This is a genomic window from Prauserella rugosa, from assembly GCF_000719975.1.
Lineage (GTDB): Bacteria > Actinomycetota > Actinomycetes > Mycobacteriales > Pseudonocardiaceae > Prauserella > Prauserella rugosa.
Map to the genome: position 1 here is coordinate 1 of NZ_JOIJ01000002.1, position 57,671 is coordinate 57,671.

Here is a 57,671-nt window from a genome sequence, read left to right on the forward strand (position 1 = left end):
CCACAACTCATCAGGAACCAACCGCCACGACAACGCATCAACCACAATGGACGATCATCCCGGACGACGGGTCAAGATCCAAACGAGACACGCTCTAAGATCACGTTTCCCAAATCACGCCATTTCCCACGATAATCCGAGTCGTGAACACGTAGTGAGTACACAAACCGGCGGCGTCCTCACTCGATCAGGCGTAGTGCATCACCCATTCACCAATCGCAGCCATGATCAATTGCTTCGACCGGTTGGGATCATCGGGCTTACCGTGGTCGGTGGATGCGGTCTTGGCCTGTGCCCCGCCAAGTGGCAGGTGTGCAGCGTTACGGGACGATCATGACCGAAACACTGAACCTGTGACTGACGAGACGGATAACAAGCAGGATTTGACGCGGCAGCTGCCGGAGTAGCACGTGCGGTCGCGCGGTTCGGCGGCCCGAGGCTGCTCGCCGCGGGAGCCGTCGTGCAGGTGGCGTTGCTGGTGATCATCGCCGCGATCTCGTTCGCCGGCCCGGAGGGACGGTGGCAGTGGGAACTGTGGTTCCAGCTGCCCGGCATCGCCTACGGCGCGGCGTTGGGCCTGCAGTTCGCGCCGCTGATCGGCGTGGTCATGGAGGCCGTGCCGACGGAGATCGCGGGGCTGACCGGCGGCCTGTTCTCGACCATGCAGCAGGCGAGCGTGGCCATCGGCATCGCCACCCTGGGCGGACTGCTGACGACCGTCGCGTCGGACTCCGGCTTCGACACGGCGTTCGGAGTCGTACTGCTGGTCAACGTCCTCGGCGCACTCGCCTTCGGCGCGGCCGCGCTGGTCCTCGGCCGCGTGCAGCGTCGGCGGACCGCCCAGGCCGACGTCCGATGAGCCCCACCGCGGTCAGCCCTGGTCGGCGGCGGGCGGATCGTCGCGCGTCAGGAGCTCGCGCACGACCGACTCCCGGAGCGCGGCCGGGTCGTCGCCTGCCGCCAGGACCGCGGCGTGCACACGGTGCAGGACCCGGCCGGCCGCGTCACGGGCCTGCTCGGCTGTGTCACGGGCCTGCTCGGCCGCGGCGTGCTGTGCCTCGAGCCGTTCAAGCTGCGAGCGCAGCGCCGCCAGTTCGCTCTGCGCCTCGCTCTGTGCCGACGCGGCGGCGCGTTCGGCGGCCTGCTGCTCGGCAGCGGCCTGCTCCAGTCTCCGGGAGAGCTCCTGCTCCCGTTCGGACGCCCTGGCCAGGTCCGCACGCACCTGCTCGAGGTGCTCGGCGGCACTCTCCGCCCGTGCAGTGAGGCTCTCCTCCAGATCGCGGCTGCGCCTGCGGTGCTCGTCGAGTGCGGCGACGGCACTGTCGCGCTCCCCGGTGCGTTCGGCCAGCTGGGCACGCAGCTCGTCGAGCCGCTGCAGCAGTTCGTCAGCATGCCTGCGCACGACCTTGTTCTCGTCCTCGGCGCGCCGGGCCCGGTCGATCGCGGCCTCCGCCGTGGCCTCCGCCCGTGCCCTGGCCAGTTCGGCCGCGTCGGCGGTGTCCACGGCTGAGGCCGCCCTGGCCACGGCCTCCTCGGCCTCGGTGCGGGCCTGTTGGGCGTCGGAGACGGCCTCGGCACGTTCCTGTTCGGCCCGGTCGGCGCGCTCGTCGGCCTCGCGCCGGGCTCGGGCGGCCTCGTCCGCCGCGCGATCGGCCTCGTCGGCCCGTGCCGCTGCCGCGGTGAGCTCGTCCTGCATGCGGGCGGTCACGGTGTCGAGGGCGCTGCCGAGCGTCTGCAGCGGTTCGAGCACCTGCCGCGAGGCGTCGGCGAACGTGTCGGTCGCCTCCCGCAGTGCCGTCGGCGGATCCGTCTCGCCGAGCGCCTCCCGCAACGCCTGCTGCGCGGCCGCCAACTGCTTGCACGTCTTGTCCCCGGGCCATCGGCGGTCGGGGCAGAACTCGTAGGGCCGCCCGCCCCGCGGTCCAGGTGGAGGAAGGGGCCGCTTGCAGTGACTGAACCCGCACAGGGCGGTCTGCGCCTCCGGCAACGTCACGGTCACGCTCTCCGAGCTCATGCCGTCAGCCTAGTCATGGGTTAGATAACATCCAACTCGGGTTAGCACTTATACAACTAGAACACTGCACAGCTACAGAACATACATTTTGTAGCCGAGTTCGCCGAGGCTCGATCAGTGCGGCGCTGAGCGGGTCATGAGGGCGGTGCGACGGGCTCGACGGGCCCGCCCGAGCCGGTGCGAGGCCGAGTCGAAAAACTGGGCTGCGCCACGGTCCCCGGGGCTGCAACACGGCCTCCCGAACCCGCAACACGCGCCCCTGAACCCGCAACACGGGCCCCGGGGGCTCGGCCATCACCACTCGGCCAGGCGTCCGTCGGGAAGGCGCCAGTCCGGGTCGGGCAGGGTCCAGTCGCTCTCGCCGCGGGCCACCGCCTCCGGGTCGAGATCGACCCCGAGCCCGGACCCGGCCGGCACGGGCAGGTGACCCGCGGAGGGACTCAGCGGGGCCGGATCGACGAGGTAGTCGTGCATCTCGGCCGCGGCCAGCCCGGCGTAGCCGGTGTTGTAGTGCAGTCCGAGCGACTGTTCGAGCAGCGGGACGTTCCCGCAACACGCGGCGACCTGCAGCGACGCGGCCAGCGAGATCGGCCCGTTCGGACAGTGCGGCACGACGGGCACGTCGAACGCCTCGGCCATGCGGCAGATCTTCTCCAGTTCGAACAGGCCGGTCAGCGACACGTCCGGCTGGAGCACGTCGACCACACCGCCGGTCAGCAGCTCGCGGAAGTCCCGCCGGGTCGTACACCGCTCTCCGGTGGCGATCCTGGTGGCGCCCTTGGCGCGGCAGATGTCCGGCAACAGGGCGTCCAGTCCCGGCGCGACGGGCTCCTCGACCCACAGCAGGCGGAACTGTTCGAGCTCACGCAGTAGGGGAGCGACCATGGACCGGTGGACGCGTCCGTGGAAGTCGAGCGCGATGTCCAGCTCGGTGCCGAACTCGTCGCGCAGTGCGCCGACCCGCGCCACGACCTCGTCGACGGCGGCGGGCGACTCCAGGAGGTCGAACTCGGCGGTCGCGTTCATCTTGACCGCGCCGTAGCCCTGGCCGACCCGCGTCCTGGCCTGGTCCACGACGTCGCCCGGCCGGTCGCCCGCGATCCACGCGTACACGCGGACCCGATCCCGCACGGGACCGCCCAGCAGATCGTGGACCGGAACACCGAGCCGTCTCGCCTTGATGTCCCACAGTGCGTGCTCCACGCCTGCCGCGGCAGTGGCGAGCACGGAACCGTCGCGGAAGAAGGCGCCGTCGCGGGCCCGGTGCCACAGTTCCTCGATCCGCCGTTCGTCCGCACCGTGGAGCACCCGGTCGAGTTCGGCCACCGCTGCACACACGGCCCGCGCGCGTTTCGGCACGATGGCCTCGCCCCACCCCGTCACCCCGTCGCTGGTCCGGACCCGCACCAGGATCCAGCGCGGTGCCACCGTGACGCTGCGGATCTCGTCGATCATCGCCCCAGCCCGTCCCTTCGGCTCGTCCACGGCGTTGACGCCCCGATCCGCCGATCCTAGGGTCGAAACCGCGGTCGGGACAGAGGTCAAACCAATGACGCGCCCCTCCGCATCCGACGACAACCGATGCCGCCGAGGAGCGTCGATGTCCGACAGCACGGCACGCACAGCCGCAGGCCAGGCCGTCGCAGCACAGCTGGAGCGGGACAGGGTGGTCGCCATCTTCCGCGGCCTCCCGCCCGAGCGGTGCCGGGACGCGGGGCTGGCGCTGTTCGAGGCGGGCCTGCGCAGCTTCGAGGTCACGCTCAACACCGACCAGGCGCTGGACGGCATCCGAGCACTGCGGGATGCCCTTCCCGCCGAGGCGGCCGTCGGGGCAGGCACCGTGCTCACCGCCGACGACGTGACCGCGGCACGCCGCGCAGGCGCGAGCTTCGTCATCTCGCCCGACGTCGACGAGCCGGTCGTGAGCCGGACGTTGGACGAGGGCATGGCCTCCGTCCCCGGCGCGTTCACCGCGACCGAGGTGGTGCGCGCCTGGCGCGCCGGCGCCCACCTGGTGAAGGTCTTCCCGATCTCGCCCGTGGGCGCGGAGCACATCCGGCAGCTGCGCGGGCCGCTCGCCGACATTCCGCTGCTCGTGTCGGGCGGAGTCGACGCGGGCCTCGCCGCGGAGTGTTTCGCTGCGGGCGCCGACGCGGCGGGGGTCGGTCTTCCGCTGTTCGGCGTCGACCCCGACTCGGCGAGCGTCGCCGACATCACGGATGCAGGCAGGCGGTTCCTCCAGAAGGCCGGCGCGGGCCAGGGGTGAGATCGGTGACGGCCGGGGGCGGCGCTGGGGACACTGCGGCGGGTGGCCGGTTCGCCGGGAGGGTGGCGCTCGTGACCGGCGCGGGGCGGGGGATTGGTGCCGTGATCGCCCAGGTACTGGCCGCGGAGGGCGCGAGCGTGACGGTCACGGACGTCCGCGGCGCCGCCGACACCGCACACGCGATCACCGACGCAGGCGGCCGCGCGGCCGCCGTCGACCTCGACCTGACCGACCGGAAGGCCAGGGACGGTCTCGTGGACGCCGTCCTCGGCCGGTGGGGACGGCTCGACGTCCTGGTCAACAACGCGGCCGCACACGGTTCGCGCGTCCCGCTGGCCGAACTCGACTACGCCGAGTGGGACGCGGTACTCGAGGCCAACCTGGCCGCCACGGCGTTCCTCAGCACACAGGCGGCCGCCGCCATGACCGGCGGCGGCTCGATCGTCAACGTGGCCAGCATCCAGCAGCGACTCCCGTTGCCGCACTACGGCGCCTACATCGCCAGCAAGGGCGGCATCACCGCGTTGAGCAACGCCCTCGCCGTCGAACTGGCACCGGACGTGCGCGTGAACCTGGTGGCCCCCGGCGTGATCGACACCGAGTCGTTCCGGACGACACCCGGCGCCGACGCGCTGAGTAACGGGGCAGGGAGCGACGGGGCAGCGACCGGCGCGCAAGCACAGCCCGCGACGCTGCTCGGCCGGGCCGGGACCGCACACGAGATCGCCCGGGCGGTCGCGTTCCTCGCCTCGGACGAGTCGTCGTTCACCACCGGCGCGACGCTCACCGTCGACGGGGGACGGACACTGAGCCGGAAGCCGGACCCGCTCGCCGGTGGCTGACGAGCGTCCGTGATCAGTGCGTGCCCACCAGTTTCGTCTCGATGTCCTCCAGGCTGCGGCCCTTGGTCTCGGGTACGACCAGCACGGCGAACACCCAGGCGACGAGCGCGATGCCGGCGAAGATGAGGAACACCGTCCCGGTGCCCACGGCCAGCAACACCGGGAAGAACAGCCCGACGGCGAAGTTGCCGATCCAGTTGACGAACGTGGCGACCCCCATCGCGGCGCCCCGCACACGCAGCGGGAAGATCTCGCCGAGCATGATCCACATGATGCCGCCCCAGCTCATCGAGAAGCTGACCTTGAACAGGGCGAGGGCAAGGATCGCGATCCATCCGCCCGCACCACCGCCGGAGAACCCACCGAGGAAGAAGGTCAACCCGACGGTCAGCATGCACGCCGCCATGCCGAGCGCGCCGTAGATCAACGGGCGCCGCCTGCCCATCCGGTCCACGAGCATCAACATCACGACGGTCACGACCACGGTCAGCGCTCCGAGGCCGGCGTTCGCGAGGATCGCCGCGCTGTCCCCGAAGCCGATGCTCGTCAGGATCGAGGGCGCGTAGTAGATGATCGTGTTGATACCGACGATCTGCTGCAGCAACGCCAGCCCGCAGCCCAGGAACAGCACGCGACGGAACCGGCGGGTGCGCAGCAGCTCCATCGTGCTCGCGTTGCCGACGCTGTGCGCGTCGATCTCCCGGATCTCGGCGATCTCGCGTTCGACCTCGTCGGCGTCCCGACTGCGCCGCAACACCGCGCGAGCCTCGTCGACGCGTCCCTTGCGCACCAGCCATCGAGGGCTCTCCGGTTGGAAGCGGACGCCGATCATCATCACGACGGCCGGCACGGCGGCGAGTGCGAACATCCACCGCCAGGCGCCGGCCGGGCTCAACGCGAGGTTCACCAGGTAGGCGACCAGGATGCCGCTGGAGATCATCAGCTGGTTCAGGCCGGAGAGCTTGCCGCGCGCGCGGGCGGGCGCGAGTTCGGACAGGTAGATCGGCACCATCACCGACGCCGTGCCGACCGCCAGGCCCATGATGAACCGCGAGAGGATCACCACGAGTGCGTTCGGGGCGATGCCGGCCAGTACGGCGCCGATCGCGAAGACGAAGCCGGCGACGAACACGATCGGCTTGCGGCCCACGCGGTCCGACACCGGCCCGCAGCCCAGCGCGGACACCATGGCACCGACGATGAGCGAGCTCGTGACCATGCCCTCCTGGAGAGGGGAGAGGCCCAGCTCGGGGGTGATGAACAGCAGGGCGCCCGCGACGACGCCGAGGTCGTAGCCGAACAGCAGGCCGCCGAGCGCGCCGAAGAAGTAGGTCGACGCCATGGATCGTCGGCGGTTCGTGGTCGGACGTTCCGGTGTGGGGCTCTGCGCGGCGTCCGCGTCCTGGACCATGGGTTCACCTACTAGGCGATAGAGGTCTGACCTCTTCCCGAACTTTGGGAGCACGATAGGACACGGTCTTCATTTCGTAAATGGGCGGAAATCCGTGGTGGCGCCCGCACCGAGGCCGAAACGGACACCGCGACGAAAACGGGAACGCAGTGCCGTCCGTGCCCGTCCGTCCGCATCCGGTCAGACCGCGTCGAGCACGAAGAACAGAAAGCAGAGGAAGGCCTCGCGTCCGCGGAGCTGCTCGCCGAACTCGTGGGGGAACCGTTCGCGGGCACCCGGCGCGGGCGGCGGCTCGTCGATCACGGAGATGCGGAAGCCGGCCGACGTGAACGCCGCGGTCATCGCGGCCAGCGGCCGGTGCCAGTAGGTGAGCACGGCATGCTGGCCGGCGAACGTGTACTCGTCCGACCACCGGGTGAGCGCGAAGTAGTCCGCCTCGGGGTGGGCCAGCTTGTAGATGATCGGATGGTTGACCACGACAACCGCCCTGCCGCCGGGGCGCAGGACCCGGCGCAGTTCCGCCAGGGGAGCGGACCAGTCCCGCAGATAGTGCAGCACGAGGCAGGCGACCACGTCGTCGAACGCCCCGTCCGGATAAGGCCACGGCTCGGCGAGGTCGGCCAGCCGCAGCGCGACGTCGGGACCGAGGCGCTCACGTGCGAGGTCGAGCATCGCCGCACTCGCGTCGAAACCGGCCACCGTGGCCCCGCGGGCCCGGAGATCCGCCAGGACCGGGCCCGCACCGCACCCGGCATCGAGCACGCGCCTGCCCGCGACGTCACCGAGGAGCTCCAGCACGGCAGGCCGGGCGTAGTAGGCGTTGACGAGGCTCTGCTCGTTCTCGGCGGCATAGGCCTCGGCGAACGCGTCGTAGTCGTTCTCCACCGGCCCAGTCGACCACGGCGATCCGCACCGGGTCGTCGGACGCGCCGCGGAATGGCCGGTGGTGGCACACATGAGGCGGCGCCCGCACCGGAAAAACCGGTACGGGCGCCGCCAGTGGTGGGAGCGAAACCTCGACGGCTCAGGAGCGACCGCGGCGGGCCTTCAGCTCCTCGAGCCGCTCGTTGAGCAGTTCCTCGAGCTCGGGGACCGACCGCCGCTCCAGGAGCATGTCCCAGTGCGTACGCGGGGGCTTGGCCTCCTTCTGCTCCTGCTGACCGCCCTCCACGATGTCCGACTCGCTGCCGTGCAGCCGGCACTCCCAGGTGGCGGGCACTTCGGCGTCGTCGGAGAAGGGGACCTCGAACTCGTGGCCCTTCGGACAGGCGTAACGCACGCTACGCCGGGGAGCGAGGTCGTGATTGCGGTCGGTCTCGTAGCTAACCGCTCCCAACCTGCTTCCACGGAGAACACGGTCGGCCATGATGAGTCCTTTCAGTCGGCTCCCGGTCTGGAGCCAGGGTCATGCTCACCGAGTGCAACGAACACCGGTGCCAGGTTCATTCCCCGTCACCCGAATCGTTACCCACGACTCACCGCATGACCCCGGGTAAACAGCTTCTCCTTGAAGGGAGACGGCAACCGCCTCCGCATGACGCGTCGATGACGTTCTTTCGCGGGTGCATCCCCCATGCGGGTGAGACGGCGATACAGCTGCCTGGCCAGCCGGGTCAGGTCAGCCGGAGCTGACCGTGGCCCGAACCCGCAGGCCCGAGATCGCCGAGGCGGTAGTGCCGCCGACACAGTACTTGGTAACGCACCGTAGCCGCCTCCTCGCGCGCCCGTGGTGTCGCCTGATTCACCTCGGCGGAGGACACGTCCGACGCATCGTCCGAGGTATGCGTGCCGGGGCCGGGCACGGCCGGGGGATCGGACGGCGTGTCCGCGTCGTTCCCGTCGGCGGGTTCTGCGGTGTCTGCTACGACGACGGTGTCGCCGGTGCGCAGCACCCGTTCGCCGCTCACGCGGGCGTTGAACCGGCCGGGAAGGCCGCACCAGCACAGCACCTCGACCTGCACGGGCTGCAACTCGTCGGCGAGCTCGAACAGTCGCTGCGCACCGGGGAACAGCCGGCTCCGGAAGTCGGTGGCGATGCCGAAGCAGTAGACGTCGACGGTTGCCTCGTCGGCGAGTTCCCCGAGCTGTTCGACCTGCTCGGGCGACAGGAACTGCGCCTCGTCGACGATCAGGTAGTCGACGTGCGTGCCCTGTTCCCACGCCCGCCGCACCACGGTGCGCAGATCGGTGGCGCCGTCGAGCTCGATCGCCTCGCGCGTGATCCCGATGCGGCTGGTGATCTGCCCGGGCCCGGACCGGTCGTTACTCACCAGCAACAGACCCTGCCTGCCCTGACGTGCCAGGTTGTGGTCGATCTGCAGCGCGAGCGTCGACTTCCCGCAGTCCATCGGACCGTACGAGAACTTGATCCTGCCCACGTTCGGAAGCTCACGGCGCGAACCCCACGCGGGGACCGGCGAGAGCGCGTCGGTCGGATCGGCTCCGGGGTTCTCCACCGCTGTCACGCCGGTGCACCCTAGCCGCTCGCCGAGCTACAGCACCGCAGGCGCTCTGTTACCGGCCGCCGCGATGGCCCTTCTCACAGGCAACAGGAGCACCAACACGAAGCCGATCACGAAGAAGATGATCAGCGCGAGGATGGCGTACCGGAACGTGCCGGTCGCCTGACCCACCGCCGCGAACAACAACGGCCCCAGCCACGACGTGCCGCGCTCACCGACCTCGTAGAGGGAGTAGTACTGCGCCTCCTTACCCGCCGGGATCATCTGGCTGTACAGCGAGCGGGAAAGCGCGTTGGTGCCGCCCATCACCAGGCCGATACCCACCGCCAGCGAGTAGAACTGCAGCGCCTGGCCCGCCTCGACGAAGTAGGCGTAGACCAGCACCAGGACCCACACCAGCAGGCTCGCGAGGATCACCTTCTTGGCGCCGAACCTGCGCGCGGCCAGTCCGTGCAGCATCGCGCCGAGGTAGGCGACGAACTGGATCACCAGCACCGTCACGATCATCACTTCGTCGTCGAAGCGCAGCTCCTCGGTGCCGTACTGCGCCGAGACGTTCACGACGGTGCTGATGCCGTCGGTGTAGACCAGGTAGGCACCGAGGAAACCGAGTGTCAACGGCAGAGCCATGGCAGCCTTCGCGGTGTCCCGCAGCTCGACGAAGCCCGCCGTGAGCACGCTCAGGCCCCGCTCCCTGCCGTGCGGAGGCTGGTGTTCGCGCAGACGCATGAGCGGGATGATCGTGAACCCGGCCCACCAGAGCGCCGACAGCAGATAGCAGATGCGCACGGCCGTCGACTCGCTGATGCCGAACGTGTCCCTGCTGAGGTAGAACGCCAGCTGCACGGCCAGTGCCGTGCCACCGCCGAGGTAACCCCACGCCCAGCCCCTGGACGACACCTCGTCGCGTTCGTCGGGGGTCGCGATGTCCGGCAGGAACGCGTAGTAGGTGACGATCGAGGCGCCGTACCCGATGTTGGCCACGATGTAGAGCACGGCACCGAGCTCCCACCGTCCGTCGTCGACGAAGAACAGCAGGGCCGTCGAACCAGCGCCGATCAGCGCGAACAGCCCGAGCATGAACTTCTTCCGCTGGCTGCGGTCGGCGATGGCGCCCGCGATGGGCAGCACGAGCACCTGGACGACCGTGGCGACCGCCAGCAGATAACCCCACAGCGAGCCGGCGGGGAACGTCAGGCCGAGCACCGAGATGTCGCAGTCCACGAGGCGGTTCTCGTTGCCGTCGGGGCCCGTACAGGCACCGGGGCCGTTGCGCGCGATGTCGCTGCGGGCGGCGTCGGCGGCCACGGAGCTCATGTACAGCGCGCCGAACACCGTGATGACCGAGGTGTTGAACGCCTGGTTCGCCCAGTCGTAGAGGTACCAACCGCGCTGTTCCCGTTTGCGCTGCGCCGGGTCGGCGGGTGGTTGTGGCCCGGGCGACGTGCTCGTCATTCGTGTGTCCCCATGTCGCTGTGGTTCGGTTGTTCAGGCCTGTGTGCGCCGTCGTCGGTGCGCAGGATCGCGTACTCCAGATGTGTCTGCGTGTCGCTGAAACATCCCCCGCGTGTGGTATGTGATAATGCCGTTTCCAGTGTGACAGTTGTGGCGACTGTCCGGTTTGCTTACCGTGCCGTTATGGACAGACGCCGGTTCCGCGGCCTGACGCGGGGATTCACCAAGCTTCTCCTCATCGCCATGGCCGCCCTCGGCGTCCACCTCGCACTCGCGGTCCCGACCGCCGCCGACCCCAGCCGTTCGGACTGGGCCAAGCTCCGCATGTGCGAGTCGACCGAGCGGTACCACGTGAACACCGGCACCGGTTACTACGGTGCGTACCAATTCGACCTGCCGACCTGGCGCAGCGTGGGCGGACAGGGACGTCCGGACCAGGCGAGTCCGGCCGAACAGGACTACCGCGCGCTGTACCTGTACCGCATGCGTGGATGGCAGCCCTGGGAGTGCGCCAACATGGTCGGCCTCGTCGACGACGCGGACGCCCGCAGCAAGGTCGTTCCCAGCCGCGGGGACGCCGCCTACATCGGTGGCCGGAAACCAGCGCCCGTGCCCGCCCCCGCACCCCAGCCCGCGCCGGGTCCGGCACCCGCGCCCGAGGCGAAGCCCGCCTGGTCGGGACTGGTGTACGCCTACGGCGACTGCGCGCCGGCGCTGCGCACGTTCCAGTTGCGGATGAACGATCTCGGCTACGACTTCCAGGGCACGGGCTGCTACTACGACAAGACCAAGCAGGCCGTGCTGGACCTGCAACGTGCCAACGACATCCGCGATTCGGGCAGGCTCGGCCCGAAGACGTGGAAGGCTGCATGGGAAGGGGTCGCACCGCGCTGAGCCGGGTCCGTGCGGGACGGTCGTGGAGCCGTGGGGACGGTGGTGGTCTCCGGGCGCGGATGGGTCGTCGAGCTCAGCGGGACGGCGCGTCGTCGTCGGCGGCCGCGTCAGCTGCGGGTTCGCCGGTCGATGACCACTGGCCCCGTGCGACGAGGAGATCGCGCAGCACGTCCGGCCGGTCGGTGACGATGCCGTCCACGCCGAGGTCGAGCAGCTCGCGCATCTCGGCACGCTCGTCGATGGTCCACACATGCACCTCGATGCCGGCGTTGCGGGCCGAACGCACGAAGGCCTTGTCCACGACGGTCATCCGGCCCTGTTTGCGCGGCACCTGGGCCATCGCGCCGCGGCTCAGCAGACCGAGTCGCAGGAACGGCACCCAGCCGCCGGCCCACAGGATCGCTGCCGAACGCGGACCGCACGCCGTGACGAGCCGGTCGCCACCGAGCTTGCGGAGCCGGGCGAGACGGGAATCGGAGAACGCGGCCGCACCCACGCGGTCGAACGCCGAGGTGCGCCTGATGGCGTCGACGAACGGATCCACGGCGTCGTCGGCCTTGACGTCGATGTTGAAGTGCACGTCGGGCAGTTCCTCGAGTACGTCCTCGAGGCGCGGGATCGCCGCACGCCCGCCGATCTTCGCGCGCCGGACGACGTCCCACGGCTGTTCGGCGATCGGCCCGGTGCCGTCGGTCGTGCGGTCCAGCAGCGCGTCGTGGTGGACGACGACGACGCCGTCGGAGGTCGCGTGGACGTCCGTCTCGACGTAGCGGTACCCCTCCTCGGCGGCGCGGCGGAACGCGGGCAGCGAGTTCTCCAGTCCTTCGAGATCGCCCAGGTGCCATCCGCGATGCGCGAAGGCACGGGGGACAGGGGCGTCGAGGTACGGATGGATCCGGGGTGCGTGCGCCACGTCGTCCAGTGTGCCGGACCGGCGTGGCCACGGCATGGACGTGGTGTGGCCGTCTAAGGTCGGCGCGGTGAGTACTTCGCCGACCCGTGAGGAGCTCCGGGCACTACGGAACGAGGCGCCGCAACACTGCGGGTGGTGTGGCCGTTCGCTGGAACAGGGCGCGTCGGCCGGCCGCAGGCGCCGGTACTGCGGACAGTCGTGTCGCCAGCGCGCGTACGAGCGGCGCACGGCCGTTCAGCGCACCGGTCTGCCCGAGGACGCCGTCGTGCTGTCCGGCGAGGAGATCGCCGCGTTGCAGGATCGGCTGTTCCAGCTGCGATGCGCGGCCGAGGACGTCGCCACGGCCGCCGTGGACGGAGCGGGCAGCGACGAACTCGAGAAACTCGCCGGCGAGGTCAGCCGGATCGCGCGCGACATCGAAGCGCTCCGCTGACGGCCCACACTCGCCCCTGTTTTGTCACCGTGACGAAACAGGGGCGAGTGTCCGGACGTTGGATCACGAGGGGAGAGGTGGCTGTCGGCCGCGGTGGAGTACCTCCGCGGCGGTGTCGTGAACGCAGGGGCGTCCAGTCCCGGTCGGTGTGCCTACTCCCAGCCGTCGAGGACGATCTTGCCGACGGTGCGGTTGTTCTCGATCCGCTCGTGGGCCTGGCGCAGCGTCTCGCGGCTGATCGGGCTCAGCGTCTCCGTCGTGGTCGGACGCACCTTGCCGGCATCGGTGAGCCTGCTGACCTCGGTGAGCATCCGGTGCTGCTCGGCCATGTCGGGCGTCTGCTGCGTCGGCCGGGTGAACATGAGCTCCCAGTGCCACGTGATGCTCCGGGGCTTCAGCGGCTCGACGTCCCGGGGGCCGTCGTCGATGGCCACGATCTCGCCGAAGGGCCGCACGATGTTCGCGTAGGTCTCGATCTGTCCCTCGGAATGGGCGGTGAAGAGCCAGTCCACGCCGCCGGGGGCCAGGTCGAGGACCTCGGCCGACAGGTCACCGTGATGGTTGACGGTGTCCTCGGCGCCGAGGTCGCGGACCCAGGCCTGCCGTTCCGCGTCGGACGCGGTGGCGATCACGCGCACGCCGGGGAGCAGCGCCTCGGCGAGCTGGAGCAGGATCGACCCGACACCGCCGGTCGCACCGATGACGAGCAGCGTTCCCGTGCTGGCCTCGGTGAGGCGGAACCTGTCGAACAGGGTTTCCCATGCGGTGATCGCCGTCAGCGGCAACGACGCGGCGTCGGCGAACGACGTCGACGCCGGTTTGGGGCCCACGATCCGCTCGTCGACGAGGTGGAAACGCTGGTTCGTCCCGGGACGGTCGATGGTTCCGGCGTAGAACACCTCGTCGCCGGGTGCGAACAGGCTCACCTCGTCGCCGACGGCGCGAACGACACCGGCGGCGTCGAACCCCAACACGCGGAAGCCGTCGGCGGGCGCGCCGGCACGAAGCTTCCTGTCGACCGGGTTGACCGACACGGCCCGAACATCGACGAGCAGATCGTGTGGACCCGGCTGCGGAGTCTCGACGTCCCGGGCGACGAAGGACTCCGGGTCGGTGGCGGGAAGGTTGTCCGTATAACCGATGGCGGTGTGCGTCGTGCTCATGACTCCACGATTCCTCACCAGGTGCGGAAACGCCTCAGGAGAGGCCTCGGAAGTGGTCGCGGCAACCCGAACAGCACTCCGACGGACACTACCAGAGTGCCGATAATGGACATTATGTTAAGTAGTGTTCGTGAGGGCCGCCAGGACCGCCTCCTCCGAGCCTCTCCCGGCCTGCGCACCGACCCACGACACTCGGGCCGGCCTCGCTCGCTTCGTGGCACGCTTTCCCGGTGTCCTTCTCTGTGTCGCCGGACGCGCTACCGAGCTGGCTGCCCACGTGGTGTCTCGACCGCTTCGGCAGCCGACCCGACACCGTCCTGTTCCGACACCGATCGCTCTCGGACGTCGTCGCTCACTACGCGCACGCGTTCGCGCGGTTGATGGCCGGCTTGGCTTCGGTTCCAGGTCCCACCACCGGTCGATCCGTCTCAGCGTCGCCGATGACGCCGTCGACGACCGCACGGCCGCGGGCGTGCGACCACTCTCCTACTTGTGTGCTCGGCCGAACCGGGCCAGGCAGTGCCACACCTGTTTGACCCACTGCCGCGGATGACGTCCCGCGCGGGCCGCTGCGCCGACGACCGCGGGGGTGAGCTCGGTCCCGAGTTCCCGCGCGAGCTCGACGATGTGGGCGCCTCGGTAGTCCTCGTCGAACGCGTCCGGCGTGGCGCGGAATCCGGGATGGAACTCGACGCGGCAGCCCGTTCGCTCGGCCCACTGCTCCACGTCGGTGCCGGCGAAGCACGGGTCCAGCACGATGGCCTCGACGTCGCTGTGCAGGTGCACCTGCCCGTGGACGTGCGCCTCGACGGCGTCGTCGAGGTCGTCGACCCCCGATTCGTCGGCCATGCGGCTCAGCGTCGGCAGCATGCGCGCATCCCCGACCTCGTCCGGTTCCCACACCGAGTCGGGAAAGCAGAACGTGGACCGGTCGAGCACCTCGGGCCGCATGCGCAGGTAGGACGATCCGAACCGGATGGCACCACCGTACGGATCGCCGCCGCGGTTCCACGCTCCGTACACCGGCCGCGCTGACGCGGGCCCGTGGTCGTAGCGGCCATCGAACAGTCTGCTCTCCCACCGCCACCGGTCCCCTCCCGGGAACGCGGTCAGTCCCCCGTTCGAGATTCCCGTGGTGAACTGCGACCGGTACACGCCGTCCTCGGCGAGCGAGGCGATGACCTTCCGTCCGTTGTGGGGCCAGTCCGGGTGGAACTGCAGGGTGACGGCCTCGACGCGGGCAGCGGCCCGGGTGCGCACCCCGTCACCGGCGCGGTCCTCGACCCGGGCGTGAGCGCTGTCGTCGGCCCTGTCTCCGGCTCTGTCTCCGGCCCGGTCGTCGGCGCGCATGGGCGCATCGTACGAAGCCGCGCGGGCGGCTCACCAGCGATTTTCCGGTCGGGAGTCAGTCCCGTGCCCGGCCCCGCGCGTCGAGCTCCGCGGCCTCCTCGGGGGTCGGTGCCGTGCCGCCGAGATGCGCGGGCAGCCACCAACGGTCGTCCTCGTCCGCGGGCCGGTCCGGATAGCCGGCCTGCAGTTCGTCCAGGATCTCCTGCATCCGGGTGCGCAGCTGTCCGGTGAGCAGGTCGGGGTCGTCGTCCGGGGTGGGACGGAACGGCTCGCCCGCGTGGATGTGGATCGGCACGTGCCGTTTGGTCAACGTGCGCGGCCTGCCCTTCGTCCACAGCCGCTGGGTTCCCCACAGCGCCATGGGAACGACCGGCACGCCCGCGTCGGCCGCCATCCGCACCGCGCCGGACTTGATCGGCTTGACCGTGAACGACCGGCTGATCGTGGCCTCCGGGAACACCCCTACGACCTCGCCCGACCGCAGCCGGTCCACGGCCTCGTCGTAGGAGGCCTTACCCGCGGCGCGGTCCACCGAGATGTGGTGCATACCGCGCATGAGCGGGCCCGCGATCCGGTTGTCGAAGATCTCCTTTTTCGCCATGAAGCGCACCAGCCGCTTGGCCGGCTGCGCCCCGAGCCCGCAGAAGATGAAGTCCAGGTAGCTGACGTGGTTGCACGCGATCACCGCCCCGCCGCTGCGCGGGACATGTTCGGTGCCCGTCACCCTCAGTCGGTTGTCCAGCACGCGGAACATGGTCTTGGCCGCCAGTACGACGGGCGGGTACACGATCTCTGCCACACCGCCAGGCTACGCAACCGTAGGTTTGCTCGCTCGTGGCTGGGTCCCCGGTCACATCACCACGCCACCTGAGCTGGTCGCGCCACCCGGGCCGCCTCGCGCCAGCCGCCTCGCGGGTGCGGTTCACAGCCGCCACAGCTCGCGGGCCGAGGACAACGTCTCCCGGTACTCGGCGTAGCCGCGGCGGTACCGTTCGGCCGCCGCCGGATCGCACTCGACCGTCTGTGCGTTGGCCGCCCAGCGCTCCGCGTCGAACGGCCTGCCCAGTGCCTCGGCCGCGACGAGGACCGCGCCCCGTGCCCCGACGCCGGGATCGCTCGGGATGACGATCGGCGTGCCGAGGACGTCGGCGAAGATCTGCGTCCACGCCCTCGACCGGACGCCGCCCCCGCAGGCGTACAGCGTCCCGGACAGTCCCGCCGCCTCGAAGCAGTGCCGGGCGGCGTAGGCGATCGACTCGCACAGCGCCCGGACGACGTCGGCAGGTCCGTGTTCGAGCGTCAGCCCCGAGAACTGCGCCCGCGCGGCCGCGTCCACGAACGGCGCGCGCTCCCCCGACGCGGACAGGAACGGCAGCGCGCGCACCCCGTCGGCTCCGGGGCCGCTCTCGGCGAGCAGGTCGTCGATGCGCTCGACCTCGATGCCGAACATGCGGCAGGCCCAATCGATGCTGGCGGTGCCGACCATCGCGGGCATGGCCCTGAGGTAGGTGCGCTCGTCCGGTGTGGCCAGGAACATTCCCGCCGGCTCGGCGTCGGCGTCGAACCACGCGTCGTCGGTCAGCACCTGACAGGCCAGCGTGGTGCCCGCGGTGAGGATGCCGTCGCCCGCCCTGCGCACGCCCGCTCCGATCGCGCTCGCGGGCAGGTCGAACGGTCCCGCGGTCACCGGTAGTCCCTCGGGAAGGCCCAGCAATTCCGCGCCGCGCGAATCGAGCGAGAAGACACTGCGCGACTTGGCCGGTTCGGCCAGCAGGTCACGCCGGTGGGACAGTCCGCACGCGGCGATGGCACCGTCGTCGTAGCGTCGGGTGGCCGGATCGAGGAACGGCAGGGACGCGTCGGACACGTCGACGGTGATCTCACCGGTGAGGCGCTGCAGCACGGCGTCCACGCAGTAGCCCGCGACGACGGCCCGGTCGAGCGACTCGGGCTCGTGTTCGTCCAGGTGGGACAGGATCGGACCGGCGCATCCGGGGAACATGCCCGATGCCGTCCTGCGGAAGACGTCGTCGGTGACGCCGCTGGCCTGCCACGCCGCCAGCCGTTCGTTCGCGCGACCGTCCAGCCAGGACACGGCCGGCCGGACCGCAGCGCCACTCTCGTCCCGCAGCCACACGCCGTCGCCCTGCCCGGTCAGCGCGAGAGCCTCCACGCGGCCCTCGAGCGCCCGCGCGACTTCCCTGACCACGGTCGCGACCGTGCCCACGACCTGGTCGAGGTCCTGTTCGACCCGTCCACCCGGCAGCTGGTGTACCTCCGAGGGCGTGCAGGCCTGCGCGACGGCCACGCCGGAGTCGTCGAACACGACGGCCTTGGTCAGCGACGTTCCGATGTCGACACCGATGATGTGGTTCATCGCAACACGTCCGGGTTCGCCACGTTGAGCAAGGTCTCGCCGCGCGCGTAACGGCCCACCTCCGCCGCGACGATCTCGGCGGCGCGCTGGGCGGTCTGTTTGCTGCAGCCGGCCAGGTGCGGGGTCGCGATCACGTTGGGCAGGGACCGCAGTTCCCAGTCGGCGGGTGGTGGTTCCTCGTCGTAGACGTCGAGTGCCAGCGCACCGAGTTTGCCGCTGCGCAACAGGTCCGGCAATGGCGCGTAGTCGAGCAGCCCGCCGCGTGCCGAGTTGACCAGGACCGCGCCCTCGGGAAGCAGCGCGAGCTTCTCGGCGTCGATCAGGTGGTGGGTCTGCTCGGTCAGCCGGGCGTGCAGGCTGACCACGGGACTGCTGCGCAGCAGTTCGTCGAGTTCGACCAGGTTGGCACCGTCGGCCGCGACCCGGTCGGCGTCGGCGTACGGGTCCGCGACGAGCACCCGGGAACCGAAGGCCACGAGGACCTTGGCCACGCGGGCGCCGATGGCGCCGTAACCGACCAGGCCGACGGTCGTACCGTCGAGTTCGAGACCCGCGTTCGGGTAGGCGTAGTAGTCCCCGCGCCACTGGCCGCCGAGCAGTTCGGCCGACGCGGTGGGGATCCGGCGCATCGCCGCGAGGATGAGCCCGATCGCGAACTCCGCGGCCGCGGCCGCGTTCCGTCCGGGTGCGAACGTGACCGCGACGCCCGCCTCGGTCGCGGCGGTCAGGTCCACGTTCACCGGGCCGCCGCGGCACACCGAGACCAGGCGCAGGTCCGGGGCCGCCGCGAACACCTTCTTCGTGAACGGGGCCATCTGCGTGACCGCGACCTCGGCATCCCCCAGCGCCTCGATCACCTGGTCCTCGGTGCCGCTGGCTTCCTGCACCCCGCCGACGGGGCCGAAGGGCTCCACCGGCCACGGCAGCGACAGCTCGCTGAACTCCGCGTCGGCCACGTGGGCGCGCACCGCGTCGGTCAGCAGGGTCGTGCCGACGAATTCGTCTCCTGCAGCGAGTATCCGCAACGTCGTTGTTCCTCTCGTGCTGCTTCGGGTTGTGCCGCTGGTGTCAGGTCGCGGCGTCCGCCTGTTCGTACTCGGTGATGTGGGCGACCTTGGCGGCGCTGGCCGAGGCCGGGTCGAAGGTGTAGCCGAGCCATTCGGTCACGATCCGCTTGGCGAGTTCCGGACCGATCACCCGGGCGCCGAACGTGATGACCTGGCAGTTGTTGGATTTCACGGAACGTTCGGCCGAGTACGAGTCGTGCGCGACCGTCGCCCGCACACCGGGGACCTTGTTGGCCGAGATGGCGACACCGATGCCGGTGCCGCAGACGAGCACGCCGCGGTCGGCCTCCCCCGCGGCGATCTTCTCGGCGGCCGCGAGTCCCAGTACCGGATAGGCTCGGGTGTCGTCGGCGCTGTCCACGCCGACGTCGATGACCTCGCTGACCCGTTCGTCGGCCGACAGCAGGGTTCGGACCTCGTTCTTCAGTGTCACGCCTGCATCGTCGGCGGCCACGACCACTCGCATCAGTGCTGTCCTCCCAACACGTCGCCGATCGCGGTGACGATGAGCGCGAACGACGTCGCGCCCGGATCGGCGTGTCCCTTGCTGCGTTCGGCCAGGCGTGCGGCCCTGCCCTTGCCGGGAAGCAGGTCGGCGGTGCGGGAGGCGGCGTCGGTCGCCGCCTGCGCCGCCTTGCGCCACGCGCCGGCGAGCTCGGAAGCCGCATGGGCCTGCAGCGTGGCGCGGAACGGTTCGACGGCGTCGAGCATGGTCTTCTCCCCCGGCTTGGCCTTGCCGAGGTCGACGAACGCGCGCACCGCCCTGTCCACCGCGGCGGAGACGGTTCGGGCATCCGGGTCGGCGTGGGTGCCGGCGTGGCCGATCGCCTCACGCAGGCCGGCCCCCGTCTCGGCCAGCAGCACGCCGTACAGGGCACCGGAGGCGCCCCCGGCCGCGTCGGCGAAGGCGGTGCCCGCCGCGAGCAGCCGATCTGCGACGCCTTCCGCGGTGCGGGCCGCGGCCACGGCGGCCCGCATGCCCCGGGTCATGCCCAGTCCGTGGTCGCCGTCGGCCGCCACCGCGTCCAGCCTGCCGAGTTCGGTCTCGTGCTCCTCGATCGTCCGCAGCGCCGCGGTGAGCGCGCGGTCGACGATGCCCTGGCCGTCGCCGGCGGGAGTGGAGACTGTGTCGTCGACCGTGTTCGACGGGCGGACCGAACCGAGCGGGCGCCCGTCGCTGCGGTACCCCGGTGAGGAACACGGCGCCGCGTACAGCTCCGCCAGTTCGTCGTCGAGCACCATCGCCGACAGCGAGACGCCGGCCATGTCGAGTGAGGTGACGAACTCGCCCACCTCGATGTGCACCGGGTCCAGACCCGCGCCGACGAGACGTTCGTGCACCCGCTTGTAGGTCACGAACAGTTCCTCGTACTTGGTGCGGCCGAGACCGTTGAGCAACACGGCGACGCGGCCGTCTCCCTGTGCGGCGGGCAGGTCCTTCACCTCGGCCAGCAGTCCGTCGACGAGCTCGTCTGCCAGTTGCACCGCATCGAGCCTGCCGACTGTGCGCACGCCGGGTTCGCCGTGGATGCCCAGGCCCAGCTCCATCTCGGTGTCCTCGACGGTGAACAGCGGTGTGGCCGCGCCGGGCAGCGTGCATCCGCCGAACGCCGCACCGAAGGTGCGGGTGTGCTGATTGGCCTTGACCGCCGCCGCGTGGACGGCGTCGAGGTCGTCACCGCGTTCCGCGGCCGCGCCCGCCACCTTGAACACGAGGAAGTCACCCGCGACGCCGCGGCGGCTGGCCGGGTCGTCCACCGGGCCGCTGGCGACGTCGTCGGTGACGAGGATGGTGCGGCTGTCGATCCCCTCGGCCGCCAACCGGCGCGCCGCCAGTCCGAAGTGGAGGACATCGCCCTGGTAGTTGCCGTAGCCGAACAGGACGCCTGCGCCGCCGTCGACGGCCCGCGCCGTGCGGTAGACCTGCTCGGCACTGGGGCTGGTGAACACGTCGCCGACGACCGCGCCGTCGGCCAGGCCGGTGCCGACCAGGCCGGCGAACGCCGGGTAGTGGCCACAGCCGCCGCCGATGACGACCGCCACCTTGCCCGGCCTCGGCGCGTCGGCGGTCACGACGCCGTAGGCGCCGGGGACCTTGCGCACCTCCCGGCCGTAGGCGGTCACGAACCCGTCGACCCAGTCGCGTTTGAACGTCTCGGCGGTTCCCAACACCGTCATGATCGCACCAACTCCCCGGTGAGGTAGGCGAGCAACGTCCGGCGGACCTCGTCGTTGTCCGAGGCGATCCGCGCCGCCAGTTCGAGCGCGTCGGGCTTCGGCGGGTAGGTGGGATTCGGCAGCGCCACGACCGTGAGCCCCGCGGCCGCGGCTGCCCTGATGCCGTTACTGGAGTCCTCCACCCCGAGACACCGCTGTCCCGGCACGTCGAGGCGGGCGGCCGCCTCGACGTAGACGTCCGGGCTCGGTTTGCCACGCGCCACCTCGGCACTCGACACCGTGGCCCTGAACTCCGACGTCAGCCCGTGGGTGGCCAGCACCGCGTCGATCACGCGGCGCGCCGCCGACGAGGCGAGTGCGATGGGCACGCGTGCCCCGACGTCCCGCACCATCGCGTCGGCGCCCGGCAGCAGCGGTGCGTGACCGGCTTCGATCGAGGCGATCATGCCGTCGACCACGGCGTCCTCGACCTGCTGGACGGCCTCGGCGGTCTCGGTCCGTTCGGCCAGGTAACCGGCCCATTCGGGGGCGCTCATCCCCTGCACCCTCGCGGTGTCCTCGGGCGTCCACTCCACTCCGTGGCGGGCGGCGTAGGCGACCCAGTTCTCTTCCCAGAGGTGTTCACTCTCGACCAGCACCCCGTCGAGGTCGAACACGACCGCGGCGAACGTCATTCACAGCCCCTTTCACGCTCGGACTGTTAAATTAACACCCGCGATGGGATTTGTCAGGGGTGGCCGCGTGGCAGTGTGGCCGCGAGACCGCGCGTGGACACCACGCTCGGGTCGGCTCGATCGGGAAGGCGGGGAGATGAACAAGGGCGGCGAGACGGACGAGCGCGAGGTGCGGCTCCTGCTCGTGCGGCACGGGGAAACGACGTGGCATGCGGACAACCGCTACGCGGGCAGCAGCGACGTGGGCCTGACCGCGCGGGGGCACCGACAGGCGGCCGCACTCGCACGGTGGGCAGCGAGCTGCCACAGCCGGCCCGCTGCGGTGTACTGCTCGCCGCAGAGCAGGGCGATCGACACGGCACGACCGGTCGCGGCCGCACTGGGCACCCAGCCGGCCGTCGTGCCGGAGCTGGCCGAGGCGCACTTCGGCATCGCGGAGGGCCACACACTCGGCGAGCTGCCCGCCGACGTGGCGGCCCGGTTCCGCGCGGACCCGGTGGCACACGCCTTCCCGGAGGCCGAACCGCCCGCCGTCGTGGCCGAACGGGGCGCGGGTGCTCTGCGCCACGTCGCGGCCCGCCACCGGGCCACCGGCTCCGACGCTCCCGCACTGGTCGTCGCGCACAACACCCTGCTGCGCCTGTCCCTGTGCCTGCTGTTCGGAATCCCCCTGTCCACCTACCGCCGGGTGTTACCCCGACTCGACAATGCGGCCGTCACCGAGATCGGCATACACGCAGGACACGCCAGCCTGCGACGGCTCAACGCGGCGGTGAGGTGAGATGCTGGAGCCCGTGACGGAGAAGACGGACAAGGGCGCCGGACAGCGCGCGAGCAGGCAGCAACGCATCACCGACTACGTGATCGGCAACGGTTCCGCCTCGGCGGCCGAGCTGGCGGAGCTGACCGGCGTGAGCGTGATGACCGTGCACCGCGACCTGGACGAGCTCGCCCGGCGCGGTCTGCTGCGCAAGTTCCGGGGCGGGGTGTCGGCCCAGCCGTCGACGGTGTTCGAGAGCAACTCGGAGTACCGCCTCAACGCGCACGTCGAGGCAAAGGCGGCGATCGCCAGGCGGGCCCTGACCTACGTCGAGCCGGGGATGTCGATCCTGCTCGACGATTCCACGAGCGCGCTCGCGCTGGCGAAACTGCTGACCGAGGTGACGCCGTTGACGGTTGCGACGAACTACCTGCGGGCCATCGAGCTACTCAAGGACGTCGAGGACATCCGGCTGATCGGCATCGGCGGCGACTACTCCCCGACGCACGACGCGTTCGTGGGTATGCCGTGCCTGGAGACGGTGGAGCGGCTCACCGTGGATGCGACGTTCGTGTCCACGTCGGCCATGAACACGGACATGACCTTCCATCAGGAGCCCGAGATCGTCATGGTCAAACGGGCGATGCTGCAGAGCGCGCAGAACCGCGTGCTGCTCATGGATTCGAGCAAGATGCCGCGTACCGCACTCCACCGGCTCGCGCCGCTGACCGATTACCACCGGCTGATCGTGGACGCGAAGACGCCCGAGGCGACCGTCGAGGAACTGCGGAACCGGACCGAGGTGGACGTCGCGCCGCTCTGATCGACGGTTCGGCTGTCGACGCCCTGGGCCTCGACAATCGGCTCGACAGCCGAAAGCCACCGGGAACTCGTGAAAATCACATCTTGTCTGTGAACTTAACATGGGTGATGATGCGGGCAGTCACATCCATGGAGGCGAGATGACTGCCCAGACAACACCGACGTTGTCCGAACCCGGCGGTGGGTTCCGCGGGTTGCTCGAGAAATGGGGGCTGCCGGCGCCGTTGCTGCTCGGCTACGTCGGCCTGCTGCTGTTCATGATCGGCGACGGAGTCGAGTCGGGCTTCATCGCACCGTTCATGGCCGATCACGGCGCCGGTGACGACATCCGCGCCTCGTACGTCATCACGGTCTACGGCGTCGCGGTGATGCTGGCGTCGTGGCTGTCGGGCGCGCTGTCCGAACTGTGGGGCCCGCGCCGGGTCATGATGCTCGGCTTCGCCATCTGGATCGTGTTCGACGTGCTGTTCCTCGCCGTCGCGGTCAGTGGTGAGAACTACGCACTGATGATGGTGTTCTACGGCATCCGCGGATTCGGCTACCCGATGTTCGCCTTCGGGTTCCTCGTGTGGATCACCGCCGTGGCACCGATCGCGCGGCTCGGAGCCGCCGTCGGCTGGTTCTACTTCGCCTTCACCGGTGGCCTGCCGACGCTGGGCTCCCTGGTCGCCAGCTTCACCAACCCGATCTTCGGCCATTACGGCACGTTGTGGTTGTCGATCGCCATCCTCGGCGCGGGCGGCCTGGTGTGCCTGCTCGGTGTCCGCGAGCGCACGGGCTACAGCAGGCTCGCCCCGCCGGAGGTCAAACCGGTGCAGAGCCTCATGTCCAGCGTGTCGATCGCGTGGAAGAAGCCCCAGGTCGGCCTCGGGATGATCGCCCGGGTCATCAACACCGCACCCGAGTTCGGCATGCTCGTGTTCTTCCCGACCATCTTCGCCCACCAGATCGGGTTCGGTGAGGGCCGATGGCTGCTGCTGGTGTCGGTCATCTACGGCACCAACATCGTGTTCAACCTGATCTTCGGGGTGCTGTCGGACAAGATCGGATGGCGCACGACGATCTTCTGGTTCGGCGCGGTGGGCTGTGCCGTCTCGATTCTGCTGCTGTACTTCGTCCCACTGGCACTCGGCGCCGACTACTACTGGGTCGCGCTGCTCGTCGGCGCCCTGTACGGCGCGACGCTCGCCGGGTTCGTCCCGATCTCGGCGCTGCTCCCGTCGTTGGCTCCGGAGAACAAGGGCGGGGCGATGGCGTTGCTGAACCTCGGTGCCGGTGCGGCCACGTTCGTCGGGCCCGCGATCGTGAGCCTGTTCCTCGGCCCGGCAGGCGCCGCGGGCGTGGTGATCATCTTCTCCGCGCTGTACGTCGTGGCCGCGGTCATCGTCCGTTTCCTCAAGCTGCCCGAGGTCACCGAGCAGGCGCTGGAGAAGGACGCCAACCTCCAGGAGGTCACACACGAGGTGACACAGGAGGCCGGGCCGGACGTCGCGGTGCGCCGGTGACGGTCGTCGGGATCGACGTCGCGACCGCGGGGGTCCGTGCCTCCGCGGTCGCCGACGACGGCACGGTGGTGGCCCGCGCCTCGGCCCCGCTGCCCGCACCGGTGCGTACCGCCGGAGGCCGGAGCGAGCAGGACGCCCGAGCGTGGTGGCCCGCGGTGGAGTCGGCGCTGTGGCAGGTCTGCGCGGCCCCCGAGGTGGGCACAGTGGACGCGGTGGCGGTGGCAGCGACGTCCGGCACGATCGTCGCCGTCGACCGCCACGGCACGCCCGTCTCCCCCGCACTGATGTACGACGACCGCCGCGCCGCGCGGGAGAACGCCACGGCAGCGACCGTGGGCGCCGACCGGTGGGACGCGATGGGAACGGCGGTCACGCCCACGATGGCACTCGGGCGGATCGCCTGGTTGGCGCGGGAGTACCCCGACGCGGCGGGCGTGGCGCACACGCCGGACGTCATCGGCACGGCGCTGCTGGGCGAGCCCGTGCCCGTGGACTGGTCGCACGCGCTCAAGAGCGGTTACGACCCGGGAGTGCGCACCTGGCCGTGGGAGGTGTTCGACGCGCTCGGTGTCCCGCCGTCCTGGCTGCCCGGCGTCGTGGCGCCGACGTGTGTCCTCGGCGAGACACCGCGGCCCGTCGCAGGGCTCCCGAAGGGCTGTCGCGTCGTGGCCGGCATGACCGACGGCTGCGCCGCACAGATCGCCACGGGCGCGGTCTCACCGGGCCGGTTCGCCGGCATCCTCGGCACCACCTACGTCCTCAAAGGCGTCACCAGGCACCGCCTCGTCGACCCCGCGGGCGCGGTGTACAGCCACCGTCATCCCGACGGTTGGTGGCTGGCCGGAGGCGCGTCGAACACCGGCGGGGCGGGGGTGACCGGCGACCTGCGGCGCCTCGACGCGGCCGCGGCCGCTCGGGGCCCCGCCGGTATGGTCGCCTATCCCCTGACCGGGACGGGCGAGCGGTTCCCGTTCTCGGCCGGCGATGCCCGCGGGTTCGTGCTCGGCGAGCCGTCCGACGAGGTGGAGCTGCACCGCGCGCGTCTGGAAGGCGTCGCGTTCCTCGAACGCCTGGCGCTGGAGACCATGCGCTCGCTCGGAGCCACAGTCGAGGGTCCGCTGCTCGCCGCGGGCGGTGGGAGCGCGAGCGCGCTGTGGAACCGGATCCGGGCCACGGTCACGGGCCTGAGCCTGCAGGTCGCGGAGCACGCGGAGACCGCCTACGGCGCCGCGTTGCTGGCCGCGGCCGGAACGGCGCCGGGTGGATTGGACCACCTCGTCGCGCGGGCGGCCACACGTGGCACGGTCGTCGACCCCGAGCAGGCGGAGGCCGAGGCTCTCGAGGCGTCGTACCTGCGGTTCGTCGGCGAGCTCGGCAGGCGCGGATGGCTCGACCGCGTCCCGATGGTTGAACGGTGATGATCGCGCCGTTTAGCATCCGGCGCATGGGTGCTGTTCGCGTCGCCTCCGCCGACCGCGTGTTCGCGGTCTTCGGCGACCACAGCTATCGCATGGACCTTCGGGGCTGACCACGTGCGCGCATCGCGCGCCCGACGTGTGTCCGAATCCGCTTCTCCGACCAAGGATGTGCCCTGTCCATGGACGTCTCTGCTCCCCTGGCCGATCTGCACCGTCATCTCGAAGGTTCGATCCGGCCTTCCACCGCCCACGAACTCGCCCTGCGCACCGGCACGGGACGGCGACGCGCCGACTTCGTCGCCGGACGTGGAGGCGACCTGCTGCCGTACCTGGCGAAGATCGACAACGCCGCCCGGCTCGCGGTCATGACCGGCGACTGGTGGCGTATCACCCGCGAGGCGATCGCCGACGCCTGCGACGACGGACTGTCCGCGGTCGAGTTGCGGTTCAGCCCGCAGTTCATCGCGGGGCTGACGGGACTGGACCCCGACGCCGTGATCGAGACCGTTGGCGACGCGACCACGCGGCACGGTCTGCCGATCGAGGTCGGACTGATCGGCATCGTGGTGCGGGACGAGGGCCCCGAGTCGGCCGACCGCCAGATGCGCCGACTGTTGCACCACGCCGATCGACTCGTCGGTGTGGACCTCGCGGGCGACGAGGCCGGATTCCCGGTCGCCCAGTTCGCCGGGGTGTTCGCCCGCGCCCACGACGCAGGCGTGGCGGTCACGGTCCACGCCGGTGAAGCCGCGGGACCCGGCAGCGTCCGCGACGCCGTGCGATACCTGCGCCCGCGGCGCATCGGCCATGGCGTGCGGTCGGCCGAGGACCCCGCGCTGCTCGAGCTGCTCGCCGCCGACGGCATCACCCTCGAGGTCGCGATCACGAGCAACGTCCAGACCGGTGCCGCCACCGACCGTGCGCACCACCCGCTGAGCACGCTCGTCGCCGCAGGGGTTCCCGTGGCGTTGTGCACCGACAACCCGTCGGTCAGCAACACCCGGCTCACCCGCGAGTACGACCTGGCGCGCGACCTCGTCGGTGACGACGCCGCCGAGCGCATCCGCCGCCACGCCTTCACCGCGAGGTTCGGTACGGCGCACTAGCCTGGCGCGGTGGTGGAGTCATGGGTCGTGAACGGATTGCGTGCCGGCGGGTGCGTGTTCGCCGAACAGGAAGCGGCCCTGCTCGAGGAGGCGACCGGCGGGGCGACCGCGGATCTGGAGCGCCTGGTCGCCCGGCGGGTCGCCGGTGAACCCCTCGAGTACCTGCTCGGATGGGCCGAGTTCCAGGGCCTGCGGATCGTTGTCGAACCGGGCGTGTTCGTGCCACGCCGGCGTACGGAGTTCCTCGTCGAGCGGGCACGGGACGTGCTGCCGCCCGGCGGAGTCGCCGTCGACCTGTGCTGTGGGTCGGGGGCGGTGGCCGCCGCGCTCCGTCACGCGCGGCCGGATGCCGTCGTGCACGCCGCCGACCTCGATCCGGCCGCAGTGCGCTGTGCCCGTCGCAACCTGCCCGCACGCGTGTACGAGGGCGACCTGTTCGCCGCGCTGCCGGCGGCGCTTCGCGGAACCGTCGACGTCGTGATCGCGAACGTGCCGTACGTCCCCTCAGCGGCCATCGCGACCATGCCGCCGGAGGCACGCGACCACGAACCGGCGGCGGCGCTCGACGGAGGTGCCGACGGCTTGGCAGTGCTGCGACGCGTGGCCCGCGCCGCACCCGACTGGCTCGCACCGGGCGGTCATCTGCTGAGCGAGACGAGCGAGACGCAATCCGGCCCCGCCGTCGAGGAACTCCGGATGGCGGGCTTCGACGCGCACGCCGAGGCGTGCGACGAGCTGTCCGCCACGGCCGTCATCGGCAGGCGAACTCCGGATTGTGGATGACCCCGACGACGAAGTAGGGCACGGTGCCGAGCACCTCGCGGTAGCAGGCGTGGGCCGCGCACATGGCGTCGGCGAACAGGCTCGGCCGCGGCCATGAATTCGCTCACTCGGCCATGGCTGAGCGCTCGCTCAGGAGACAATGAGCGCATCCGCCGGTGTTGGGAGGACGCATGAGTGACGCGGTGTTCGAGTCGGTGGACGACGTCGTCGAACGACTCGCCGGGGCGGGGTACCTTGCCTCCGATGCGGTCGCCACGACCGTGTTCCTCGCCGACCGGCTCGGCAAGCCGCTGCTGGTCGAAGGCCCGGCAGGCGTGGGCAAGACCGAGTTGGCGCGGGCCATGGCCGCGGCGACCGGCAGCGAGCTGATCCGTCTCCAGTGCTACGAGGGCATCGACGAGTCGCGGGCGCTGTACGAGTGGAACCACGCCAGCCAGCTGCTGCGCATCACGGCGGCCAAGGACGAGGACTGGGACGCCACGCGCGAGCACGTGTTCAGCGAGGAGTTCCTGCTCTCGCGGCCACTGCTCACCGCGATCCGCAACCCGGATCCGACCGTGCTGCTCATCGACGAGGTCGACAAGGCCGACGTCGAGGTCGAGGGCCTGCTGCTGGAGGTGCTCGGCGACTTCCAGGTGACGGTCCCCGAACTCGGCACGATCACCGCCACCCGCACACCGCTGGTGGTGCTCACCTCGAACGCCACGCGGGAACTGTCCGAGGCACTCAAACGGCGATGCCTGTTCCTGCACCTGGACTTCCCCGCCGCGGAGCTCGAACGCGACATCGTGACGCTGCGCGTGCCCGAACTCGACCGGGAACTGGCCGCGTCGCTGGTCCGCGTGGTCGGCGCCCTGCGGCAGTTGGAGCTGCGCAAGTCGCCGTCGATCGCGGAGTCGGTCGACTGGGCACGCACACTGCTCGCGCTGGGCGCCGACACGCTCACCGAGGACGTCGTGCGCTCGACGCTCGGCGTGATCCTCAAGTACGAGCCGGATCAGCGGAAGGCGTTGGCCGAGCTCCGGCTCGACGCGGTGACCGGCCCGATCGGCGAATCGGCTGGTGCGACGGCGTGACCCGCCACGGCGGCTACGGCACCGCCGAGCGGCTTGTCGAGTTCGTGCGTTCGCTGCGCGAACACGGCGTCGCCGTCGGCACCGGGGAGACGGTCGACGCGGCCGCGGCAGCGGAGGTCGTCGGCTTCGACGACCGGGACCGGCTCCGCGAGGCACTCGCCGCGAGCGTGCTGCGCGGCGCGGGGCAACGTCCGGTGTTCGACGGCGTCTTCGACGTGTACTTCCCCGCCGCGCACGGCACGTCCGTCAGCGGCACCGACGACGCCGGCGAGCCCGAGACGCCGCTGCAGCTGCGGGACGCTCTGCTCGACGCGCTGGTGAGCGGCGACGACGCCCGCGTGCGCGCCCTCGCCGCCGCGGGCGTGGACCTGTTCGGCGGCTACGGCGGTGCGGGCCGAGGACAAGGCGGGCAAGGCGGTCACGGCGAACAAGGCGCACAGGGCGGTGGCGGCGTCGCCGGCATCCAGGGATCGGGCGAGGCTTCCGGTTCCGGTTCGGGCATGGCAGCTCGGCTCAGCGGCTGGTCGGCGTATCAGACGCTCGGCCAGGTGCGCCCGCAGGCGCTTCGCGCACGGCTGCGCGAGGCCATCCGGGCCTCCCGCGCCGAAGGGCTCGGCGACGACGCGGCCGAGGCGCTGGCCGCACGTGAGGCCGACGCAGGCATCGCGGCGTTCACCGAACACGTGCGTGCGGAGGCCCGCAGGCGTACCGCCGAACTGCGCGGCAGGGAGCGGATCGCCCGCCATGCCGTCGCGCCGCAGACCGAACTCGTCGCCTTCACCAATGCCACCGCCGAACAGTTCGCCGAGATGCGCCGTGCGGTGCAGCCGCTGTCCCGCAAGCTGGCCACCCGGCTCGCGGCCCGGCGCCGCCGCGCCGCACGGGGCCGCATCGACCTGCGGCGCACGTTGCGCCGCTCGTTGTCCACCGGCGGCGTGCCGATGCGGCCGGTGATGCGCAGGCGGCGTCCAGGACGGCCCGAACTCGTGCTGCTGTGCGACATGTCCGGCTCGGTCGCCGGCTTCGCCCAGTTCACGCTCCTGCTGACCCAGGCGCTGAGCGATCAGTTCTCGAAGGTGCGCAGCTTCGCGTTCGTCGGAGTGACCGACGAGATCACCCATCTCGTGCGCGCGGGACGCGACGAACCCGAACACCTCGCCGAGCGCATCCTCACCGAGGCCACGTTGACACGCATGGGCATGAGCAGCGACTACGACGGTGCACTCCGGACCTTCGTGGACGGGTGGGCCGACGCGCTGGGCCCGCGCACGAGCGTGCTCATCCTCGGCGACGGGCGCACCAACGGCGCCCCGCCCAACCTGCCCGCACTGCGCGAGATCGCCGAGCGGGCCGGGCACGTCCACTGGCTCAACCCCGAACCGATGTCGGCCTGGGGCACGGGCGATTCCGAGGCCCACCGCTACGCCCGCGAAGTGCCGATGTACGAGTGCCGCACCATCCGGCAGCTCTCCCACCTGGTGACGCGGCTGCTGCCCGGCTGAGCGCCCCGCCCGCTCAGGACGCGGCACGCATCGCCTGCAGAAGCGTGTCCGCCTCGTCGTCGGTCAGCACCACGCCGAGGTCGGCCAGCTCGGCGAGCGCGCCGTCCGGGGTGAGCGGCGTTTCGTCCTTGGTGCCGTCGGGGCGTTCGACGATCCGCTTTCCGCCGAGCAGCTGGGTGATGACGCCGGGTTCGAGGCGCATCGCGATCAGGCCACGGGTGAACGGCGACTTCGGGTGCGTCGCGACGTAGTGGTTGAACACCTCGTAGTCGACGGGACGCTGCGGGGTCTCGTCGAACGCGTATTGCGGCTCCCATCCGTGTGCCGTGTACTTCTCGAGCGTCCACCCGCCGTCGCCGTGCAGCAGGCGCGTCGGCCATCCGGCCTGGTCGACGACGATGCCGTGCTCGAGGGGCATCGGCCGCAGGACGCTCGCCCCGAAGCCCACGTCGGCGAGGTAGCGCGCCCCGTCGACGGCCACGATCAGGTTCATGTGCGACTTCGGCCCGTTGCGATGCGGCTGGACCCGCGCCGTCAACCGCACGACGTCGTAACCGAGGCGTTCGAGTGCGGCGGCGAACAGCAGGCTGTGCTCGTAGCAGTAGCCGCCGCGACTGCGGCCGACGAGCTTGGCCTGGATGTCGCCGAGGTCGAGCGATGGTGGGCGCCCGGAGAACGGGTCGACGTTCTCGAACGGGATGGCTTGCACGTGCGCCTCGTGCAGGCCGCCGAGCGCGAGTGCCGAAGGCGGCTCGGCGGAACCGCCGATGCGCGCCAGGTAGGCCTCGAGGTCCAGTACGTCGACGGTCCACGGGTCGGTGGCCGGTGCAGTGGCCCCCGTGATCTCGGTGGTCATGGCGCCAGCCTCACACCTCGACCTCGCTGGAGGTCAACCCGGCCTGACCGCGACGCGGCGCGCCGCCCTCCACCTGCCCGGCCCCGCGAGTGAGTTACCGCACGTCAGCGCGGGTAATCCCCCACGAACCGCCCATTTCGGCTCACCTGATCGGCGGAGCCAGGGCGACCCGCGGGAATATGTAGTTGCAGCAATCAAGTTATTTGTTATGTTGCTATAACCGTTCCCACGAACCTGTCCTATCCAGGTCTTGTCCTACTCAGGGGGTTCACCACGTCCGCGCACGCTCAGACCGTCGAGGATCCCGACGCGACGATGTCGAAACGCGAGATCATGCAGGCCTTCGTCGGCCTGCTGCTCGCGCTGCTCGTCGCGATCCTGTCCTCGACGATCGTCTCCAACGCACTCCCCAGGATCATCGCCGACCTCGACGGCACGCAGAGCCAGTACACCTGGGTGATCACGGCGATGCTGCTGACCTCGACGGCGACCACCCCCATCTGGGGCAAGCTCGCCGACCTGTTCAGCAAGAAGCTGCTGTACCAGCTGGCGATCATCATCTTCACCGTCGGCTCGGTGCTCGGCGGCTTCGCCCAGTCGATGCCCGAGCTGATCACCTACCGGGCCATCCAGGGCATCGGCATGGGTGGTCTGCAGGCGCTCGTCCAGGCCGTGATCGCCGCGATGATCTCGCCGCGCGAACGCGGCCGGTACTCGGGCTACATCGGCGCGACGTTCGCCGTCGCGACCGTGTCCGGCCCGCTGCTCGGCGGCATCATCGTCGACTCGCCACTCGGCTGGCGCTGGTGCTTCTGGGTCTGCGTGCCGATCGCGGTGCTCGCGCTGATCGTCCTCGGTAAGACGCTGAAGCTCCCGGTGATCAAGCGGGACGTGAAGATCGACTGGCTCGGCGCCACGCTCATCGTCGGCGGTGTCGCGCTCGTGCTCATCTGGGTCTCGCTCGCCGGTGACCAGTTCGACTGGTGGTCGACCACCACGGCGTTGTACCTCGGCGGCGCCGCGGTCGTCCTCGCGCTGGCGATCCTCGTCGAGGCGAAGGTCTCCGAACCGGTCGTGCCGCTCAAGCTGTTCCGCAATCGCTCGTTCAGCCTGACGGTCATCGGCACGCTCGCCGTCGGCACGGCGATGTTCGGTGGCGCGGTCTTCCTGGCGCAGTACTACCAGATCGCTCGCGGCTACTCCCCCACGCACGCGGGCCTGATGACGCTGCCGATGGTGCTCGGCCTCTTCCTGTCGTCCACGATCGCCGGTCAGGTGGTGTCGCGGATCGGCCGCACGAAGCCGTTCCTCGTCGCCGGCGCGGCGATCCTGGTGGTCGCACTCGGCCTGCTGGGCACGATCGACGCCGACATCAACCTCGTGCAGATGGGCGCCTACCTGGCCCTGATGGGTACCGGCACCGGCATGCTCATGCAGAACCTCGTCCTGGTCGCGCAGAACACGGTCGGCATGCGGGACGTCGGCTCCAGCACCGCCGTCGTGACGTTCTTCCGCACCCTCGGCGGTTCGGCCGGTGTGTCGGCACTCGGCGCCGTACTGGCCAACAACGTCACCGACTACATCGTCGAATCGGCAGCCGAACGCGGCCTGCCGATGGGAGCGGCCGCAGGCTCCGGAGGGGGCGGCAACACCCTCGACGTGGGCTCGCTGCCCGCGCCGGTGCAGGACATCGTGCGCCACGCCTACGGCGACGCGATCGGTGACGTGTTCTTCATCGGCGCGTGCGTCGCCGTGGTCACGTTGCTCGCGGTCATCTTCATCAAGGAGACGCCGCTGCGCACGACCCTCGACATCACCGACGACGCCGAGCCGAAGAGCGACGCGGCCGCGGCCGAGGAGACCGCCGAACTCGCTGCGCCGGTGCCCGCCAACGGCCAGGCCGCGGCGGTTCCCGCGGCACGTGCGGCCGAGTCCGCGCCGCAGCGGCCCGCTCCCCTGTTCGCCGGCGGCAACGGGGCGGCGCGCCGCACGGCGGTCGTGCACGGTGTGGTGACGGTCGGCGGTCAGCCCGCCTCGGGTGTCACACTCACCCTGACCGACGCCGCGGGTGCGCAGGTCGACCTGGCCAGGACCGGCGAGGACGGTGCGTTCCGGGTGGGCGGCCGGGAACCCGGCCGCTACATCCTGATCGCGGCCTCGGAGAACCTCCAGCCGTCGGCGCAGTCGGTGGAGCTGGGTTCGACGCCGTTGCACCGGGACATCGCACTGACCGGTTCCGGCCAGATCAGCGGCCGGGTGCGCACCCAGCAGACCCGGCCGGTGGGCGGTGCGACGGTGGTGCTGACCGACGCAGGCGGCGACGTCCTCGACGCCAGCCTCACCGGCGGCGACGGCTGGTACCGCTTCCCGGACGTCTCCGGCGGCGCGTACACACTCGCGGTCACGGCCCAGGGCTACCGCCCGCAGGCCACGCCCGTGCGGATGTCCACAGGGGAACGCATCACCCAGGACATCGAGCTCACCGCCGCGGGACACCTCGAAGGGATCGTGCGGTCCGAACTCAGCGGTGCGGCCGTCCCGGAGGCTCGCGTCGTGCTGCTCGACGAGAACGGGAACGTCTCGGGCGTCACGATGACCGCGGCCGACGGGTCGTACCGGTTCGACGACGTCGACTACGGCCAGTACACCGTGATCGCCAGCGGATACGGCCCGGCCACCGCGACCGTGCGCGTCACGGGTGAGGCCGAGGGCTCGCTGGACTTCGAACTCGGCTACTCGTCGGACAACGCACTCGGCCGCGAGCGCACCGACGGTGCGGACGTGGCCAGCGACTCGGACACGCCGCAGGCGTAGTCCCCACCACGAGGGTGGCGGTACGGGCGTTCGGGGGCCCGTACCGCCACCCTCGTCGCCGGTACCCGGACGCTCCGGTGCCGGGCGCGTGGTCTTCTATGCTCCGGACATGTCCACACCGCACCGCCCGCCGCTGGCCGAGACGCTCGATCTGGAACCGCATCCCGAGGGCGGCTGGTTCCGGCGCACCTGGACCTCCGGCCACAGCCATCGGCCGGAGGGATACCCTTCCGACCGTCCACTCGCGACCGGAATCCACTATCTGCTGGCCTCCGGCGAGGAATCCGCGTGGCATCGCGTGCGCAGCGACGAACTGTGGCTGTGGCACCGCGGCGGACCGCTCACGCTCTCGCTCGGCGGATCGGGCGAGCGGCCCGCGGCCGAGCCGCAGCGGTACGTCCTCGGCCCCGACGTCGAACAGGGCCACCACCTGCAGGTCACCGTCCCCGGCGGCGTGTGGCAGTCGGCCCGGCCGGTCACGGACGACGTGCTCGTGTCGTGCATCGTCTGCCCCGGCTTCGATTTCGCCGACTTCACCCTGCTCCCCGGCGACTGACGCGCACACCGCGACGCCGGGTGAGCGTGTGCGCGGACACACGGCCGGCAGGGATACAGTCCGAGGAATGATCCAGCGGTTCGTCGCACTGGGAGACTCGTTCACGGAAGGGGTCGGGGACGACGATCCCGCCTACCCCAACGGCGTCCGAGGCTGGGCCGATCGCGTCGCCGAGGCACTCGCCGCCGCCGACCCCTCGGTGACCTACGCCAATCTGGCGGTCCGTGGCCGCCTGCTCGACCGCATCGTCGCCGAACAGATCGATCCCGCCCTCACGATGCGACCCGACCTCGTGACGCTGTACGCAGGCGGGAACGACCTGATGCGCCCGCGGCCGGACATCGACCGGCTCGCCGAGACCTACGACGTGGCCGTCGGCAAACTCGCCGCATCCGGCGCCACCGTCGTGCTGTTCACCGGCGTCGACGGCATCGAGGACCCGGTGTTCCGCAAGATGCGCGGGCGGACGGCCGTCTACAACGAACACGTACGCCTCATCGCGGCCCGGCACGGCGCGCTGGTCGTGGACATGTGGGCGATGCGGGCGCTGCGCGACCGTCGCATGTGGTCCGCGGACCGGATCCATCTCGGCCCCGACGGGCACACGACCGTCGCCAAGGCGGTACTCGACACGCTCGGCGTGCCGCACCGCGTGCCGCCGGTCGAGCTCGGCCCGCCGCCTGCCACGACCGCGGCACAACGCCGTGCCGAGAACCTGCACTGGGCGCGCACCCACGTCGTGCCCTGGATCGGCAGGCGGCTGCGTGGCACGTCCTCCGGCGACGCCGTGACGGCGAAACGCCCCGAGCCGGCCCCGGTCGTCTCCCGGCCATGAACGTCCCGGGGCCGCGGCGTGCCTCGCCGCGTCTCCCGGTGCTCGCCCTGCACTACCGCCTGACCCCACGCCGCTGAGCGGGCCCCGAACAGCCGGAAGGGCCGGTTCCCACGGCGCAGGCAAGTGGGAACCGGCCCTTCCGGTGTTACGAGTTACCGCTGCAGATGCTCACTGCTGCCGCGGCGGGCCACCGAAAGGCGGGCCCTGCGGCGGGAACTGCCCACCCTGCGGAGGCTGCGGCGGCTGCTGGGGCGGCTGCTGACCCGGGTTACCGCCGTACGGCCCCGCCTGCGGCGGCTGCTGCTGCGGAGGCTGCTGGGGCTGTGCCTGCTGGGGCGGCGGGGTCTGCGGGGCGGACGGCTGCGCGGGCGGCACCGGCGGGAGCTCCGGCGACGACTCGGCCTCCTCCTTCTCCTTCTCCTGCGACGAGCCCGTCTGCACGGGCTGGCCGCCACCGAGCGCCTGCAGCGCGGCAGGCGGCGGGGGCGGCGCGGACGGCGTGCCGTGCAGCGGGCCGACCTCCTGGCGGGCGACCTTCTCGGCCTCGCGCACGGCCTCGGCGACGCTCGGGTCCGACTTGGTGTCGAACCACGCGGCAACCTCCTCGTCCTCGAGCGGCGGCATCTCGGTCTGGTCGTCCTTCGGCGGCTCGTACCGGAACACGCCGTCCTCGCCGGGAGCGCCGAGCTGGCGGGCGAAGCCCTCGAGGGCCTTGCCGTACTCGCTCGGGATCATCCACACCTTGTTCGCGTCGCCCTGGGCCATCTGCGGCAGCGTCTGCAGGTACTGGTAGGCCAGCACCTCCGGCGTCGGCTTGCCGGCCTTGATCGCGGCGAACACCTTCTCGATGGCCTTGGCCTGGCCCTGAGCCTGCAGGTACCGGGCGGCACGTTCACCCTGCGCGCGCAGGATGCGGGACTGGCGCTCGGCCTCCGCGGACAGGATCGCAGCCTGCTTCGAACCCTCTGCGGCGAGGATCTGGCTCTGCTTCTGGCCTTCGGCCGTCTTGATGGCCGACTCCCGCTCACCTTCGGCGGTCAGCACCATGGCGCGCTTCTCCCGGTCGGCGCGCATCTGCTTCTCCATCGAGTCCTGAATGGAGGGAGGCGGGTCGATGGCCTTCAGCTCGACCCGCGCCACGCGGATACCCCAGCGGCCGGTCGCCTCGTCGAGCACGCCCCGCAGCTGCTGGTTGATGTTGTCGCGAGAGGTCAGCGCGTCCTCGAGGCTCATGCCACCGACGAGGTTGCGCAGTGTCGTCGTGGTCAGCTGTTCCACACCGACGATGTAGTTCGAGATCTCGTACACCGCGGCGCGGGAGTCGGTGACCTGGAAGTACACGACCGTGTCGATCGAGACCGTCAGGTTGTCCTGGGTGATCACCGGCTGCGGCGGGAACGAGACGACCTGTTCCCGCAGGTCGACCTTCGCGCGCACCTTGTCCAGGAACGGCACGAGGAAGTTCAGGCCGGGACCCGCCACGACCTTGAACCGCCCGAGCCGCTCGATGACGGCCGATTGTGATTGTGGCACCACCATGAGCGCTTTCGAGATCGTGACGACCACGAGAAGCGCGATGACGGCGACAACAATGATTCCTGCTGTCGACACGTGTTCCTCTCCCCTTCACTGTGCGGACCGGTTGTCCTTCTGGTGCGATCACGCGCCCGCGTGGCCGCTCCGGTCAGCGTCTGTTGGATGTGCACGCGGCGCCGGCCGTTCCGCGTGCTCTGGTTGCGGCGCATCCGCCGGCGTCACGTCGACCTCGCCGATCCGCACGCCCCACGGGGCGCACTCCCGGTCCGCCCGGTCGCGCAGGTGCGGAGCCAGTACCGCGCCGCCCTGCACCGACCGCAGCTGTTCGGCCGCCGTCCTGCCTCCGAGCTCCCGCAGCGCCGTGGTGACGACGCGTTCGACACTCTCCATGTGGCTCGGCTCCCGCCTGGCGGTCGTGCCGTCCGGCGCCGGACGGTCGTAGACCGCGGCACGCGCGTCCGTCACCCGGAACCGCACAGTCACCACGACGCCGACGGCGGCGCCGTCGGCCGTGACCACCGGCTGGGCCGGCATGCGCAGGATCTGCTCCCGCAGATCGACCCTCGCGCGCACCCGGTCGACGAACGGGACGAGCAGCCGCAGGCCGGTGCCGGCCACGGTGCGGAACCGGCCGCCCCGCTCCACCACCACCGCCTGCTCGGGCCGCACGCGCAGCAGCGCCTTCGGCGCGACCACGAGGGCGGCCAGAACCACCACGACGGTCACGACCGCGACGACGGTGGCGTTGTCCACTCCTGCTCCTTCTCGACGTGGACGGTGGATGCGACTCGGAAAATTCCGCCCGAGGGAACGCGGGCGTCAGATCTCCGCCGCCACCACCGCGGTGGCGCCTTCGATCTCCACGACGGTGACCTGCGTGCCCGGATCGATGACGTAGCCGTCGGCCATGGCGCGCGCCGACCAGGTGTCACCGGCCAGCTTGACCTGGCCGCCGTGCACGTCCACCCGCGAGAGCGTGACCGCGTGGGTGCCCACGAGGGCCTCGGAGTTGGTCTTCACACCGGGTCCGGCCAGGAACCGGCGCTTGAGTGCGGGTCTGGCCAGGAACAACAGTCCCGACGAGGCGATCGCGAACACGGCCACGTCCACGTAGGGGTTGCCGGTGATCGCCTCCGACGCCGCCCCGGCCAGCGCGCCGAGTCCGAGCATCAGCAGCACGAAGTCGCCGGACAACACCTCGGCCACGATCAAGACGATGCCGACGATGAGCCAGATGAGCGCCGCTGTCATGGACACATGCTCCCAGATCGATGATGTCGGGATGAACCGGATCACACGCCGTGACCCACGCGTGATCTCGGGTGCCCGCCGTGCGGCGTGCGGTCACTCCGACGGTTCGGTGACGAAGTCGATCAACCGTTCGACCGCGCCGATGAGCGGCGTCTCGACGTCGCGGAAACTGCCGACCGCGGCCAGCACGCGCTGCCAACCCTCGTAGGTCTCGCCCCAGCCGAGCGCATCGCACACCCCGCGCTTCCACTCGGTGCCCTTCGGAACGCGCGGCCAGGCCTCGATGCCGAGCGCGTCGGGTTTGACGGCCTCCCAGATGTCGACGTACGGGTGCCCGGTGATCATCACGTCGGGGTCGGTGATGCCCTCGACGATCCGCGACTCCTTACTTCCGGGCACGAGGTGGTCGACCAGCACACCGAGCCTGCGCCCCGGCCCGGTGCCGAACTCGGCGATCGCGTCGGCCAGCACGTCCACGCCGTCCAGCGGCTCCACGACGACGCCCTCCACGCGCAGGTCGTGTCCCCAGATCCGCTCCACGAGCTCGGCGTCGTGCTTGCCTTCGACCCAGATGCGCGAGTCGCGGGCCACCCTGGCGCGCAGGCCGTCCACGTGCACCGAGCCCGACGCCGAGCGCGCCGGTGCCTGCTGTGGCTGTTGCGCGCCGCGGGCCGGCACGAGCGTCACCGGCTTGCCCTCGAGCAGGAAGGCGGCGGGGCCGAGCGGGAAGACCCGGTGTGTGCCGTGCCGGTCCTCGAGGACGGCGTTGCCGTGCTCCAGACGGACCAGGGCGCCGCAGAACCCGCTCGCCGGGTCCTCCACGACGAGGCCGGGGTCCGCCGGGACCTCGGGCACCTTGCGCTTGCGAGCGCCGGACAGGATGTCGCCATACGCGTGGGATCGCACGACCCGAGAACCTAGCGGCACGGCCCGGCGCAGTCCGGGAGCGCCACGCGCGGCAGACCTCAGAACAGGGGCCAGGGAACGGCCTGCCACTCCCCGCTCGGCGCCGGGTGCACGCCCGTGGCGATGAGAGCGTCCGTGCGGGCGGCGAGTGCGGCGATCTCGGCGGCCGTCAGGTGGGCCGACAGCGTCTCGCCGAGCTCGCGGTCCAGCGTCCACCGGAGCTTGCGGAGCTTGTCGAGTGCCTCGTCGGGAAGCGGCTCGCCGGTCCACCCCCAGAGCACGGTGCGCAACTTGGGGTCGCTGTGCAGGCAGATGCCGTGGTCGATGCCGTAGATGCGCCCGTCGGCACCGGGCAGGATGTGCCCGCCCTTGCGGTCGGTGTTGTTGACCACGACGTCGAGGATCGCGAGGTCGCGCAACCCCGGCCGGTCGGCGTGGGCGACCACGAGCGGGTCACCGTCCTCGTCGGCGGCCCGCAGCACCACGCGCCAGCCGTCGGGCAGGTCCTCGGGTGCGACGACGTCGACGAGTTCGTCGGTGTCGTCGGTGTCGATCCACAGCTGCACCATGCCGTCGCCGAACGGGCCCTCCCGCAGCACCGTGGGTGGCACGTGGCCGATCTCGGCGGCCTGGGCGATCAGCGCCGTGGCGACCTCGCGCCCTGCGAGGGTGCCGTCGGGGAAGTCCCACAGCGGCCGTTCCCCCGCCACCGGCTTGTACACGACCTCGGCCTGCAGCCCGTCGAGCTCCACGGAGCCGAACAACGTCACGTTGGAGGCGTCGACGAGCCTGCCCTCGACCTCGATCCGCCCACGCGTGATCAGTTCGGCCACGGCGGGATCCGCCGGGTCGACGGGCCGGTCACGGTCGTTGGGGGCCTCGGACACCTCGCCTCAGCCCTCGTCGGTGAGTTCCGAGTCGCGCCGGTACCCGTTCTGGCGTGGGCAGATGTGCCCTGCCGGGTCGAGTGGTTCGCCGCACAGCGGGCACGGCTTCCTCCCGGCACCGACGACCCGGTCGGCGCGCGAGGCGAACGCACGGGCCGCCGCGGGGCTGAGGAACACCCGCACCGCGTCGGGACCCTCCTCGGTGTCGTCGAGCACGACCGTCTCGTCGACCTCGCCCTCGGTGACGGCGAGCAGTTCGATCACGACGGCCTGGGTCTCGGCGTCCCAGCCCAGCCCCATGGTGCCGACGCGGAACTCCTCCTCGACCGGCACGGAGAGCGGGTCGTTGTCGAGGAGTTCGTCCGGCGCCTCGTCGGGGACTTCGGCGTCGAACCTGCTGGCGATCTCCTCGAGCAGCGAGCTCAGACGTTCGGCGAGCACGGAGACCTGCTGCTTCTCGATGGTCACGCTGATGGTGCGCGTGTCCTCGGTGGCCTGCAGGTAGAACGTGCGATCACCGGGTTCCCCGACGGTTCCCGCGACGAACCGGTCGGGCTGGCGGAAGACGTGGATGACACGAGCCATGGCCCTTACGACCCTAAGCCAACTTCCCCGCCGGGTCTCGTCCGGGTGCGGCGCGTCTCGTGATCTTGTCGATGCGCCGCGGCCCGTGCCTCTAGGCTGGCGCGCATGCCTGCGATCGCACCCTTCGGAACCTGGTCCTCCCCGATCGAGGCCGCGGACGTGGCCGCGGCGGGAGTGACCCCACAGTGGCTCGACGTCGTGTCCGGCGGTCCCGGAACCGAAGGCGGGAGCGTGTGGTGGGCCGAGTCGAGGCCCGCGGAGGGCGGCCGCGTCGCGCTGGTGCGGCTCGGTGCGAGCGGTGCGGTCGAGGACGTACTGCCCGCACCGTGGAACGTCCGCAACCGGCTCCACGAGTACGGCGGCAGGCCGTGGCAGGTGGTCGGCGACACCGCAGGCACGGGAGGCGCAGTCGACACCGGCGGGACCGGCGGGACCGGCGGGACCATCGTCTTCACGCACTGGGCCGACCAGCGCATCCACGCGCGCGACGTCGCGGGCGGACCGGTGCGCGCGCTGACGCCGGAACCCGACCAGCCGCACGGCGTGCGGTACGGCGATCTGCGCCCCGGCCTCCGAGGCGAGGTGGGCGAGGTGTGGGCGGTCCGGGAGACCGTCGTGGGCTCCCGGCGAACCGACATCGCACGTGACCTGGTCGCGGTGGGCCTCGACGGTGCGATCCGGTCGCTGGCGGCCACCCATCACTTCATGACGGCCCCGCAGATCTCGCCCGACGGCACGCGGGCGGCCTGGCTCGGCTGGAACCACCCGGCCATGCCCTGGGACGAGACCGAGGTGTGCGTGGCCGAGATCGATGCCTCCGGCACGTTCGGCCCGCACCGCGTCGTGCTGGGAGGCCGCGGAGTGTCGGTCTGCCAGCTCGACTGGGAGAGCGCGACGACGCTGCTCGCACTCGCCGACCCCGGCGGATGGTGGAACCTCCACCGGGTCGACCTCCAGCACGCCGAGGGCGCGGCCGGCTCGCCCGTCCCGGTGGTCCCGGTCGAGGCGGAACTCGGTGGGCCGATGTGGAAGGTCGGTTCCCGGTGGAGCGCCCAGCTCGGCGACGGCCGCCACGCGGTGCTCGCCTCGAGCAGGCTGGCCGTGCTCGACGAGGCCGACGGTTCGTGCACGCCGCTGGCTCCCGAGCTCACGTCCTGGTCCCCGACCGTGGCGGTCCACGACGGCGCCGTGGTGGGGGTCGCCGCGGGCCCGCGGTCCGAACTCGCGGTGGTCCGTGTCGACCCCGCCGACGGGACGGTCACGCATCTGACACCGCAGCCGCCGCTGCCGCCCGCCGAGTACCTCTCGGTGCCGGAGGAACGCACGTTCCGCACCTCCGGCGGCGAGGACGTGCCCGCCTACGTCTACGCGCCGCGCAACCCGGACTTCGCCGCCCCGGAGGGTGAGCTGCCGCCGTACCTGGTGCACGTCCACGGCGGGCCGACCGGACGCAACCATCCGGTGCTCGACCTGGACTTCTCGTACTTCACCAGCCGGGGCATCGGTGTCGTGGCGGTCGACTACGGCGGGTCGACCGGATACGGGCGGCGTTACCGGGAACGGCTGCGCGAGCAGTGGGGCGTCGTGGACGTCGCGGACTGCGCCGCGGTCGCCGGGGCGCTGGCCGCGGAAGGGACGCTCGATCCCGAGCGGGTCGGCATCCGTGGCGGCAGCGCGGGCGGGTTCACGTCGGCGGCGTCGGTGACGACGGCCGACACGGCAGGCACCTACCGGGCCGCGACCGTCAAGTTCCCGATCCTGGACCTGTCGCAGTGGACGGGCGAGGGCGGCGAGACCCACGACTTCGAGTCGCGTTACGTCGACGGGCTCGTCGGACCGCTGCCGGAGACGGCGCAGCGGTACCGCGCCCGCTCCCCCATGCACAACCTGGACAACCTCGCAGCGGCCGTGCTGATGCTCCAGGGACTCGAGGACGAGATCTGCCCGCCCGAGCAGGCGCAGCGGTTCGTCGACGCGTTGGAGGGCAGCGGCATCCCGCACGCGTTCCTCACGTTCGCGGGCGAACAGCACGGATTCCGCCGCGCCGCGACCATCGTCACCGCGCTCGAAGCGGAACTCGCGTTCTACGGGCAGGTGTTCGGTTTCGCCACCCCGGGTGTCGCGGCCCTGGAGCTGCGCCGATGACGCAGCGCGTGCCGGGCGCGGCGGGCATGCGTGGTCTGCGCCGCGGGGACACCGTCGCGCTGATCGCCCCGTCCGGGCCGGTGCCCGAGCATCTGGTGACCCAGGCCGTCGACGCGTTCACCTCGTGGGGACTGACGGTGCAGGTGTTCGACAGCGTGCGGGCGCGGCATCCGCGGCGTGGGTACCTCGCCGGCACCGACGAGCAGCGGGCGGCCGACTTCGAGGCGGCATGGACACGCGACGACGTCGCGGCGGTCGTGGCGGCCAGGGGCGGCTACGGTGCGCAGCGCATGATCGATCTGGTCGACTGGGACGCCGTGGCCGCCGCGGGCCCGAAGCCGTTCGCGGGATCGAGCGACATCACGGCGTTGCACGCCGCGATCGCGAACCGGCTCGGCCTGCCGACGGTGTTCGCCACGATGCCTGCCTCCACCCACTTCGACGCCACCGCGGCCGAGAGCCTGCGCACGGCGCTGTTCGAGCCCGCGGCGACCCGCACGGTGCAGGGGCCGCACGCGAGGACGCTGGTGAAGGGCGCGGCGCAGGGCCCGACGATCGGCGGCAACCTGTGCCTGCTGGCGGCGAGCGCGGGCACCCCCGAGGCGCAGTCGGCCGCGGGAGCCATCGCTCTGCTCGAGGACGTCGGGGAGGACACCTACCGCATCGATCGGATGCTCACGCAGCTGCTGCGGTCGGGCTGGTTCGACGGGGTGGCCGGTATCGCTCTCGGGTCGTGGAGCGGATGCGGCGAGCCCGCCGAGATCGAGGAACTGGTGCTGGAACGACTCGGCCCGCTCGAGGTGCCGATGGTGTGGGAACTCGGCTTCGGCCACCACGTGGGTGCGCTCACCGTGCCACTCGGGGTGCCGTGCGAGCTCGACGCCGACGCCGCACGGCTGGTGATCAATCCCGCGCCCGCCCGCACGGACGGCACCTAAGCTCGGGGTATGCAGCTCGATGAGGCCGAGGCGCGTGCTCGGTTCGCCGACGCCCGCTCGGCGACGTTGGCCACGGCCGGCGCCGACGGCGTCCCCCATCTGGTTCCGATCACGTTCGCCCTCGACGGCAGCGCAGGCCACGGTGCCGCTGCCGGCGACGACGGAACGCCCGTCAAGGACGTCGTCGTGTTCGCCGTCGACGACAAGCCGAAGTCGACGACGAACCTGCGTCGACTGCGCAACATCGCCGCCAACCCGCACGTGTCGCTGCTGGTCGACCACTACGAGGACGACTGGCGCCGGCTCTGGTGGGTACGGGCGGACGGCACGGCCACCATCCACGAGGAGGGCTCCGCGCGCATGTCGGCGGTGCGTGCGCTGATCATGCGCTACCCGCAGTACGAGGATCTGCCCCCGCGCGGGCCGGTGGTGTCGATCGGGGTCAGCGCGTGGCGTGGCTGGTCGGCGAGTTGAGCGGAAGCTCCGGGTCGCGCACGTCCGGCTTCCGCCACGCGGCGACCAGACCCAGCGGATCGGGCTTGAGCAACGACGCCGAGGCGTACACGCTCGCCGCGACCACGCCGAGGATGAACAGCCAGTGGTACAGGCTCTGTTCGCCGGTCGGGTAGTACACGAGCACGAGGAACACCGAGATCCCGACGACGGCGGCGAGGTGCTCGCGCTTCCAACGGAACAGCGACAGGATGACGAAGCCCCACGTCAGGTACCACGGCAACGTCGGCGGCGCGAAGATCGCCACGGTCAGCAGCGCGATTCCCATGCGGAAGATCGTGGTGTTCTCCGTGCCGTTGCGGGCCAGCCACCACTGCCGCACCACGATGGCGGCCAGCACCAGCCAGCCGAGGCCCCTGGCCACGTCGATGAACGGTGCGGGCGGCACGTCGACGACGGTCTTGACGAGGGTGTGCACGGCCTCGCCGACGCCGCTGGGGAAGTTCAGCCAGTTGACGATGATCTGCGGCGCCGACAGCCCGGCGAACCAGCCCAGGTTGAACGAGCCCAGTGAGGCCCACGTGCCGAGGACGAACACGGCGCCGAAGATGCCCACCGACGGCGTCACGGCCGTGAGGAAACGGCGGAACAGGTTCTTGTCCGCCGGCAGGTGGTTCGCCCAGATCCACACCAGGAACGGCAGGGCGATCGCGGCGGTCGGCTTGATCAGCATGCCGATGGTGACCAGCACGATCGCCACGGCGTGTTTGCGCTCGAGTGCCGCCAGCACGCCGACTGTGAGGAAACCGAGCATGAGCAGGTCGTTGTGCGGGCCGCCGACGAGGTGGATGACCATCATCGGGCTGGCGACCGCGAGCCACATCGTCACCGGCAGGTTGCCGCCGAGCCTGCGCACGAGCCGCGGCAGGGCCCACAGCACGGCGGCCAGGCCTGCCAGCAGGACGAGGCGGGTGACGATCACGCCCGCGATGACGTTGTCGCCCGTGATGCCGACGATGCTCTTGGACACCCACAGGAACAGCGGCCCGTAGGGCGCGGGCGTGGTCTGCCACAGCGGGTGGACGTTCTCGACCACGGTCGGCAGGGTCTGCAGGGCCGAGGGACCGTAGGCGTACGGGTCGAGGCCGTGCAGCAGCTGTGCGCCCTGGCCGAGGTAGGAGTAGACGTCGCGGGTGAACAGCGGCGGCGCCGCCAGCAGCGGTGCCATCCACGACAGCGCGGCGATGACGACCGGCCGGGTGCCGACGCGACCGGCGAGCACGTATCGGCCGAGGCGGATCCACGCCCACACGACGAGGCCGAAGCCGACGTACAGCAGTCCCGTCATCAGCACCTGGCCGTGGCCGAACCGGATCCACGACAACGGACCGTCGCTGAGGATCGGGTCGTGCACGAGCACGCCCGCGGCTCCGAACGACGCGATGAGCACCAGGACGCTGCCGACGATGCCCATCACCGTCGTGCGCAGCGGGTACCGCGGTGCGGCGCCGTCGGCGTCGCCCGGCAGGAACGTGTCAGCGATGCCCTTGCCGGTCCGGGTGCCGGCACCGGGCACAGGGTCTGTGGTGGTCGCCATACTGGGATTTGAGGTTACACACCGCGTTCGGCGGGCCCGGTATCACCCGGCGCACGGTCGCTCACCGGGTGCCGCATCGTCGGCGCACCGCCTGCGGCGTGCGGTCGGCGTTCACCGGTCGTCCGCCGTCGCCGCGGGCAGCGCGTCGAGCAGCGAACGCGTGTAGTCGTGCTGCGGTCGTAGCAGCACCTGTTCGACATCGCCGACCTCCACCAGCTCGCCGCGGTACATCACGGCGACCCGGTCGGCGATGTTCCAGGCCAGGCCGAGATCGTGGGTGATCACCAGCCCCGCGAGACCGAGCCGGGCACGCAGCCGCAGCAGCAGCCCGAGGATCTCCCCGCGCACCGAGGCGTCCAGGGACGCGACCGGTTCGTCGGCGACGAGCACGTCCGGTTCCAGGGCCAGGGCGCCGGCGATGACCACACGCTGGCGCTGCCCGCCGGACAATTCGTGCGGAAGGCGCGGTAGGAAGTCCTCGGCAGGCCGGAGCTCGGCCGCCTCGAGTGCGGCGACCACCCGCTCGCGTTCGTCGCCGTCGAGGCCGTGGATGCGGGGCCCTTCGGCGACGGACTCGTACACGGTGTGCCGCGGGTTCAGCGCACTGCTCGGATCCTGCAAGACCAGCTGCACGCGCCGCCGGTAGGCCCGTAGCGCCGACGTCGAGGTCGGCAGCGGCTCGCCGTCGTGGCGCACACTGCCCGACGTCGGGCGCTGCAGTCCCAGCAGTGTCCGCGCGAGCGTGGTCTTGCCGGAGCCGGACTGGCCCACGAGCGCCACGATCTCCCCCGCGCGCACGTCCAGGTCGACACCGGCCACCGCGGGCACCGTCGCGCCCGTGCGATCGCGGAAGTGCACCCGCAGGTCGCGGGCCGACAGCAGCACGGGCGCTTCGGGATCGGGCCCGGTGGTCTCCGGCAGCGGCGCGGTCGTCGCCGGTGCGTAGCGCGACAGTGGATCGCCCACGGTGGGAAAGGCACCCGCCAGCGCCTTGGTGTGCTCGTGCCCGGGTGCGGCGATGACGTCCTTGGCCGCACCGGATTCGACCACCTCCCCGCGGTACATGACCGCGATCCGGCGGCACGTCGAGGCCAGCACCGACAGGTCGTGGGTGATGAACATGAGTCCGATGCCCTGCTCGGCGACGAGCCCGCCGAGCAGGTCGAGCACCTGCGCCTGGACGACGACGTCGAGCGCGGTCGTCGGTTCGTCGGCGATGAGCAGCCGTGGCCGGCACGCCAGGGCCATCGCGATCATCACCCGCTGCTTCTGCCCTCCCGAGAGCTCGTGCGGGTACGAACGCGCCTTCGACGGCGGCAGGTCGACCTGGGCGAGCAGCTCGCGGACGCGGGCGTCGACCTCCGCCTCGGACGGCGCGGTGTGCCCGGCCGGCGCCCCGGACTCCCCTGGCGCCTCCGACGGGTCGGCGGCGTCTCCGGCGACCGTGCCGTGTAGGCGGATCGGCTCGGCGATCTGCCGTCCGATGCGCTGCACCGGGTTCAGCGCGTGCATGGCGCCCTGGAAGACCACCGCAGCCTCGGACCACCGGACCGCGCGCAGCCGGCCCCACCGCATGTCGGCGACGTTCTCGCCGTCGAGCAGCACCTCGCCGGTGACGGTCGCCGACTTCGGCAGCAGGCGCAGCACGCTCGCCGCGACGGTGGACTTGCCCGACCCCGACTCCCCCGCGATCCCCAGTGTCTCGCCCTTGTCGAGGGTCAGGTCGACGCCGCGGACGGCGTGCACGTCGCCGGCGGCGGAGCGGTAGGTGACGCCGAGGTTCCTCAGCTCGAGCAGTGGTGGCGGCGAGGTCACCGGTCCCCCTTCAGACGCGGGTTCAGCACGGTCTCCAGCGCGCGCCCGACGAGCGTGAACGACAGCACGACGAGCACGATCATCACGCCGGGCGGCAGCAGGTACCACCACGCTCCGGCGGTGACCGCACCCGACGAGTTGGCTCGGTCGAGCATCGAGCCCCAGGAGATCTCGGGGCCGGCCATGCCGAGGAAGGCCAATGTGGACTCGGCGATGATCGACCCGCCGACGACGAGTGTGGTGTTGGCGAACACCAGTGGCAGCACCGACGGCAGGACGTGTTTGCCGATCACGTGTGCGTGCCCGCCGCCGAGTGCCTTGGACCGCTCGATGTAGGGACGTCCTTCGACGGCGAGGGTCTGCGCACGCACCAGCCGTGCCGTGGTGGGCCACGAGGTCGCTCCGATCGCGAGGATCAGCGTCCACATCGACTTCGGAAGCACGGCCATCAGCACCGCGGCGAGCACGAGCGCGGGAAGCACCAGGAAGAAGTCGGTGACACGCATCAGCACCGCCGACACCCAGCCGCCGAAATGCGCCGAGACCACGCCCACGAGCGTGCCGACGAGCACGGACAACAGGGTCGCGGCGAAACCGACGAGCAGCGACACCCGGGCGCCCCAGAACGTCAGCAGCAGGATCGACCGGCCCGATTCGTCGGTGCCGAGCCAGAACCGGCCGCTCGGCGGTTCCAGCGGCGAGCCGGTGGCGGTGACGACGTCCAGGCCCGCCTGGTCGACCACCAGCGGGGCGACGAGCGAGGCCACGACGAGGGCCACGATGAACGCCGCGCCGACGAGTCCGCCGGTGTTGCCGCGGAACTCCTGCCAGACCTGCACGGCGGCCGCTCGCCGTCGCTGCCACACCGGGGCGCTCACGACGCACGCACCCGCGGGTCGACGACCCGGTACAGCAGATCGGCCAGCAGATTCATCACGATCACCGAACCGGCCAGGATCACGAACACCCCCTGCAGGACCGGAAGGTCCGGACCACGTAGCGCCTCGTAGGTCAGCAGGCCGAGACCCGGCCACGAGAACACCGCCTCGACCGTGACGGTGCCGGACACGACCATGCCGAACTGGAGGAAGATCAGCGTCATCGTCGGCAGCAACGCGTTCGGCACGGCGTGGCGCCTGCGCACGAGATCGTCCCGCAGTCCTTTCGCCCTCGCGGTCTGCAGATAGTCGGCACCCATCTCTTCGAGCAGGGACGAACGCATGACGAGCATGTACTGCGCGTAGATCACCAGCAGCAACGTCAGACAGGGCAGCGTGAGGTGCCACGCGACGTCGAGGATCTGCGCGGCCGCCCCGTCGGGGGTGTCGACCGAGCTCATGCCCCTGCTCGGGAACACCCCCTGCGTGGCGATGAGCAGCAGCAGGCCGAGCCAGAACTGCGGCATCGACCACAGGGCCAGTGCGATGCCCGTCTGGGTGCGGTCGAACATCCCTCCCCTGCGCCATGCGGCACGCACGCCGAGCCACATACCCAGCAGCACCGCCAGCACGGTCGCGGTCCCCACCAGCAGCAGCGTGGGCCACACGCGCTCACCGATCATGTCCGCGACCGGCCGCCGGTACATGTAGGAGGTGCCGAAGTCACCGCGGAGCAGGCCGCCGACGTAGTCGAGGAACTGCTGCCACAGCGGCTGGTCGAGTCCGAGACGTTCCCGCAGGTGCGCGAGCTGCTCGGCGCCCGTGGGGCGTTCCCTGGTCATGGTGGCCAGCGGATCGCCGGGGATCATCCGGAACAGGAAGAACCCGAGGGCCACCACGAAGACAAGGCTGACGAGTGCGCCGCCGATCTTGCCCGCGACGTAGCGCACCGTGGAGGTGCCTGCGCGCCGCTCGTCGGGGTCGATGGCGGGCTCGCCGGTCGTGCTGACGGTCACGCGTCGTCCCTACTCCCGATCGTCGGCGGAGCCCTTGCGGCGCGCCAGCATCGTGCCTCCGCCCGCGACGACCACGAGCGCGACCGCGCCGATGGCCACCCACGCGCCCGTCGGCATGCCGCCCTCACCGCCACCGTCCACGGGCTTGGCGCCCGCGAAACCCCAGTAGCCGGTCTGCTCCATGATCACCCCGTCGCCCCGTGGCTGGCGGGGAAAGCCGGTCCACCGGTCCGAGCGGTACGCCTCGAGCGTCTGCTCGTAGGTCAGCACGAAGCTCGGGGCGTCCTTGTAGTACACCGCCTGGGCCCGTTTGACGATCTCGGCGCGCTTGGCGGGATCCATCTCGGCCAGCTGCTGCTTGTACAGCCGGTCGTAGGCGGGGTTGCAGTAGAAGGCGTTGCTGCGGCTGCTGCCCTCCGACGTCGGCAGAGCGCCGCACGTCTGCTTGGCGAGGATGTAGTCCGGGTCCGGGTTGGTGCCGTATCCGGAGAGCGCGAGGTCGTACTCGCCTGCGGTGGTCTTCTCGTCCATCTCGTTGTCGGACACCATGTCCTTGGTGACCTTGATGCCGATGTCGCCGAGCCAGCCGACGATGTAGTCGGCCGTGCGGACGTCGAACTCCTCGCTCGAGCGCGCCGTGAGGGTGAACTCGAGGGGCCTGCCGTCCGGGGTGCGGCGAACGCCGTCCCCGCCCTTCTCGTAGCCGGCCTCGTCCAGCATGGTGTTGGCTCGCTGCGGATCGAACGTGAACTTCTCGTCGCCGCTGGGCTGGTAGTGGTAGTCGTCGTAGATCTCCGGCACGAGCCCACCCGGCTGCTGGCCGTATCCGCCGAGCGCCTTGTCCACGAGCGTCTCGGTGTCGATGGCGCGGGCGATGGCCTGCCGAACCGTGACGTCCTGGAGCGCGGGGTGCCCGCTGCCGATGCTGCGACCGGCCTGGTTCTTCGCACCCGGGTTCATCAGCAGGTCGCTGTAGCGGCGTCCGTTGGCCTGGCTGGTGGTGATGCCGTCGGTGTTCTTGAGTGCGTCGAACTGTGCGGGGGTCAGCCGGTTGACGAAGTCGACCTCACCGCTCTGCAGGGCCGAGACCGCGGCGTCGGCGTTCTCGAACTGGATGAACTGCAGCTCGTCGACGTCCACCTTGCCGCGCCAGAAGTGCTCGTTGGCCTCCAGCTTGACGATCCGGTTGGGCTGGTAGTCGGTGATCACGAACGGGCCGCTGCCCACGCCGACCATGTCGAGGGTGTCGGTCTCGCCGGCCGAGTAGTCGTCGACCTTCGACCAGATGTGCTTCGGGACGATCGGAATGTCCAGTGCCGTCATGCTGGCCTGCGGTTCCGATGTGGTGACCTTGACGGTGCGCTCGTCGGGTGCGGTGACCTTCTCGAAGTTCTCCACGTAACTTCCGTTGGCCTCGGCGGCCACCGGATCGTTCATGATCTTGTCGAAGGTGAACTTGACGTCCTCGGACGTCAAGTCCTGCCCGTCCGACCACTTCATGCCGTCGCGGATGGTGAACGTCCACGTCAGACCGTCGTCGGAGGGCTCCCACTTCTCCGCGACCCCGCCCGTGGGCGTCGCGTCCTCGGCCGAAGGCGGGGTCATGAACTCCCACGCCATCCGCCCGATCATCGTGCTCGAGGCGAAGCTGGCCGTGAACGGGTTGAGATGGTCGATCTCCTGGACGAGCGCGACACGCAGCACCGAGCGGTCGCCGTCCTCACCGTCCTGCGCACTCGCGGCGGGGGTGAACGGCCCCGCGACCAGAACGGGAACAGCCAGTGTGGCCAGCAGCGCTCTGCTGCGCCGGAATCGACGGAAACGCACGGTTACACCTCGTTGTCTCCAGGAGAGGACCCGAAGCGCAAAAAGTAACCACCTGCACGAACGCACTGTCAACGATTTGCCCAACGGTTTCCAAGCCGTAACCGACGGAAGTAGCAACCGGCGTCCACACCCGGCGCGCGCCGCACCCCGACGGCGTTCCCGGTGTCGTGCTCGGTGACGTACTTGGTGACGTACTCAGTGCGGCGCGAGGCCGCGCTCGACGAGGGCGTCTTCCAGGGTCAGGCGGGTGATGTCGCGGTCGATGCCGGTGGTCGGTTCGTCCAGCGCCTCGGCGGGGATCCCCGTGGCGCGGCAGGCCTCGGCGAGCAGGGCGTCGTAGCGCTCGTGCGCCTCGCGCCGGTGGAACCGGGACGCATCCGGCTCGAGGCGCTCCAGCACCCGGCGCGCGTGGCGCAGGTCGGCGGCGATGCACTCGATCGGGCGACCCTGCGGCACGGGCCCACCGTGGGCCCTGCCGCGGCGCACGGCCGCCCCGACGACGCCCGGCGTCGTCACGATCAGCAGCACCGCCACACTCGGGAACACGAAGAGCGCGGCATGCACCAGCAGCTCCGCGGCCATGCCTCAGGATAGGCGCAGACGGGGCGAATGCGACACCGCCGGCGACATGATCGTTTCGGCCGTCCCCGCGTCGTAGCCTGTGGCCATGACAGAGCCCAGCCGGACCTCCTCCGGTCCCACGAAGATCATGATCTCGGCCGACATGGAAGGCGTCACCGGTGTCACCTGGACCGACGACGTCCTGCCCGGCACCGAGCAGTGGCAGCGCTTCCGGCAGATGCTGACCGGCGACGTGAACGCCGCCGTGGCCGGCCTGTGCTCGGGCGGGGCCGACAGCGTGCTGGTCAACGAGGCGCACCTGTCGCAGCGGAACCTGCTGCTGGAGGAGCTCGACACGAGGGCCAGGCTGCTGACCGGCCGCCACAAGCCACTGTCCATGATGGAGGGCGTGGACTCCGGAGTGGACGGAGCGGTCCTGCTCGGATACCACGCGGGCTCCGGGTGCGAGGGCGTGCTGTCGCACACCTACCTGCCCGCCCACATCACCGGCGTGTGGCTCGACGACGCGCCGGCCAGTGAGGGCAGGCTGAACACGGTGCTGGCGGCCGAGTACGGCGTGCCGGTCCTGGTCGTCACCGGCGACGACCGCGCATGCGCCGACGCCGCCGAGTACGCACCCGGCGCCGAGCACGTCGTGGTCAAGGAATGCGTGAGCCGCTACGCCGCGGTGTGCGACCCGCCGTCGGTCACGTCCGCCCGCATCGCCGAGGCCGCCGAACGCGCCATGGCGCGCGCCGGCCGCGGCGAGCGCGTGGTGGGCCCGCACCGCATCGAGATCGAGTTCGACGCGAGCCACCTCGCCCAGGCGGCCGCGGTGGTGCCCACGGTGGAGGAGGTCGGACTCCGCAGGGTCGGCTTCGACGCGGCCACGATGACCGACGCGATGAAGGCGTTCAAGGTCGTGACCTCGATCGCCGACGGGGCCGTGCAAGGCAAGTACGGCTGAGCCGCTCGGCACCGGCCAGGCACGGCCCGCGAACCGATCGAGCGTGGGCCGAGGGTCAGTACTCCTCGATCGCCCTGGTCGCCATGCCGCTCACCAGCGAGCCGATGGCGATGCCCATGACGATGTAGACGAGCGCGCTGGCGATCTGCACCTCGAGCTCGACCGCGATCGTGAACGGCCACACGACGAACACCACCGTCACCAGGCCGACGATCCAACCGAGGAAGGCCATCGGCCGGGGCGCGACGAGCATGAGCAGGTGCGCCAGCGCGGTCGCGAGGAACGATCCGACGACGCCGAAGCCCGCGAGCCACACGGCGCCGATGTAGTCGACGGCCCCCTCGGCGTTGGCGGGTGCGATCACCGGGATGTCGAACACACCGGTCACGACGAGCGTGGCGACCACGCCGACCAGTGCGGCCACGAGCGCGGTCGCCGCACCGCCGGCCCACAGCGTGCCCGCGTTGACGCGCGGCCTCGACGACGTCACGCGACGCCGGCCGCCGTGATCGCCGTACTCGCCGCGATCACCGTACGAGTCGTAACCGTCGGATCCGTAATAGCTGCTCACCGTTACCAACGGTAAGCCCGCACCGGCCGGTGCGCGACACGACGACGCGGGCGACACGCGGCCACCGCCCGACAGGGTGTCACCGTGGGCCCGTGGTGGTGTCGGTCCGGCGGCACTGTGCCGCGAGATCGGCCCGTCGGACTACGGTGTGGTGCGTGGTGCATACCGGTTTCCGTTGCAGGCGACGCCCGCGAACCCCACGGACGCGGGCGGAACTCGGAAGACGGGGAGCACGCGGATGATCGGCGCAGCACTGGAGACCGCGGTCGACCGGCTGCGCGCCTCGGATCCCGGTTGGTCCCGCAGCAGGCGTGCGCTCTCCGCCGTCCTCGGCATCGCGATCGCCGTGGCGGTGCTCGTGCCCACCGGCCAGCCGTTGACGGTCGTTCTGGTCGGTGCGATCGGGGCGATGATGGCCGCGTTCGCGATCAGCGACCCGGAACCCGCGGGGCAAGCCGTGTCGCTGTTGCTGGTGTTCGTCGTCGGCGCCGCGGCCCTGACCGCCGCGAGCCTCGGTCAGGGCGCGCCGCCGCTCGACGGCGTCGTGTTCGTGCTCCTGATCTTCGTCGCGGTCTACGCCCAGCGGTTCGGCCCACGCGGCATCGCGCTCGGTTCGGCGTCGTTCTTCCTGTTCTTCTTCGCGATGTTCCTGCAGACCCGGCTCGCGCAGGTGCCGACCCTGCTGCTGGCACTCGGCGTCGGGCTGACCGCCAACGCCGTCGTGCGGTTCGTGGTGCTGCCCCGCAGGGCCGGCCGCGAACTGCTCGCCGTGCGCCGGTCGTTCCGTACCCGTCTCAGCGCCAGCGTCGCCGCGGCGGCGGGTCACCTCGCGTCGGGCGGTTCGGCCCGCAGCGACAAACAGCTGCGGCGGGCCGGTGATCGCCTGCACGAGGCCGTGCTGCTGATCGAGGACACGATCGGCGACGTGTTCGACGACCCGAAGGCGACGGCACTGCTGCGCAGGCGCGCGCTCGAGGTGGAACTGGCGGCGCAGTGGCTGGCGATCACCACCCGTCGGGTGTGCGGCGACGCGCTCGACCCGGCCGTCCGCGACGACCTCGTCGCGCGCCTGCACCGGTTCCGTTCGCTGATCGAACGCGACCCGCGCGAGCTGCCCGTCATCAGCGACACCGAGGAGTTCAGCGAACTGCTCGTCAGCGGCAGCAGGCTCGGCGACAACGCCGAACCCGGCGACGAGGTGCGCCGCGCCATCGCCGAACTGGCGCTGGCCGACCTCAACGCCCAGCGCATCGCCGAACGCGACTACTCGGCCGAGCCGGAACCGCCCGAGGAACCGGAGCCGGAACGCACCCCGCTGCTGGCCTACGACAACCAGACCCGCAGTGCCATCCAGGCGGTCCTCGGCGGCGGCCTCGCCGTGCTCGGCGGCGAACTCGTCTCGCACCAACGGTGGTACTGGGCGGTGCTGACCGTGTTCGTCGTCTTCCTCGGCGCCTCCAGCGCCGGTGCGACCCTGATCAAGAGCGCCCGCCGCATCGTGGGCACGGTCGTGGGCATCTTCGCCGGCGCCCTGTGCGCACTCGTCGTGGCCGAGAATCTGCCCGCCACGATCGTGCTGATCCTGGCCTGCGTGTTCGGCATGGTGTTCTTCGCCCGCACGTCGCAGGTCGTGATGACGTTCTTCATCACCACGATGCTCGGCCTGCTCTACAGCCTGCTCGGCACGTTCAGCATCGACGTCCTCGGCGTGCGTCTGGCCGAGACGGCCGTCGGCGCGGCGGCGGGCGTACTCGCCGCGGTCGTCATCGTGCCGGTGCGCACCAGAGCGGTGATGCTCGACGACGTCGCGACCACCCTCGAGGACCTGCGCGAGTACGTCACGCACACCCGCACGCTGCTCACCGGCGTGGACAACGTGAACGTCATCGAACTGTCGCGCATCCTCGATCGCGACGTCGAACAGGTCCGGACCACCGTGGAACCGCTCACCCACCCGATCAGCCTGCGGGCCGCCCGGCGCGACTACGGCTGGTACGTGCTCGACACCCTCGAGGCCGTCGCGTTCCGGGCCCGGCACATCGCGGCGCGCGCCCAGCCGGGCCTGCTCGCGCTCGACGACCGGCTCGAGGCGGTGACCACCAGGATCACGCACAACATCGACACGTTGCTGGAAGCCATCCGCTCCCCCGGCGCGAAGGGACACGTCGTGTCCCCACCCGGCGACGACGGCATCGGACCCCACGACGAGCCTGCGGTCCGCGTCGTGCTCGGCAGCTTCGCCAAGCTCGACGAGGCCGTCGGCGCCCTCGGCAAGGCGTTCGGCGTCACACCCAGGACCGGCTCAATCGGTACAGGTGAGGCGACGCACCCGCCCGGAGCCGACACCGCCGGATAGCATCCGGAGTACAAGCACTGAACCCATCAGCAGGAGAACGACATGACCCAAGCCCCTGTCAACGTCACCGTCACCGGCGCCGCCGGCCAGATCGGTTACGCGCTGCTGTTCCGTATCGCGTCCGGTCAGCTGCTCGGCCAGGACACGCCGGTCAAGCTGCGGCTGCTGGAGATCCCGCAGGCGGTGAAGGCGGCCGAGGGCACCGCGCTCGAGCTCGAGGACGGCGCGTTCCCGCTCCTGCAGGGCATCGACATCTTCGACGACGCGACGAAGGCGTTCGACGGCGTCAACGTCGGCCTCCTCGTCGGCGCCCGCCCGCGGACCAAGGGCATGGAGCGCGGCGACCTGCTCGAGGCCAACGGTGGCATCTTCAAGCCGCAGGGTGAGGCCATCAACGCGGGCGCGGCCGACGACGTGAAGATTCTCGTGGTGGGCAACCCGGCCAACACCAACGCCCTGATCGCCCAGGCCCACGCGCCGGACGTGCCGAAGGAGCGGTTCACGGCGATGACGCGCCTCGACCACAACCGTGCCCAGGCGCAGCTGGCCAAGAAGCTGGGCGTGAACGTGGCCGACGTCAAGAAGCTCACCATCTGGGGCAACCACTCGGCCACGCAGTACCCGGACATCTTCCACGCCGAGGTGGGCGGCAAGAACGCCGCCGAGGCCGTCGGCGACCAGAAGTGGCTCGAGGACGAGTTCATCCCGCGCGTGGCCAAGCGCGGCGCCGAGATCATCGAGGCCCGTGGTGCCTCGTCGGCGGCCTCCGCGGCCAACGCCGCCATCGACCACGTCTACGACTGGGTCAACGGCACGGCCGAGGGTGACTGGGTGTCCATGGGCATCCCGTCCGACGGGTCGTACGGCGTGCCGGAGGGCATCATCTCGTCGTTCCCGGTGACGACCAAGAACGGTTCGTACGAGATCGTGCAGGGCCTGGAGATCGACGAGTTCTCCCGCGGCAAGATCGACGCCTCGGTGCGCGAGCTCACCGAGGAGCGCGACGCGGTGAAGCAGCTCGGCCTGATCTGATCGACGTCGCACCGGCGACTCTCAAGGGGCCGGGGAAGGCACACACCGCCCTCCCCGGCCCCTTTTCCGTCGTATCGCCCCGCTCGTAACCCCTGTCTGCGCGTCCCCGGTGATTCCTCCGCGCCGTTTCCCGGGAATCACCGTCGCGGTATGTCATTACCCAACGTGTCCACAGACACCTTTCGCCTGACGTGGAACGCCTGGAATGTCCGCAACGTCAATACTGCCAACTACTGCCGTTCGGCAGTGCTGATCACACACAGTGAGGGGTTCCAGTGCGTAAGGGACGTATGGCCGCCGTCGCGGCCACCGCGACGATCGGTCTGCTGCTCACCGCCTGTGGCGGGGACGACACGGAAGGCTCGGCCGAACCCGCGAACACCACGGAGGCCACGAGCTCCGCAGCGCCGTCCTCGGACGTCGCCGAGCCGATAGACGCGGGCGACGACGAGGACTCGGGTGCCGCGCCCGCCGATGCGGGCGAGATCACCGAGCCCGGCACGACGCTGTCCTTCGGCGAGACCGCGACCCTTCCCGCCGACGAGGACGACCCCGAGGCGGGCACCATCGGGGTGACCGTGACGGGGATCGAGAAGGGTGACCACGCGGATCTGCCGAAGAAGAGCGACGGCAGTGAGCTCGACGAGCGGATCACGCCGTACTACCTGAAGTACACGCTGACGAACAACACCGGCGACAGCTCGGTGTCCTCGTCGGTCTACCTCAACGGCACCCTCGACGACGGCGGCCGGACCGGCGCGGTGCTCACCGTCATGGGCGGCATCGACAAGTGCGATCGCGGCAGCCGGCCCTCCGAC

At 70.8% G+C, this 57,671-nt stretch carries 53 protein-coding genes (1 of these 53 running past the window's edge); 23 read left to right on the forward strand and 30 right to left on the reverse strand.

The annotated features are described in order from the left end of the window. Positions 1-460: 460 nt before the first annotated feature. A complete protein-coding gene (locus tag IF64_RS0102595) occupies positions 461-859 on the forward strand; it encodes a hypothetical protein (protein ID WP_030530353.1) in 399 nt (132 codons plus the stop codon). 12 nt (positions 860-871) lie between these two features. On the opposite strand, the gene IF64_RS0102600 is transcribed toward IF64_RS0102595, so the two are convergent. Then, positions 872-2,014 carry a coiled-coil domain-containing protein gene (locus tag IF64_RS0102600; RefSeq protein ID WP_145600357.1) on the reverse strand — a complete coding sequence of 381 codons (1,143 nt, stop codon included), beginning with the start codon at positions 2,012-2,014 and terminating at the stop codon, positions 872-874. A gap of 294 nt (positions 2,015-2,308) precedes the next feature. Continuing rightward, on the reverse strand, positions 2,309-3,469 hold the full coding sequence (gene dgoD, locus IF64_RS0102605; RefSeq protein WP_030530355.1) for a galactonate dehydratase: 1,161 nt from the start codon (positions 3,467-3,469) through the stop codon (positions 2,309-2,311). A gap of 145 nt (positions 3,470-3,614) precedes the next feature. Here dgoD and IF64_RS25125 point away from each other — a divergent pair, with 145 nt between their 5' ends. Both IF64_RS25125 and IF64_RS0102615 read left to right on the forward strand, forming a co-directional pair. After that, on the forward strand, positions 3,615-4,280 hold the full coding sequence (locus IF64_RS25125; protein ID WP_051757423.1) for a bifunctional 4-hydroxy-2-oxoglutarate aldolase/2-dehydro-3-deoxy-phosphogluconate aldolase: 666 nt from the start codon (positions 3,615-3,617) through the stop codon (positions 4,278-4,280). Between the two features lie 71 nt (positions 4,281-4,351). Next, positions 4,352-5,122: an SDR family NAD(P)-dependent oxidoreductase gene (locus IF64_RS0102615; RefSeq protein WP_169741916.1), complete on the forward strand. Its 771-nt coding sequence runs from the start codon at positions 4,352-4,354 to the stop codon at positions 5,120-5,122. A gap of 13 nt (positions 5,123-5,135) precedes the next feature. On the opposite strand, the gene IF64_RS0102620 is transcribed toward IF64_RS0102615, so the two are convergent. The 5 genes from IF64_RS0102620 to IF64_RS0102640 all read right to left on the reverse strand — a co-directional run bounded on the left by IF64_RS0102620 (position 5,136) and on the right by IF64_RS0102640 (position 10,450). Then, on the reverse strand, positions 5,136-6,533 hold the full coding sequence (locus IF64_RS0102620) for a sugar porter family MFS transporter (RefSeq protein ID WP_084705605.1): 1,398 nt from the start codon (positions 6,531-6,533) through the stop codon (positions 5,136-5,138). A 180-nt stretch (positions 6,534-6,713) separates the two neighbouring features. Further along, a complete protein-coding gene (locus IF64_RS0102625; protein ID WP_030530359.1) occupies positions 6,714-7,418 on the reverse strand; it encodes a class I SAM-dependent methyltransferase in 705 nt (234 codons plus the stop codon). A 139-nt stretch (positions 7,419-7,557) separates the two neighbouring features. Next, positions 7,558-7,899 carry an RNA polymerase-binding protein RbpA gene (locus IF64_RS0102630; RefSeq protein ID WP_030530360.1) on the reverse strand — a complete coding sequence of 114 codons (342 nt, stop codon included), beginning with the start codon at positions 7,897-7,899 and terminating at the stop codon, positions 7,558-7,560. Between the two features lie 247 nt (positions 7,900-8,146). Further along, positions 8,147-8,998 carry a thymidine kinase gene (locus IF64_RS0102635; RefSeq protein ID WP_030530361.1) on the reverse strand — a complete coding sequence of 284 codons (852 nt, stop codon included), beginning with the start codon at positions 8,996-8,998 and terminating at the stop codon, positions 8,147-8,149. Positions 8,999-9,025: 27 nt separating this feature from the next. Continuing rightward, positions 9,026-10,450 carry an MFS transporter gene (locus IF64_RS0102640; protein WP_030530362.1) on the reverse strand — a complete coding sequence of 475 codons (1,425 nt, stop codon included), beginning with the start codon at positions 10,448-10,450 and terminating at the stop codon, positions 9,026-9,028. 183 nt (positions 10,451-10,633) lie between these two features. Here IF64_RS0102640 and IF64_RS0102645 point away from each other — a divergent pair, with 183 nt between their 5' ends. Continuing rightward, complete coding sequence (locus IF64_RS0102645) at positions 10,634-11,344, forward strand: transglycosylase family protein (protein WP_030530363.1); 711 nt, start codon at positions 10,634-10,636, stop codon at positions 11,342-11,344. Positions 11,345-11,417: 73 nt separating this feature from the next. On the opposite strand, the gene IF64_RS0102650 is transcribed toward IF64_RS0102645, so the two are convergent. Next, positions 11,418-12,257, reverse strand: coding sequence for a glycerophosphodiester phosphodiesterase family protein (locus IF64_RS0102650; protein WP_246134709.1), 840 nt, complete (start codon positions 12,255-12,257; stop codon positions 11,418-11,420). Positions 12,258-12,324: 67 nt separating this feature from the next. Between IF64_RS0102650 and IF64_RS0102655 the strand changes: the two genes are divergently transcribed. Next, a complete protein-coding gene (locus tag IF64_RS0102655) occupies positions 12,325-12,690 on the forward strand; it encodes a hypothetical protein (RefSeq protein ID WP_030530365.1) in 366 nt (121 codons plus the stop codon). A 152-nt stretch (positions 12,691-12,842) separates the two neighbouring features. Here the strand turns inward: IF64_RS0102655 and IF64_RS0102660 are convergent, their stop codons facing one another. The 8 genes from IF64_RS0102660 to IF64_RS0102695 form a co-directional block, all read right to left on the reverse strand. Next, positions 12,843-13,853: a zinc-binding alcohol dehydrogenase family protein gene (locus IF64_RS0102660; protein ID WP_030530366.1), complete on the reverse strand. Its 1,011-nt coding sequence runs from the start codon at positions 13,851-13,853 to the stop codon at positions 12,843-12,845. 486 nt (positions 13,854-14,339) lie between these two features. After that, complete coding sequence (locus IF64_RS0102665) at positions 14,340-15,203, reverse strand: DUF3626 domain-containing protein (RefSeq protein ID WP_084705607.1); 864 nt, start codon at positions 15,201-15,203, stop codon at positions 14,340-14,342. 55 nt (positions 15,204-15,258) lie between these two features. Then, entirely contained in the window at positions 15,259-16,002 is a 744-nt protein-coding gene (locus IF64_RS0102670; RefSeq protein WP_030530368.1) for a lysophospholipid acyltransferase family protein, read from the reverse strand. Positions 16,003-16,125: 123 nt separating this feature from the next. Continuing rightward, positions 16,126-17,580: an FGGY-family carbohydrate kinase gene (locus tag IF64_RS0102675; RefSeq protein ID WP_030530369.1), complete on the reverse strand. Its 1,455-nt coding sequence runs from the start codon at positions 17,578-17,580 to the stop codon at positions 16,126-16,128. Continuing rightward, a complete protein-coding gene (locus IF64_RS0102680) occupies positions 17,577-18,605 on the reverse strand; it encodes a 2-hydroxyacid dehydrogenase (protein ID WP_030530370.1) in 1,029 nt (342 codons plus the stop codon). Before IF64_RS0102680 ends, IF64_RS0102675 begins: the two co-directional genes overlap by 4 nt. 43 nt (positions 18,606-18,648) lie before the next feature. Continuing rightward, positions 18,649-19,113: a ribose-5-phosphate isomerase gene (locus IF64_RS0102685; RefSeq protein ID WP_030530371.1), complete on the reverse strand. Its 465-nt coding sequence runs from the start codon at positions 19,111-19,113 to the stop codon at positions 18,649-18,651. Continuing rightward, entirely contained in the window at positions 19,113-20,825 is a 1,713-nt protein-coding gene (locus tag IF64_RS0102690; RefSeq protein WP_030530372.1) for a dihydroxyacetone kinase family protein, read from the reverse strand. Before IF64_RS0102690 ends, IF64_RS0102685 begins: the two co-directional genes overlap by 1 nt. Then, positions 20,822-21,499 carry an HAD family hydrolase gene (locus IF64_RS0102695; RefSeq protein ID WP_030530373.1) on the reverse strand — a complete coding sequence of 226 codons (678 nt, stop codon included), beginning with the start codon at positions 21,497-21,499 and terminating at the stop codon, positions 20,822-20,824. The genes IF64_RS0102690 and IF64_RS0102695 overlap by 4 nt, the downstream gene beginning before the upstream one ends. Before the next feature lie 136 nt (positions 21,500-21,635). Here IF64_RS0102695 and IF64_RS0102700 point away from each other — a divergent pair, with 136 nt between their 5' ends. The 8 genes from IF64_RS0102700 (at position 21,636) to IF64_RS0102740 (ending at position 30,471) form a co-directional block, all read left to right on the forward strand. Continuing rightward, entirely contained in the window at positions 21,636-22,280 is a 645-nt protein-coding gene (locus IF64_RS0102700; protein ID WP_051757427.1) for a histidine phosphatase family protein, read from the forward strand. A gap of 1 nt (position 22,281) precedes the next feature. Beyond that, complete coding sequence (locus tag IF64_RS0102705; RefSeq protein ID WP_048808397.1) at positions 22,282-23,082, forward strand: DeoR/GlpR family DNA-binding transcription regulator; 801 nt, start codon at positions 22,282-22,284, stop codon at positions 23,080-23,082. 139 nt (positions 23,083-23,221) lie between these two features. Next, entirely contained in the window at positions 23,222-24,586 is a 1,365-nt protein-coding gene (locus IF64_RS0102710) for an MFS transporter (RefSeq protein WP_048808398.1), read from the forward strand. Further along, positions 24,583-26,004, forward strand: coding sequence for an FGGY-family carbohydrate kinase (locus tag IF64_RS0102715; protein WP_030530377.1), 1,422 nt, complete (start codon positions 24,583-24,585; stop codon positions 26,002-26,004). Before IF64_RS0102710 ends, IF64_RS0102715 begins: the two co-directional genes overlap by 4 nt. Before the next feature lie 179 nt (positions 26,005-26,183). Next, on the forward strand, positions 26,184-27,110 hold the full coding sequence (gene add, locus IF64_RS0102725; RefSeq protein ID WP_030530378.1) for an adenosine deaminase: 927 nt from the start codon (positions 26,184-26,186) through the stop codon (positions 27,108-27,110). A 9-nt stretch (positions 27,111-27,119) separates the two neighbouring features. After that, complete coding sequence (locus tag IF64_RS0102730) at positions 27,120-27,893, forward strand: putative protein N(5)-glutamine methyltransferase (protein WP_030530379.1); 774 nt, start codon at positions 27,120-27,122, stop codon at positions 27,891-27,893. Positions 27,894-28,063: 170 nt separating this feature from the next. Continuing rightward, on the forward strand, positions 28,064-28,969 hold the full coding sequence (locus tag IF64_RS0102735; protein WP_036875651.1) for an AAA family ATPase: 906 nt from the start codon (positions 28,064-28,066) through the stop codon (positions 28,967-28,969). After that, the gene (locus tag IF64_RS0102740; protein ID WP_030530381.1) at positions 28,966-30,471 is read left to right on the forward strand and encodes a VWA domain-containing protein; all 1,506 of its coding nucleotides are present in this window, start codon (positions 28,966-28,968) and stop codon (positions 30,469-30,471) included. Before IF64_RS0102735 ends, IF64_RS0102740 begins: the two co-directional genes overlap by 4 nt. A 13-nt stretch (positions 30,472-30,484) precedes the next feature. Here IF64_RS0102740 and IF64_RS0102745 read toward each other — a convergent pair whose 3' ends face one another. Beyond that, positions 30,485-31,327: an arylamine N-acetyltransferase family protein gene (locus IF64_RS0102745; RefSeq protein ID WP_030530382.1), complete on the reverse strand. Its 843-nt coding sequence runs from the start codon at positions 31,325-31,327 to the stop codon at positions 30,485-30,487. Between the two features lie 315 nt (positions 31,328-31,642). On the opposite strand from IF64_RS0102745, the gene IF64_RS0102750 reads away from it, so the two are divergent. From IF64_RS0102750 to IF64_RS0102760, 3 genes are all read left to right on the forward strand, one after another. Beyond that, positions 31,643-34,141: an MFS transporter gene (locus tag IF64_RS0102750; protein WP_084705608.1), complete on the forward strand. Its 2,499-nt coding sequence runs from the start codon at positions 31,643-31,645 to the stop codon at positions 34,139-34,141. Positions 34,142-34,250: 109 nt separating this feature from the next. Continuing rightward, entirely contained in the window at positions 34,251-34,697 is a 447-nt protein-coding gene (locus IF64_RS0102755) for a cupin domain-containing protein (protein ID WP_030530384.1), read from the forward strand. A 67-nt stretch (positions 34,698-34,764) separates the two neighbouring features. Continuing rightward, entirely contained in the window at positions 34,765-35,532 is a 768-nt protein-coding gene (locus IF64_RS0102760) for an SGNH/GDSL hydrolase family protein (protein ID WP_030530385.1), read from the forward strand. Positions 35,533-35,700: 168 nt separating this feature from the next. On the opposite strand, the gene IF64_RS0102765 is transcribed toward IF64_RS0102760, so the two are convergent. The 6 genes from IF64_RS0102765 to IF64_RS0102790 form a co-directional block, all read right to left on the reverse strand. Further along, a complete protein-coding gene (locus IF64_RS0102765) occupies positions 35,701-37,071 on the reverse strand; it encodes an SPFH domain-containing protein (protein WP_425468473.1) in 1,371 nt (456 codons plus the stop codon). Positions 37,072-37,191: 120 nt separating this feature from the next. After that, positions 37,192-37,821, reverse strand: a complete 630-nt coding sequence (locus IF64_RS0102770) for an SPFH domain-containing protein (RefSeq protein ID WP_048808404.1) — start codon at positions 37,819-37,821, stop codon at positions 37,192-37,194. Positions 37,822-37,887: 66 nt separating this feature from the next. Next, positions 37,888-38,319, reverse strand: a complete 432-nt coding sequence (locus IF64_RS0102775) for an NfeD family protein (protein WP_030530388.1) — start codon at positions 38,317-38,319, stop codon at positions 37,888-37,890. Positions 38,320-38,412: 93 nt separating this feature from the next. Further along, the gene (locus tag IF64_RS0102780; protein WP_030530389.1) at positions 38,413-39,225 is read right to left on the reverse strand and encodes a DUF3097 domain-containing protein; all 813 of its coding nucleotides are present in this window, start codon (positions 39,223-39,225) and stop codon (positions 38,413-38,415) included. Between the two features lie 59 nt (positions 39,226-39,284). After that, entirely contained in the window at positions 39,285-40,112 is an 828-nt protein-coding gene (locus tag IF64_RS0102785) for an SCO1664 family protein (protein WP_051757428.1), read from the reverse strand. A gap of 6 nt (positions 40,113-40,118) precedes the next feature. Beyond that, entirely contained in the window at positions 40,119-40,697 is a 579-nt protein-coding gene (locus IF64_RS0102790; RefSeq protein ID WP_030530391.1) for a DUF3090 domain-containing protein, read from the reverse strand. 105 nt (positions 40,698-40,802) lie between these two features. On the opposite strand from IF64_RS0102790, the gene IF64_RS0102795 reads away from it, so the two are divergent. Genes IF64_RS0102795 through IF64_RS0102805 form a run of 3 tightly spaced genes read left to right on the forward strand, consistent with a single transcriptional unit; the run spans position 40,803 to position 44,254 of the window. Then, entirely contained in the window at positions 40,803-42,842 is a 2,040-nt protein-coding gene (locus IF64_RS0102795; RefSeq protein ID WP_030530392.1) for a prolyl oligopeptidase family serine peptidase, read from the forward strand. Next, positions 42,839-43,780, forward strand: coding sequence for a S66 peptidase family protein (locus IF64_RS0102800; RefSeq protein WP_030530393.1), 942 nt, complete (start codon positions 42,839-42,841; stop codon positions 43,778-43,780). The genes IF64_RS0102795 and IF64_RS0102800 overlap by 4 nt, the downstream gene beginning before the upstream one ends. Positions 43,781-43,789: 9 nt before the next feature. Beyond that, entirely contained in the window at positions 43,790-44,254 is a 465-nt protein-coding gene (locus IF64_RS0102805; protein WP_030530394.1) for a TIGR03668 family PPOX class F420-dependent oxidoreductase, read from the forward strand. Here IF64_RS0102805 and mptB read toward each other — a convergent pair. The 6 genes from mptB to IF64_RS0102835 form a co-directional block, all read right to left on the reverse strand. Next, positions 44,223-45,830, reverse strand: coding sequence for a polyprenol phosphomannose-dependent alpha 1,6 mannosyltransferase MptB (mptB, locus tag IF64_RS0102810; protein ID WP_030530395.1), 1,608 nt, complete (start codon positions 45,828-45,830; stop codon positions 44,223-44,225). The genes IF64_RS0102805 and mptB overlap by 32 nt on opposite strands. A gap of 111 nt (positions 45,831-45,941) precedes the next feature. Next, positions 45,942-47,645, reverse strand: a complete 1,704-nt coding sequence (gene nikE / locus IF64_RS0102815; RefSeq protein ID WP_030530396.1) for a nickel ABC transporter ATP-binding protein NikE — start codon at positions 47,643-47,645, stop codon at positions 45,942-45,944. Further along, complete coding sequence (locus tag IF64_RS0102820) at positions 47,642-48,523, reverse strand: ABC transporter permease (protein ID WP_030530397.1); 882 nt, start codon at positions 48,521-48,523, stop codon at positions 47,642-47,644. The genes nikE and IF64_RS0102820 overlap by 4 nt, the downstream gene beginning before the upstream one ends. Then, positions 48,520-49,539: an ABC transporter permease gene (locus tag IF64_RS0102825; RefSeq protein ID WP_030530398.1), complete on the reverse strand. Its 1,020-nt coding sequence runs from the start codon at positions 49,537-49,539 to the stop codon at positions 48,520-48,522. Before IF64_RS0102825 ends, IF64_RS0102820 begins: the two co-directional genes overlap by 4 nt. A 9-nt stretch (positions 49,540-49,548) precedes the next feature. Then, positions 49,549-51,366 carry an ABC transporter substrate-binding protein gene (locus IF64_RS0102830; RefSeq protein WP_145600359.1) on the reverse strand — a complete coding sequence of 606 codons (1,818 nt, stop codon included), beginning with the start codon at positions 51,364-51,366 and terminating at the stop codon, positions 49,549-49,551. 195 nt (positions 51,367-51,561) lie between these two features. Beyond that, the gene (locus tag IF64_RS0102835; RefSeq protein WP_030530400.1) at positions 51,562-51,948 is read right to left on the reverse strand and encodes a hypothetical protein; all 387 of its coding nucleotides are present in this window, start codon (positions 51,946-51,948) and stop codon (positions 51,562-51,564) included. Between the two features lie 127 nt (positions 51,949-52,075). Here IF64_RS0102835 and IF64_RS0102845 point away from each other — a divergent pair, with 127 nt between their 5' ends. Beyond that, complete coding sequence (locus IF64_RS0102845) at positions 52,076-52,894, forward strand: M55 family metallopeptidase (protein ID WP_030530401.1); 819 nt, start codon at positions 52,076-52,078, stop codon at positions 52,892-52,894. A 55-nt stretch (positions 52,895-52,949) separates the two neighbouring features. Here the strand turns inward: IF64_RS0102845 and IF64_RS0102850 are convergent, their stop codons facing one another. Then, a complete protein-coding gene (locus tag IF64_RS0102850; protein WP_051757429.1) occupies positions 52,950-53,465 on the reverse strand; it encodes a DUF6069 family protein in 516 nt (171 codons plus the stop codon). 238 nt (positions 53,466-53,703) lie between these two features. Here IF64_RS0102850 and IF64_RS0102855 point away from each other — a divergent pair, with 238 nt between their 5' ends. The 3 genes from IF64_RS0102855 to IF64_RS0102865 all read left to right on the forward strand — a co-directional run. Beyond that, positions 53,704-55,821 (forward strand): FUSC family protein, encoded by a 2,118-nt coding sequence (locus IF64_RS0102855; protein WP_051757473.1) that lies wholly within the window; start codon positions 53,704-53,706, stop codon positions 55,819-55,821. 42 nt (positions 55,822-55,863) lie between these two features. Continuing rightward, positions 55,864-56,853, forward strand: coding sequence for a malate dehydrogenase (locus IF64_RS0102860; protein ID WP_030530404.1), 990 nt, complete (start codon positions 55,864-55,866; stop codon positions 56,851-56,853). A 275-nt stretch (positions 56,854-57,128) separates the two neighbouring features. Continuing rightward, positions 57,129-57,671, forward strand: the 5' portion of a protein-coding gene (locus IF64_RS0102865) for a hypothetical protein (RefSeq protein WP_030530405.1). It continues 126 nt past the right edge of the window; the window shows 543 of its 669 coding nt (coding positions 1-543); it begins with the start codon at positions 57,129-57,131; its stop codon lies off the right edge, out of view.

Bases quoted from the DNA above. Each gene is read 5' to 3' on its own strand.
- IF64_RS0102675 (WP_030530369.1), bottom strand. From the start codon at position 17,580: ATGAACCACATCATCGGTGTCGACATCGGAACGTCGCTGACCAAGGCC.
- IF64_RS0102705 (WP_048808397.1), top strand. From the start codon at position 22,282: ATGCTGGAGCCCGTGACGGAGAAGACGGACAAGGGCGCCGGACAGCGC.
- IF64_RS0102685 (WP_030530371.1), bottom strand. From the start codon at position 19,113: ATGCGAGTGGTCGTGGCCGCCGACGATGCAGGCGTGACACTGAAGAAC.
- mptB (WP_030530395.1), bottom strand. From the start codon at position 45,830: ATGGCGACCACCACAGACCCTGTGCCCGGTGCCGGCACCCGGACCGGC.
- IF64_RS0102755 (WP_030530384.1), top strand. From the start codon at position 34,251: ATGTCCACACCGCACCGCCCGCCGCTGGCCGAGACGCTCGATCTGGAA.
- IF64_RS25125 (WP_051757423.1), top strand. From the start codon at position 3,615: ATGTCCGACAGCACGGCACGCACAGCCGCAGGCCAGGCCGTCGCAGCA.
- IF64_RS0102695 (WP_030530373.1), bottom strand. From the start codon at position 21,499: ATGACGTTCGCCGCGGTCGTGTTCGACCTCGACGGGGTGCTGGTCGAG.
- IF64_RS0102855 (WP_051757473.1), top strand. From the start codon at position 53,704: ATGATCGGCGCAGCACTGGAGACCGCGGTCGACCGGCTGCGCGCCTCG.
- IF64_RS0102775 (WP_030530388.1), bottom strand. From the start codon at position 38,319: ATGACAGCGGCGCTCATCTGGCTCATCGTCGGCATCGTCTTGATCGTG.
- IF64_RS0102835 (WP_030530400.1), bottom strand. From the start codon at position 51,948: ATGGCCGCGGAGCTGCTGGTGCATGCCGCGCTCTTCGTGTTCCCGAGT.
- IF64_RS0102800 (WP_030530393.1), top strand. From the start codon at position 42,839: ATGACGCAGCGCGTGCCGGGCGCGGCGGGCATGCGTGGTCTGCGCCGC.
- IF64_RS0102640 (WP_030530362.1), bottom strand. From the start codon at position 10,450: ATGACGAGCACGTCGCCCGGGCCACAACCACCCGCCGACCCGGCGCAG.
- IF64_RS0102620 (WP_084705605.1), bottom strand. From the start codon at position 6,533: ATGGTCCAGGACGCGGACGCCGCGCAGAGCCCCACACCGGAACGTCCG.
- IF64_RS0102710 (WP_048808398.1), top strand. From the start codon at position 23,222: ATGACTGCCCAGACAACACCGACGTTGTCCGAACCCGGCGGTGGGTTC.
- IF64_RS0102660 (WP_030530366.1), bottom strand. From the start codon at position 13,853: ATGAGCACGACGCACACCGCCATCGGTTATACGGACAACCTTCCCGCC.
- IF64_RS0102600 (WP_145600357.1), bottom strand. From the start codon at position 2,014: ATGAGCTCGGAGAGCGTGACCGTGACGTTGCCGGAGGCGCAGACCGCC.
- IF64_RS0102745 (WP_030530382.1), bottom strand. From the start codon at position 31,327: ATGACCACCGAGATCACGGGGGCCACTGCACCGGCCACCGACCCGTGG.
- IF64_RS0102630 (WP_030530360.1), bottom strand. From the start codon at position 7,899: ATGGCCGACCGTGTTCTCCGTGGAAGCAGGTTGGGAGCGGTTAGCTAC.
- IF64_RS0102665 (WP_084705607.1), bottom strand. From the start codon at position 15,203: ATGCGCGCCGACGACCGGGCCGGAGACAGAGCCGGAGACAGGGCCGAC.
- IF64_RS0102690 (WP_030530372.1), bottom strand. From the start codon at position 20,825: ATGACGGTGTTGGGAACCGCCGAGACGTTCAAACGCGACTGGGTCGAC.
- IF64_RS0102735 (WP_036875651.1), top strand. From the start codon at position 28,064: ATGAGTGACGCGGTGTTCGAGTCGGTGGACGACGTCGTCGAACGACTC.
- IF64_RS0102805 (WP_030530394.1), top strand. From the start codon at position 43,790: ATGCAGCTCGATGAGGCCGAGGCGCGTGCTCGGTTCGCCGACGCCCGC.
- IF64_RS0102700 (WP_051757427.1), top strand. From the start codon at position 21,636: ATGAACAAGGGCGGCGAGACGGACGAGCGCGAGGTGCGGCTCCTGCTC.
- IF64_RS0102750 (WP_084705608.1), top strand. From the start codon at position 31,643: ATGTCGAAACGCGAGATCATGCAGGCCTTCGTCGGCCTGCTGCTCGCG.
- IF64_RS0102760 (WP_030530385.1), top strand. From the start codon at position 34,765: ATGATCCAGCGGTTCGTCGCACTGGGAGACTCGTTCACGGAAGGGGTC.
- IF64_RS0102795 (WP_030530392.1), top strand. From the start codon at position 40,803: ATGCCTGCGATCGCACCCTTCGGAACCTGGTCCTCCCCGATCGAGGCC.
- add (WP_030530378.1), top strand. From the start codon at position 26,184: ATGGACGTCTCTGCTCCCCTGGCCGATCTGCACCGTCATCTCGAAGGT.
- dgoD (WP_030530355.1), bottom strand. From the start codon at position 3,469: ATGATCGACGAGATCCGCAGCGTCACGGTGGCACCGCGCTGGATCCTG.
- IF64_RS0102765 (WP_425468473.1), bottom strand. From the start codon at position 37,071: ATGGTGGTGCCACAATCACAATCGGCCGTCATCGAGCGGCTCGGGCGG.
- IF64_RS0102645 (WP_030530363.1), top strand. From the start codon at position 10,634: ATGGACAGACGCCGGTTCCGCGGCCTGACGCGGGGATTCACCAAGCTT.
- IF64_RS0102845 (WP_030530401.1), top strand. From the start codon at position 52,076: ATGATCTCGGCCGACATGGAAGGCGTCACCGGTGTCACCTGGACCGAC.
- IF64_RS0102790 (WP_030530391.1), bottom strand. From the start codon at position 40,697: ATGGCTCGTGTCATCCACGTCTTCCGCCAGCCCGACCGGTTCGTCGCG.
- IF64_RS0102860 (WP_030530404.1), top strand. From the start codon at position 55,864: ATGACCCAAGCCCCTGTCAACGTCACCGTCACCGGCGCCGCCGGCCAG.